52 protein-coding genes, 15 tRNA genes and 1 rRNA gene (1 of these 68 running past the window's edge) are annotated in these 57,671 nt (G+C 41.2%); 23 read left to right on the top strand and 45 right to left on the bottom strand.

The features are described 5' to 3' along the window. The 3 genes from yhaM to P6709_RS16815 all read right to left on the bottom strand — a co-directional run. Positions 1 to 135, bottom strand: partial view of a 3'-5' exoribonuclease YhaM gene (yhaM, locus tag P6709_RS16825; RefSeq protein WP_442905361.1) — the 5' end (the start) only. The gene continues 828 nt to the left of window position 1, outside the view; 135 of the gene's 963 nt are visible here — the first part of the coding sequence; its start codon is at positions 133 to 135; the stop codon falls past the left edge of the window. A 567-nt stretch (positions 136 to 702) separates the two neighbouring features. Next, entirely contained in the window at positions 703 to 1,977 is a 1,275-nt protein-coding gene (locus tag P6709_RS16820; protein WP_336619007.1) for an ABC transporter permease, read from the bottom strand. Then, the gene (locus P6709_RS16815) at positions 1,961 to 2,860 is read right to left on the bottom strand and encodes an ABC transporter ATP-binding protein (protein WP_278242092.1); all 900 of its coding nucleotides are present in this window, start codon (positions 2,858 to 2,860) and stop codon (positions 1,961 to 1,963) included. Before P6709_RS16815 ends, P6709_RS16820 begins: the two co-directional genes overlap by 17 nt. Positions 2,861 to 3,001: 141 nt before the next feature. On the opposite strand from P6709_RS16815, the gene P6709_RS16810 reads away from it, so the two are divergent. Next, on the top strand, positions 3,002 to 3,187 hold the full coding sequence (locus P6709_RS16810) for a YhzD family protein (RefSeq protein WP_278242091.1): 186 nt from the start codon (positions 3,002 to 3,004) through the stop codon (positions 3,185 to 3,187). Positions 3,188 to 3,398: 211 nt separating this feature from the next. Here the strand turns inward: P6709_RS16810 and P6709_RS16805 are convergent, their stop codons facing one another. The 4 genes from P6709_RS16805 to P6709_RS16790 form a co-directional block, all read right to left on the bottom strand. Beyond that, positions 3,399 to 4,193: an enoyl-CoA hydratase gene (locus P6709_RS16805; RefSeq protein ID WP_278242090.1), complete on the bottom strand. Its 795-nt coding sequence runs from the start codon at positions 4,191 to 4,193 to the stop codon at positions 3,399 to 3,401. Between the two features lie 103 nt (positions 4,194 to 4,296). Further along, the gene (locus tag P6709_RS16800) at positions 4,297 to 5,814 is read right to left on the bottom strand and encodes a coproporphyrinogen III oxidase (protein ID WP_278242089.1); all 1,518 of its coding nucleotides are present in this window, start codon (positions 5,812 to 5,814) and stop codon (positions 4,297 to 4,299) included. Between the two features lie 240 nt (positions 5,815 to 6,054). Then, entirely contained in the window at positions 6,055 to 6,423 is a 369-nt protein-coding gene (locus P6709_RS16795) for a YlbF family regulator (RefSeq protein WP_278242088.1), read from the bottom strand. Positions 6,424 to 6,502: 79 nt separating this feature from the next. Next, complete coding sequence (locus P6709_RS16790) at positions 6,503 to 7,726, bottom strand: DUF445 domain-containing protein (RefSeq protein ID WP_278242087.1); 1,224 nt, start codon at positions 7,724 to 7,726, stop codon at positions 6,503 to 6,505. Positions 7,727 to 7,827: 101 nt separating this feature from the next. On the opposite strand from P6709_RS16790, the gene P6709_RS16785 reads away from it, so the two are divergent. The 4 genes from P6709_RS16785 (at position 7,828) to P6709_RS16770 (ending at position 10,565) form a co-directional block, all read left to right on the top strand. Continuing rightward, entirely contained in the window at positions 7,828 to 8,043 is a 216-nt protein-coding gene (locus P6709_RS16785) for a YheE family protein (protein WP_278242086.1), read from the top strand. A 97-nt stretch (positions 8,044 to 8,140) separates the two neighbouring features. Then, complete coding sequence (locus P6709_RS16780) at positions 8,141 to 8,320, top strand: hypothetical protein (RefSeq protein ID WP_426871325.1); 180 nt, start codon at positions 8,141 to 8,143, stop codon at positions 8,318 to 8,320. 106 nt (positions 8,321 to 8,426) lie between these two features. After that, on the top strand, positions 8,427 to 9,338 hold the full coding sequence (locus P6709_RS16775) for a helix-turn-helix domain-containing protein (protein ID WP_278242084.1): 912 nt from the start codon (positions 8,427 to 8,429) through the stop codon (positions 9,336 to 9,338). Between the two features lie 129 nt (positions 9,339 to 9,467). Continuing rightward, a complete protein-coding gene (locus tag P6709_RS16770) occupies positions 9,468 to 10,565 on the top strand; it encodes an ABC transporter ATP-binding protein (RefSeq protein ID WP_278242083.1) in 1,098 nt (365 codons plus the stop codon). Between the two features lie 329 nt (positions 10,566 to 10,894). Here the strand turns inward: P6709_RS16770 and fumC are convergent, their stop codons facing one another. Next, a complete protein-coding gene (gene fumC, locus P6709_RS16765) occupies positions 10,895 to 12,286 on the bottom strand; it encodes a class II fumarate hydratase (RefSeq protein WP_278242082.1) in 1,392 nt (463 codons plus the stop codon). Between the two features lie 152 nt (positions 12,287 to 12,438). Between fumC and P6709_RS16760 the strand changes: the two genes are divergently transcribed. Further along, a complete protein-coding gene (locus P6709_RS16760; RefSeq protein WP_278242081.1) occupies positions 12,439 to 13,059 on the top strand; it encodes an NAD(P)-dependent oxidoreductase in 621 nt (206 codons plus the stop codon). A 135-nt stretch (positions 13,060 to 13,194) separates the two neighbouring features. Here P6709_RS16760 and P6709_RS16755 read toward each other — a convergent pair whose 3' ends face one another. Both P6709_RS16755 and P6709_RS16750 read right to left on the bottom strand, forming a co-directional pair. Beyond that, entirely contained in the window at positions 13,195 to 15,207 is a 2,013-nt protein-coding gene (locus tag P6709_RS16755) for an ABC transporter ATP-binding protein (protein WP_278242080.1), read from the bottom strand. Next, positions 15,204 to 16,961, bottom strand: a complete 1,758-nt coding sequence (locus P6709_RS16750) for an ABC transporter ATP-binding protein (protein WP_278242079.1) — start codon at positions 16,959 to 16,961, stop codon at positions 15,204 to 15,206. The genes P6709_RS16755 and P6709_RS16750 overlap by 4 nt, the downstream gene beginning before the upstream one ends. 1,112 nt (positions 16,962 to 18,073) lie before the next feature. On the opposite strand from P6709_RS16750, the gene P6709_RS16745 reads away from it, so the two are divergent. Then, positions 18,074 to 18,583 (top strand): universal stress protein, encoded by a 510-nt coding sequence (locus P6709_RS16745; protein WP_278242078.1) that lies wholly within the window; start codon positions 18,074 to 18,076, stop codon positions 18,581 to 18,583. Between the two features lie 219 nt (positions 18,584 to 18,802). Further along, positions 18,803 to 19,375, top strand: a complete 573-nt coding sequence (locus P6709_RS16740) for a TetR/AcrR family transcriptional regulator (protein WP_278242077.1) — start codon at positions 18,803 to 18,805, stop codon at positions 19,373 to 19,375. 12 nt (positions 19,376 to 19,387) lie between these two features. Here P6709_RS16740 and P6709_RS16735 read toward each other — a convergent pair whose 3' ends face one another. The 3 genes from P6709_RS16735 to P6709_RS16725 form a co-directional block, all read right to left on the bottom strand. Next, positions 19,388 to 19,870 carry a helix-turn-helix transcriptional regulator gene (locus P6709_RS16735; protein WP_278242076.1) on the bottom strand — a complete coding sequence of 161 codons (483 nt, stop codon included), beginning with the start codon at positions 19,868 to 19,870 and terminating at the stop codon, positions 19,388 to 19,390. A gap of 342 nt (positions 19,871 to 20,212) precedes the next feature. Beyond that, a complete protein-coding gene (gene tatA, locus P6709_RS16730) occupies positions 20,213 to 20,380 on the bottom strand; it encodes a twin-arginine translocase TatA/TatE family subunit (protein ID WP_278242075.1) in 168 nt (55 codons plus the stop codon). A gap of 88 nt (positions 20,381 to 20,468) precedes the next feature. Continuing rightward, positions 20,469 to 21,719, bottom strand: coding sequence for a dicarboxylate/amino acid:cation symporter (locus P6709_RS16725; protein WP_278242074.1), 1,251 nt, complete (start codon positions 21,717 to 21,719; stop codon positions 20,469 to 20,471). Between the two features lie 176 nt (positions 21,720 to 21,895). Between P6709_RS16725 and P6709_RS16720 the strand changes: the two genes are divergently transcribed. After that, positions 21,896 to 22,327: an arsenate-mycothiol transferase ArsC gene (locus P6709_RS16720; protein ID WP_278242073.1), complete on the top strand. Its 432-nt coding sequence runs from the start codon at positions 21,896 to 21,898 to the stop codon at positions 22,325 to 22,327. A gap of 37 nt (positions 22,328 to 22,364) precedes the next feature. Here the strand turns inward: P6709_RS16720 and kynB are convergent, their stop codons facing one another. Continuing rightward, a complete protein-coding gene (kynB, locus tag P6709_RS16715; RefSeq protein ID WP_278242072.1) occupies positions 22,365 to 22,991 on the bottom strand; it encodes an arylformamidase in 627 nt (208 codons plus the stop codon). A gap of 11 nt (positions 22,992 to 23,002) precedes the next feature. Then, a complete protein-coding gene (gene kynU / locus P6709_RS16710) occupies positions 23,003 to 24,277 on the bottom strand; it encodes a kynureninase (RefSeq protein WP_278242071.1) in 1,275 nt (424 codons plus the stop codon). A gap of 124 nt (positions 24,278 to 24,401) precedes the next feature. On the opposite strand from kynU, the gene P6709_RS16705 reads away from it, so the two are divergent. The 5 genes from P6709_RS16705 (at position 24,402) to P6709_RS16685 (ending at position 30,634) form a co-directional block, all read left to right on the top strand. Beyond that, entirely contained in the window at positions 24,402 to 24,695 is a 294-nt protein-coding gene (locus P6709_RS16705; RefSeq protein WP_278242070.1) for a hypothetical protein, read from the top strand. Positions 24,696 to 24,709: 14 nt separating this feature from the next. Further along, the gene (locus tag P6709_RS16700) at positions 24,710 to 25,612 is read left to right on the top strand and encodes an aldo/keto reductase (RefSeq protein ID WP_278242069.1); all 903 of its coding nucleotides are present in this window, start codon (positions 24,710 to 24,712) and stop codon (positions 25,610 to 25,612) included. Positions 25,613 to 25,983: 371 nt separating this feature from the next. Continuing rightward, a complete protein-coding gene (locus P6709_RS16695) occupies positions 25,984 to 27,348 on the top strand; it encodes a hemolysin family protein (RefSeq protein WP_278242068.1) in 1,365 nt (454 codons plus the stop codon). A 203-nt stretch (positions 27,349 to 27,551) separates the two neighbouring features. After that, on the top strand, positions 27,552 to 29,240 hold the full coding sequence (locus P6709_RS16690) for a glycoside hydrolase family 13 protein (protein ID WP_278242067.1): 1,689 nt from the start codon (positions 27,552 to 27,554) through the stop codon (positions 29,238 to 29,240). 524 nt (positions 29,241 to 29,764) lie between these two features. After that, positions 29,765 to 30,634 carry a cation diffusion facilitator family transporter gene (locus tag P6709_RS16685; protein ID WP_278242066.1) on the top strand — a complete coding sequence of 290 codons (870 nt, stop codon included), beginning with the start codon at positions 29,765 to 29,767 and terminating at the stop codon, positions 30,632 to 30,634. Positions 30,635 to 30,658: 24 nt separating this feature from the next. Here the strand turns inward: P6709_RS16685 and P6709_RS16680 are convergent, their stop codons facing one another. Further along, positions 30,659 to 31,147, bottom strand: coding sequence for an NUDIX hydrolase (locus P6709_RS16680; protein WP_278242065.1), 489 nt, complete (start codon positions 31,145 to 31,147; stop codon positions 30,659 to 30,661). 155 nt (positions 31,148 to 31,302) lie between these two features. Here P6709_RS16680 and P6709_RS16675 point away from each other — a divergent pair, with 155 nt between their 5' ends. Beyond that, positions 31,303 to 31,917, top strand: coding sequence for a DedA family protein (locus P6709_RS16675; RefSeq protein ID WP_278242064.1), 615 nt, complete (start codon positions 31,303 to 31,305; stop codon positions 31,915 to 31,917). Positions 31,918 to 32,229: 312 nt separating this feature from the next. Here P6709_RS16675 and P6709_RS16670 read toward each other — a convergent pair whose 3' ends face one another. Further along, complete coding sequence (locus P6709_RS16670) at positions 32,230 to 33,060, bottom strand: undecaprenyl-diphosphate phosphatase (protein ID WP_278242063.1); 831 nt, start codon at positions 33,058 to 33,060, stop codon at positions 32,230 to 32,232. A 179-nt stretch (positions 33,061 to 33,239) separates the two neighbouring features. Continuing rightward, a complete protein-coding gene (locus tag P6709_RS16665; protein ID WP_442905360.1) occupies positions 33,240 to 34,655 on the bottom strand; it encodes a SpoVR family protein in 1,416 nt (471 codons plus the stop codon). 255 nt (positions 34,656 to 34,910) lie between these two features. Between P6709_RS16665 and P6709_RS16660 the strand changes: the two genes are divergently transcribed. Further along, on the top strand, positions 34,911 to 35,147 hold the full coding sequence (locus P6709_RS16660) for a YhdB family protein (RefSeq protein WP_278242062.1): 237 nt from the start codon (positions 34,911 to 34,913) through the stop codon (positions 35,145 to 35,147). A gap of 201 nt (positions 35,148 to 35,348) precedes the next feature. Here P6709_RS16660 and P6709_RS16655 read toward each other — a convergent pair whose 3' ends face one another. Together P6709_RS16655 and P6709_RS16650 are read right to left on the bottom strand one after the other, a co-directional pair. Then, positions 35,349 to 37,079: a phospho-sugar mutase gene (locus P6709_RS16655; protein WP_278242061.1), complete on the bottom strand. Its 1,731-nt coding sequence runs from the start codon at positions 37,077 to 37,079 to the stop codon at positions 35,349 to 35,351. Positions 37,080 to 37,599: 520 nt separating this feature from the next. After that, the gene (locus tag P6709_RS16650) at positions 37,600 to 39,141 is read right to left on the bottom strand and encodes a bifunctional GNAT family N-acetyltransferase/carbon-nitrogen hydrolase family protein (RefSeq protein WP_278242060.1); all 1,542 of its coding nucleotides are present in this window, start codon (positions 39,139 to 39,141) and stop codon (positions 37,600 to 37,602) included. Between the two features lie 322 nt (positions 39,142 to 39,463). Here P6709_RS16650 and P6709_RS16645 point away from each other — a divergent pair, with 322 nt between their 5' ends. The 3 genes from P6709_RS16645 (at position 39,464) to P6709_RS16635 (ending at position 41,377) form a co-directional block, all read left to right on the top strand. Beyond that, complete coding sequence (locus P6709_RS16645; protein WP_278242059.1) at positions 39,464 to 39,892, top strand: disulfide oxidoreductase; 429 nt, start codon at positions 39,464 to 39,466, stop codon at positions 39,890 to 39,892. Beyond that, on the top strand, positions 39,892 to 40,365 hold the full coding sequence (locus P6709_RS16640) for a thioredoxin family protein (protein WP_278242058.1): 474 nt from the start codon (positions 39,892 to 39,894) through the stop codon (positions 40,363 to 40,365). Before P6709_RS16645 ends, P6709_RS16640 begins: the two co-directional genes overlap by 1 nt. A 106-nt stretch (positions 40,366 to 40,471) precedes the next feature. Next, positions 40,472 to 41,377 carry an RluA family pseudouridine synthase gene (locus tag P6709_RS16635; protein WP_278242057.1) on the top strand — a complete coding sequence of 302 codons (906 nt, stop codon included), beginning with the start codon at positions 40,472 to 40,474 and terminating at the stop codon, positions 41,375 to 41,377. A gap of 116 nt (positions 41,378 to 41,493) precedes the next feature. Here P6709_RS16635 and wrbA read toward each other — a convergent pair whose 3' ends face one another. Beyond that, entirely contained in the window at positions 41,494 to 42,105 is a 612-nt protein-coding gene (wrbA, locus tag P6709_RS16630; RefSeq protein WP_278242056.1) for an NAD(P)H:quinone oxidoreductase, read from the bottom strand. A 227-nt stretch (positions 42,106 to 42,332) separates the two neighbouring features. Here wrbA and P6709_RS16625 point away from each other — a divergent pair, with 227 nt between their 5' ends. Further along, a complete protein-coding gene (locus tag P6709_RS16625) occupies positions 42,333 to 42,860 on the top strand; it encodes a flavodoxin family protein (protein ID WP_336619009.1) in 528 nt (175 codons plus the stop codon). A gap of 193 nt (positions 42,861 to 43,053) precedes the next feature. After that, a complete protein-coding gene (locus tag P6709_RS16620; RefSeq protein ID WP_336619008.1) occupies positions 43,054 to 43,665 on the top strand; it encodes a nitroreductase family protein in 612 nt (203 codons plus the stop codon). 214 nt (positions 43,666 to 43,879) lie between these two features. Here the strand turns inward: P6709_RS16620 and P6709_RS16615 are convergent, their stop codons facing one another. Continuing rightward, complete coding sequence (locus P6709_RS16615; protein ID WP_278242053.1) at positions 43,880 to 45,559, bottom strand: M20/M25/M40 family metallo-hydrolase; 1,680 nt, start codon at positions 45,557 to 45,559, stop codon at positions 43,880 to 43,882. A gap of 202 nt (positions 45,560 to 45,761) precedes the next feature. Between P6709_RS16615 and P6709_RS16610 the strand changes: the two genes are divergently transcribed. Next, positions 45,762 to 47,066, top strand: a complete 1,305-nt coding sequence (locus P6709_RS16610) for an NCS2 family permease (protein WP_278242052.1) — start codon at positions 45,762 to 45,764, stop codon at positions 47,064 to 47,066. Between the two features lie 58 nt (positions 47,067 to 47,124). On the opposite strand, the gene yhbH is transcribed toward P6709_RS16610, so the two are convergent. From yhbH to queG, 7 genes are all read right to left on the bottom strand, one after another. Then, positions 47,125 to 48,273, bottom strand: coding sequence for a sporulation protein YhbH (gene yhbH / locus P6709_RS16605; protein WP_278242051.1), 1,149 nt, complete (start codon positions 48,271 to 48,273; stop codon positions 47,125 to 47,127). A 448-nt stretch (positions 48,274 to 48,721) separates the two neighbouring features. Next, the gene (locus P6709_RS16600; RefSeq protein ID WP_278242050.1) at positions 48,722 to 49,030 is read right to left on the bottom strand and encodes a hypothetical protein; all 309 of its coding nucleotides are present in this window, start codon (positions 49,028 to 49,030) and stop codon (positions 48,722 to 48,724) included. A gap of 320 nt (positions 49,031 to 49,350) precedes the next feature. Continuing rightward, the gene (locus P6709_RS16595) at positions 49,351 to 51,228 is read right to left on the bottom strand and encodes a PrkA family serine protein kinase (RefSeq protein WP_442905363.1); all 1,878 of its coding nucleotides are present in this window, start codon (positions 51,226 to 51,228) and stop codon (positions 49,351 to 49,353) included. Positions 51,229 to 51,745: 517 nt separating this feature from the next. Continuing rightward, the gene (gene nfsA, locus P6709_RS16590) at positions 51,746 to 52,495 is read right to left on the bottom strand and encodes an oxygen-insensitive NADPH nitroreductase (RefSeq protein ID WP_278242048.1); all 750 of its coding nucleotides are present in this window, start codon (positions 52,493 to 52,495) and stop codon (positions 51,746 to 51,748) included. A gap of 115 nt (positions 52,496 to 52,610) precedes the next feature. Beyond that, a complete protein-coding gene (trmL, locus tag P6709_RS16585; protein ID WP_278242047.1) occupies positions 52,611 to 53,084 on the bottom strand; it encodes a tRNA (uridine(34)/cytosine(34)/5-carboxymethylaminomethyluridine(34)-2'-O)-methyltransferase TrmL in 474 nt (157 codons plus the stop codon). Between the two features lie 50 nt (positions 53,085 to 53,134). Beyond that, a complete protein-coding gene (locus P6709_RS16580) occupies positions 53,135 to 53,602 on the bottom strand; it encodes an amidase domain-containing protein (RefSeq protein WP_278242046.1) in 468 nt (155 codons plus the stop codon). A 50-nt stretch (positions 53,603 to 53,652) separates the two neighbouring features. Then, on the bottom strand, positions 53,653 to 54,786 hold the full coding sequence (gene queG / locus P6709_RS16575) for a tRNA epoxyqueuosine(34) reductase QueG (protein ID WP_278242045.1): 1,134 nt from the start codon (positions 54,784 to 54,786) through the stop codon (positions 53,653 to 53,655). Positions 54,787 to 54,880: 94 nt separating this feature from the next. Between queG and P6709_RS16570 the strand changes: the two genes are divergently transcribed. Next, positions 54,881 to 55,555, top strand: a complete 675-nt coding sequence (locus P6709_RS16570; RefSeq protein ID WP_278242044.1) for a B3/B4 domain-containing protein — start codon at positions 54,881 to 54,883, stop codon at positions 55,553 to 55,555. A 233-nt stretch (positions 55,556 to 55,788) separates the two neighbouring features. On the opposite strand, the gene P6709_RS16565 is transcribed toward P6709_RS16570, so the two are convergent. From P6709_RS16565 to rrf, 16 genes are all read right to left on the bottom strand, one after another. Continuing rightward, positions 55,789 to 55,862: transfer RNA gene (locus P6709_RS16565), tRNA-Gly, on the bottom strand. A 380-nt stretch (positions 55,863 to 56,242) separates the two neighbouring features. Further along, positions 56,243 to 56,323: transfer RNA gene (locus P6709_RS16560), tRNA-Leu, on the bottom strand. Positions 56,324 to 56,330: 7 nt separating this feature from the next. Continuing rightward, positions 56,331 to 56,404, bottom strand: a tRNA-Cys gene (locus tag P6709_RS16555). 9 nt (positions 56,405 to 56,413) lie between these two features. Continuing rightward, a tRNA-Gly gene (locus P6709_RS16550) sits at positions 56,414 to 56,488 on the bottom strand. A 5-nt stretch (positions 56,489 to 56,493) separates the two neighbouring features. Next, positions 56,494 to 56,565, bottom strand: a tRNA-Gln gene (locus tag P6709_RS16545). Between the two features lie 18 nt (positions 56,566 to 56,583). Continuing rightward, positions 56,584 to 56,659, bottom strand: a tRNA-His gene (locus tag P6709_RS16540). 21 nt (positions 56,660 to 56,680) lie between these two features. Next, positions 56,681 to 56,754 (bottom strand) — tRNA-Trp (locus tag P6709_RS16535). A gap of 3 nt (positions 56,755 to 56,757) precedes the next feature. Then, positions 56,758 to 56,841, bottom strand: a tRNA-Tyr gene (locus P6709_RS16530). A gap of 26 nt (positions 56,842 to 56,867) precedes the next feature. After that, positions 56,868 to 56,943, bottom strand: a tRNA-Phe gene (locus P6709_RS16525). A gap of 53 nt (positions 56,944 to 56,996) precedes the next feature. Continuing rightward, positions 56,997 to 57,072 (bottom strand) — tRNA-Asp (locus tag P6709_RS16520). A 7-nt stretch (positions 57,073 to 57,079) separates the two neighbouring features. Next, positions 57,080 to 57,153, bottom strand: a tRNA-Met gene (locus P6709_RS16515). Positions 57,154 to 57,234: 81 nt separating this feature from the next. After that, a tRNA-Val gene (locus tag P6709_RS16510) sits at positions 57,235 to 57,307 on the bottom strand. An 8-nt stretch (positions 57,308 to 57,315) separates the two neighbouring features. Next, a tRNA-Glu gene (locus P6709_RS16505) sits at positions 57,316 to 57,390 on the bottom strand. Positions 57,391 to 57,410: 20 nt separating this feature from the next. After that, positions 57,411 to 57,502 (bottom strand) — tRNA-Ser (locus tag P6709_RS16500). A gap of 3 nt (positions 57,503 to 57,505) precedes the next feature. Beyond that, positions 57,506 to 57,580, bottom strand: a tRNA-Asn gene (locus P6709_RS16495). 6 nt (positions 57,581 to 57,586) lie between these two features. Next, positions 57,587 to 57,671 (bottom strand): 5S ribosomal RNA (gene rrf, locus P6709_RS16490); the annotation flags it as partial.

Here is a 57,671-nt window from a genome sequence, read left to right as displayed (position 1 = left end):
GCCGCTTCGGTCTTGAAATATCAGGGTTAAAAAGGGCTTTCCGGTAGTGGTTACACTTTTTGTAGATTGCTTGATTAGTAAATATTGATCCACCGGATCTCCAGCGTTTAAAAAGGTGATTCCTTTCATTGTCATGCACTCTCCTTCATTCTGGGCAGACCGGGCTGACAAGCGCCCGCATTCTTCGTTGCTCCTCCCTCCGCAGATGCTCATTGCCACTTAAGGCAACTCCGCTCTGCTTCGGTCTTCGCGCCTCGACTGACAAGCGCTTTCAAACCGGTCTGCTTCGTTTGCTTCTTTTGGTTTTCTGGTATTCGTATTTTTCTTTTGAATTGGGGCAGACCGGGCTGACAAGCGCCCCCATTCTTCGTTGCTCCTCCCTCCGCAGATGCTCATTGCCACTTAAGGCAACTCTGCTCTGCTTCGGTCTTCGCGCCTGGACTGACAAGCGCTTTCAGACCGGTCTGCTTCGTTTGCTTCTTTTGGTTTTCTGTTGAGTGTATTTGCTTTTTTGGTGCAAATAAAAGGAGCAGAACAATGATTGTTGTTCTGCTATTTTCATAGATGCATTTTCAGCATCTTACCTTTTATTTGTGGACTTTTAAGACTACTTTCATTGTAAAGGAATCTTCCCTTCGCATCAAAGTAAAAGAACATGATTATTCAGAGATTCCAGATACTTATATTAAACTGAGGCTGAATTTACTTTTCTTTCTTAGAGAGGATCAGCGCTTTTTTCAAATCTTTGAATGATGAACTATTGCCGTACATGAGAACGCCGCCCCGGTAAACCTTTGCTCCGAACCATCCGATAATAAAAATTGTCAGGAGGGTCAGACCGATTGCAAGCAACGGTTCCCACATCGGCAGATTAAGCATTCCAACACGCGTGAACATGACGAGCGGACTGAAAAATGGAATGTAGGATGTAATGGTAATAAGTGTGCCTTCAGGATTTGCCAAACCGAAAAATGCCAGCATGGCCCCCGCTACAATCAAAAGATTCACTGGCATGAGCATCTGCTGAAGATCTTCCGTTCGGCTCACGAGAGACCCGAGGAATGCAGCGAGTGCCGCAAATAAGAAATAGCCCAGCAGGAAAAAGATAATACCATACACAATGGTTCCAACACTATTACCAGAAAAGTCAAAAAGGGAATAAATCCCGCCCTCAAATGAATCACTGCTTAACTGAATAGAGGCAAATCCTACTGCCGCCCATAAAGCAAGCTGGGTGAGCCCAAGCAGCCCTACTCCTAATATTTTCGCAAAAATCTGCTGAATAGGCGGGACACTTGAAACGAGGATTTCCATGACGCGTGATGATTTTTCCGTCGCTACTTCGGTAGCAATCATCATGGAATAAATAAGAACAGACATGTAGATAACGAAAATAAGTATATACACAAGCCCTCTTGCTTCATCGAGTTCTTCTGCAGATTTAGCTCCATCCGTAAAAGACTCGTGATTAAACGCAACCGGCATATTCAATGTAGCTAGTTCATCTGCGCTTAAGTTGAGTTCAGAGGCAGCCAGATTGGACTGAATCGTCTGCATCGCAATTTGCAGATCAGAAGAATACTGGTCGGAAGTCAGAGAATCTGAAAAATACGTTGCTTCGAGTTTGCCGCTCTCCAGCAGCATGACGGTTAATAAAGCGTCGTATTCCCCTTCTTCCACCTGCTCCTCAAGGTCAGAAGGTGCTTCTTCGCTTGGTGTGATTGAAATTTGCTCATTCACAAAAACGATTTGCTGTTCAAGTGCAGAGGCGACAGCTCCGTTTTCATCGTGAACCACAACCTCCCATTTCTCTTCATCCCCTTCATCTGAATTAAACAAACCCGCAATACTCTGGAAATTGGTTCCCACTACGATGGCTAAAGCAAATAGGATCGTTGTAATCAGAAAGGACTTTGACTTTAATTTCTGCATATACGTTTTGGATAAAATAAGTCCAAATCTATTCAAAAGAAGCACCTGCCTTCTCTATAAATATATCGTTTAAAGATGGCTCTTCCAGCGAAAATCGTCTGATAAACCCCTTGCCCTGAATGTCCTCAAGGATCGCCTGCGATATTTCCTCGTTTTCAATTTGAAGAGTCACTCCCTCTACTCTCTCCTTTATCTTTACTACACCTTTAAACGACGATAAATAGCTAAGGTCCATCTCAGAATCAATCAGCAGATTTTTTTTGCCGAAGGATCGCTTGATTTCTTTGAGTTTTCCATGTAAAACAGGAGATCCTTTATGTATAATGCAAAGACTCTCGCAAAGCTCTTCTACATGCTCCATCCGGTGACTGGAGAAAATAATCGTCGCTCCCTGTCTTTGAATATCCCGTACCGCGTCTTTTAAAAGTTCCACGTTAACAGGATCGAGTCCGCTGAATGGTTCATCTAAAATGATCAGCTCAGGCTTATGCAGGATAGCAGCAATAAATTGAATCTTTTGCTGATTTCCTTTTGATAATTCCTCCACGCGCTTATTTTCATACTCGGGTACATTGAAGCGTTTTAGCCAATACTCAAGCTCAGTTTCCGCTTTTTTTCTATCCATACCTCTCAGCCTGGCCAGGTAGACGACTTGCTCCTTTACTTTCATCTTTGGATAAAGTCCTCTTTCCTCTGGCAGATAGCCAACCTGCGAGCTGTTGTGATATCCGATTTTTTCCCCATTCCATGTAATTGCCCCAGCAGAAGCATCAATCAGACCCAGCATCATCCTGAAGGTTGTCGTCTTCCCTGCTCCATTAGCTCCCAAAAAACCGAACATCGTTTTTTCAGGAATGGTAAGGGATAATTGATTAACTGCGGTGTGTGCACCAAATTTTTTTGTAACTTGATCAATAGTCAAGGTCATTTTACAGCCTCCTGTTCTCTCTTACTAGTTTATACGATTCATAAAGAAAAAAGGTTCACTTATTTCTTTTTGTCTTCAGCTTTACGAAGATCTTGTGCTTATGTAAAAATATAAGAGAACAAAAAGATGGGAGTGGGGAAAATGGATGTTTATAAACTGACAGCTTTTGACGAAAAGGGAAACCTGCTGTTTGAAGATTCGTTTCAAGCAGAAAAAGATGAAGAAGCAAAAGAAATTGGCAAGCAGAAGTTTGAAGAAGAAGGATTATTGGAGCGTACACATCGCTTAGTATCACCTAGAGGAAAGCTTTTGCTGTTTCACACCTGATGTGTCGGGCCTCTTAAATGAAAAGTGGATTACATCTCGAAAATTTAAAAGTGGACAATAGCGATTATTAGCAAGTGGTAAGCGGAGAAGGCGGCGGTTCCTGCAGGAATTGATGGCTGCTTAAAAATTTATAGCCCCTGCCTGCAGAAAGCGTCCTCCTGAAGCGCAGTAAACCGGTTAAAAAGCCTGAGACACATGTCCCAGGCTCACTTTATTCTCCTTTAAACTGAGGCGGTCTTTTTTCCGTAAATGCTTTTATTCCTTCTTTATGATCATCTGTTTGGCGCATTCTCCATTGAGATTCACGTTCAAGGTCCAATGTCGCCTTAAAGTCCTTCACTAGAGCAGAGCGCAAAATAAACTTAGTTTCTTTCATGGCTTTTAAAGGACTGGAAATTAATTGGGCAACAAGTTTCTCTACTTCCTGCAGACCTTTATTTTCTGCTGTGACTTTATCAATTAAGCCAAGTGAGTAGGCTTCCTGGCCGTTCATCACTTCGCCTTTCCAGATTACCTGCATGGCTTTTTGAGCACCAAGGCGTTCTTTTAACAAATAATGGCCTCCCCCGTCCGGAACTAAGCCAATACCGATAAAATTCATAGCGATTTTACTTCCCTCTTCTGCAATAACATAATCACATGCTAAAGCAAGGCTGAGACCCAGACCGGCAGCAGCACCATGAATGGCACAAATCGTAATTTTGTCCATTGCATATAAAGTAACAGCAAGCTCTGAAATCATGTCCATGAACCGTTGAAACTCTTCTTCTCCTTCCATAGACAACATAGCTTTAATGTCGCCGCCCGAAGAGAAGCCGCGTCCTTCCCCTTTAAGAACGATAACATGAATGCCTGCGTCACGGTTTAGTTCCTTAAGTGTCTGAAGAAGTTCTGTCATCATTTCTTCCTGAAGCGCATTGAGGCTCTGTGGACGATTAAGAGAAATCCAGGCGACTGAACCCTCAATTGCAACGTTGATTGAGTGATAATCTGTTTTTACAGTCATGCTTCCATCCCCTTTTTAAAATGAATGTTCATTCATAATTTCTAGGTGACCTGAGTATTATCCTGCATATTTGTAAAACATATTATTTCTGCCATCTTAAAAGTTACATGTAATTGGATTCAGGCTTTTTTTGCGGAAAGATTGTTTCAAGATGTTCGATTTTTTTCCTCGTGTAATCGATAAAGCCCTCATTGTAGGATTTAGGATCTTTAGGATTGGCGAAATGCGTAATTTTCCCTGTTTTAGGATCAATAAATTTGCTCGCTGCACCACAGCCGAGACCGATAATGGTTTGTACTTCTTCCATGATCAGAATATTATAGAGACTTTCTTCTCCGGGTTTTGCGTAGCCCACATTCTCCAGGTTCCCCAAAATATTTTTTTGACGGTATAGATAATACGGTACATAGCCATGATCTTTATTCCATTTTTGCGCCAGATCCATCATTTTTTCTACTTCATCCCGTTCCGCTACTTTATATTTCTCACGGTTTAATGTCATCTGTGACGCCCGTTTAAAGGATAAAGTATGAACGGTAACGGATTCCGGCATTAATTTTTCGGTTTCATTTAACGAGTGCTGCAGTTCTCCTAATCCCTCATTAGGCAGGCCGATGATTAAATCCATATTGATATTGTTCATGCCGTGTTTTCTTGAAAGATGAAATTTATCAATCGTTTCCTGCACAGTGTGATGACGGCCGATTGCTTTAAGTGTTTCGTCTGTATAGGACTGTGGATTGATCGAAATGCGGTCAATATTCCATTTTTTCAACACTTCGAGCTTGTCAGGAAAGATCGTGTCAGGGCGGCCAGCTTCTACTGTTACTTCACGAACTTGTTCTACATCTGGAAACGACCGGTACATTTCCTCATAAAGAGCATCCATTTCTTCAGCAGTTATAGCAGTAGGTGTTCCGCCTCCGAAATAAATCGTTGTGATTCTAATACCGCGTTCCTTAAGCCATTTCCCCGTTTCCTGAATTTCGTAATGCAGACCAGCCAGAAATGAAGAAACTTTTCCAAGCTTTCCTTGAATCGCAAATGCGGGAAATGTACAATATGCGCATTTAGTCGGGCAAAACGGAATACCGATATAGATGCTGACCTCATCTTGAATCTCATATAAATCCGGAATCATGGTGAGCTGGCGGTCAACAATTTCTTCCATTAGATTAATCTTCTCGTCTGTAATTAAATACTGTTCTTTTAAGTGAGTGCGTGTCTCGTGAGCAGGAGAACCATTCATTCTTTGCTTGTGCATAAGCTTGGTAGGTCTGATTCCTGTTAATACGCCCCATTTTTGAATCATTCCTGTATACTGCTGAAGAATAGAAAGAAAAACATGGGACACCACATTCTTATTTTGTCTAAAGCTTTCTTTTTCGGTGCTTTTAGTTATATAGTTCGCTGTTCGGCTAGCTGAAAGCTTAGGCTCCTCAGTGGAAGCATTCGCGCAAATTGTTCCCTGCCTGATTTCGACCTTAATCGTAATATTGAATGCATCAGTGTCTTTTTCTTCGCTAATGACAAGCGTTGAATCCTCAAAAAACAAATCTGCGATAAGCTGTAAATTCCGTTCATAACGCTTATCCTGTATACCTCTAACAATAATATTCATTTCTCTCACCTTTCTGATGACATTCACTTGCTTAAGTGTACAAACCTTTTATCTTCAGGTCAACAAAGGCAGAAACAAACTATAGTTTAGATGAAATTATTTTGTCAGCTTCTCCTGATTTATACGATTAGAAGAAGCTGACAAAATCGATAAACGTCAATCAATTATCAAGTGAACACTCTTAGATGTTCAGATAAGCAGAAAAAAGCCCGTCTTCATCAGACGGGCTTGTAAAAGGATTTATTGAGTTGGTCCTTCTTTTTCCATAGAGCCGTATAATTCTTCAAGCGGCTTCATGATTACCTTATTCAGTTCCTGAATAAGCATGCTCATACGCTGTTCAGATTCCATAAGTTTTGAGATCACTTCATGCTGCTGAACAAGTTGAGCTGTTTTTTGAGCTTGTTCAATTTCTGCTTCAGTAATTTCTTCGCCATTCATTTGCTTCTGCTGAAGACCTAATTGAATGTCTCTGAAATTTTCAAAGATGCCTCTGGCTGATTCATCATTGTTTACTGCATCGTACATAGACTGCAGCTCAGTAAATTCTTCACTTTGACGAATCGCACGTTCTAGTTCGTTTGCATGATCGTACAGATTAACTGACAATCGGAAAACCTCCTTTTTTATCACACTTACCCTCTTCCCCGCAGGCAGAAGGGTCAAACATGATTTTAGTAATTGTTGCTCAGCCGATTAAAAGGACCAATACCCCTTGAAATAGTCCTATAATTCCTCCAAGCAGCGCGCCAAGATACGTAATCATTTTAAATTCGCGCCGGGATATCCCAAGCACTAATTCTTCAAGGCGTGAAACTTCAAACGAGTCCACTTGCTCCCGCACGATTTCCTGAAGATTCATTTTGGACAGCAGCTGCTCAAGCTTTTGTGAAAGGATGTCTCTGGCCATTTCCACTCCACGCGGGATAAGACGGTTTACAGCGCCTTCGTGCAATGGTGCAGCAGCATCTGCCAGCGGACGCTTAAGCCACTCAGATAAGTTGATTCTTTCTTTCATCAACCCTTGCATACGGACGAGCAAATCCTGATCTGTAACAATGGAAAACGCCCGGTCCCACTGCCAGTCCTTCACGCTTTCCCACTCTTTTCGCAAAACCTGTTCGAGTATAGCATGAGTTCCTTTATGATTCAAAAACTTTATTATTTCAGGCTGAACTTTATCGACTAATGAAGAATTTCCCATAACCATCTGAATCATGCTTCCTAAAGTCCCTCTCGTCTTAAAGAAATCCTCAATCATAATATTAATCCGTTCCTTGCCTTCCTCTGAAGCAAAATAGTCTGTGCCTTTAGCTAAAATATAATCAGACACCGTTTCCACTTTTCCATCTAAACGCACAAGCCATCTTTCAGGCAGTGTCTCACGAAGTGTGCGGGTTTTGTATTTTTCTTTTACTTCTTCATACTGTGATTCTAACCAGCTATTCATGGACCGCTCTATGTACGGAGCAGGAGATTCAATTTCAAACTTTGCAAGCCAGGCTTCTACAGATTCTTCTGATTGGAAAACACGGTCGCTTTCTTTTTGAAGCCATCCTGTGAGCGCTTTTTCCTGTTTTTCATTTAAAAAGCGATCTTTTAAGCTTTGGGCAGTTAATAAATGATTCACAACCATTAACCCAAGCTGCCTTGCAAGTTCTTCTCTTCTTTTCGGAATTAATCCTGGTGTAAAAGGAATGCGCCACTTGCCTATATACATGGCTTTGTAGGGCCTGAAGAGCATCTTAATTGCAAGGGAATTTGTAAATCCTCCAATGGCAGCCCCTACGGCCATCATAATCATTAATAAAACGAATGTATCCATAGAACCTTCACCCTTCATTGACATCATCTTTTCAAATTTCAGTATAGCAGAAAGGATGGCTAATGCATGCACAAAACCTTTTTTCATTCCGCTTTTTTCCTTAGTTGAGAGATTTGATATTGTACGCGGCTTGCTTCTGTTCCATGCTATAATAAGCATAAAAAGAAGCGAAAATGGGAGGTTTTGAAATGATCCAGCACTTTCGTTACAAGCCTATGTTTAAAAACACACAGCTTCCGGGTTGGACATTTACTTTTTTATACCAGGGTCAGCCCATTAATGGTGTATATCACAAAACAGGAGACATTGAATGGACGAACCCGGTTGTCTTTCATAATACAGAGGAAGAGGAAAAAATTAAGAAGCAGCTTCATGAATTGATGCTGTATCACGTTTACGACTAAACAAACGGCATGTCATTAGAAAAAACAAATGCGTTGTGAATAGCCTCAAGTATAGCTTATCCAAAGCCTACATATAGTAAGGTCAGGGGGTGTGATGATGAAAAATTTATCATTTTTGCCTGACTCCTCGTATGAGGGCAGGGATAAAGTCTGTATGGATATTGACCGTTTCATAAATGAAGGAATGAGCGGAGGGACCGTTCACCGCTACCATCATCTTCCTAACATTGAAGAGGCGCGAGATCTGGAACAGGAAACACCGCCAAACGGGTCATAGCTCGATGCAAAGCGGCTGCTTCGGCAGCCGCTTTGCTGTTTCTGCCCCCTTTTCAACCTTTTCAATCTTCTATACAATAAAGGCATTACCAATAAGGATGATGCAGATGTCTAGGATTCAAAAGCTTTTAAAAACATTTCCTTCCTCCCGTCAGATTGACGACGTGACAGAAGATAAATACGGCTATTACAAATGGTATCAGGACCGGTTAACCAATGAAATGATTGCATTTCCGATGCAGACCCTTTCCCAAAATGAAACTGAACTGATTCAACTTATACTTGAACCTGTTGAACCGCCTCATAGTCATCATTCAAATGTATGGAACCAGTATTTATTTGGAAACCTTTCTGCATGTCCACTTTCTGCAGGCTCCATTTTTCGAATCGTACTGTTTTCTTTTGATGGAACACCCGATTTCAATGAAGAAGAGCATCCATTGGAGTTTGTTTTCTCAGATGATGCAGCCATTGTAAAAAGGGATGAGTCCAATGGATATGTCGTTGAACTGCAATCGTCCAATACCCTTTCTCTTGAAGAAATCGAGTCAGCAGCCCAAGCTCTTGAAACGGACCTCGGGATCACAGTCCGATTCTTTGCAGGCTCCTTCCATCTTGTTCAGGACGATCCTAAGGAAGCAATATTAATGGAATTTGACTGGCATACACAAGCGAAACCGTTCATTAAACGACAAAAAGTTGCCTCTGTTCAATCCATATTGCCGGTAATCGTCCTTAACCGTTTCACAGAATTTGAATGGCAGTCTCAATTTGATCTCATTTACACACTCTTTGATGCAGACCCCGAGCTTGCTTCTGTGATACGGACGCTGGCGGAAAATCTGTCCAACGTAAGCAGTACGGCTAAACGCTTATATTTACACCGAAACAGTCTTCAATACCGGCTCGACAAGTTTTCTGAAGGGACGGGACTGGATTTGAAATCCTTTCACGGCATTTTCACCGCGTATCTTGCTTCAGTAAAATGGGAATCAATGAGAACCATTAAAAAAATATAGAAACAGCATGTATTCCGTCAACATGACGAAATGCATGCTGTTTTTTTGTGCATGTTTACTATTGGAAAGGCTTACATGATCTTATACAATGAGTATAGAATTTACCACTACATATTGGAGGAATTACTCATGGCAGAACTGAAGCTCGACAATATTTACAAAGTATACGATAAAGATGTAACCGCGGTATCAGATTTTAACCTTCATATTAAAGATAAAGAATTTATCGTTTTTGTTGGACCATCAGGCTGTGGAAAGTCAACGACTCTCCGCATGATCGCAGGACTTGAAGAAATCTCCAAAGGTGACTTTTTCATTGGCGAAGAACGCGTAAATGATAAAGCACCTAAAGACCGTGACATTGCGATGGTTTTCCAGAACTACGCTTTATATCCGCATATGAGCGTATATGACAATATGGCGTTTGGTCTTAAACTTCGTAAGTTTGATAAAGCTGAAATCGAAAAGCGCGTAAAAAATGCAGCAAAGATCCTTGGTCTTGAAGCACTTTTAGATCGTAAACCAAAAGCACTTTCCGGTGGTCAGCGTCAGCGTGTGGCACTTGGACGCGCAATTGTCCGGGATGCAAAAGTATTCCTTATGGATGAGCCGCTATCGAATCTGGATGCAAAGCTTCGTGTGCAAATGCGTGCTGAAATCGCCAAGCTTCACCAGCGTCTTCAAACGACAACAATCTACGTTACACATGACCAGACAGAAGCTATGACGATGGCAACACGAATTGTTGTAATGAAGGATGGCGTAATCCAGCAGGTTGGATCACCTAAAGAAGTATATGACAACCCGGAAAATGTCTTCGTTGGCGGATTTATCGGTTCTCCTGCCATGAACTTTTTCAGCGGTAAACTTACGGAAAAAGGCTTTGAAGTAAAAGGCCAGGTACTTTCCGTTCCTGAAGGAAAAATGAAAAAGCTTCGTTCGCAAAATTATGTTGGCAAAGACATCATTCTGGGTGTGCGCCCTGAAGATATTCACGATGAGCCAGTATTCATTGAAACGGCTGCAGGTGCTAACTTTATGGCTGACATCGAGGTTTCTGAGCTGACTGGTGCAGAGCTGATGCTTTATTCTAAAGTTGCTGACCAGGATTTTGTAGCACGTGTGGATGCAAGATCAGAAATCAAAGCAGGTCAAAAAATTGAGCTTGCTTTTGATATGAATAAATGTCATTTCTTCGATGCGGAGTCAGAAAGCCGCATTCGATAATCTGGTGGTTACCCCCTTTAACCATAAAAACAAGACTAACTCTCATGAGTTAGTCTTGTTTCATTTTAAAAAGAGCTTGGGACAAAAGTGTCTCAAGCTCTTTGACAGGTTCGCTCCGCTTTTAGGCGGAGGCTTTCCGCAGGGACGGAGCTGAGCCCTCATCAGGCTTTGCCTAGCGGGGTATCAAGCAACCGTCATCTCCTGCAGGAGCCGCCCCCTTCCACTTCGCTCTCCTACTACTTACTACTAATAAATATATCTTCATTTTTTAAACTTTTTTGAATTTTGTCCCAGCCTCTTTTTTCATTAAAAAATATGCTGAGAGTCGTTCAGACACGATCAAGATTCACCATTTCAATCGGCTGAATCCATTCCTCATATTGCTCTTCTGTTACATATCCCGTTTCAACAGCTGCTTCTTTTAACGTTAATTCTCTTTCAAATGCAAGCTTCGCAATTTTAGCGGCTTTTTCATACCCAATATGAGGATTAAGAGCCGTCACAAGCATTAAGGAACGATTTACGTGTCCTTCAATCACATCATAATTCGGTTCAATTCCTGCCGCACATTTATCATTAAATGTTTTCATCCCATCCCCAAGCAGACGTACAGATTGGAGAAAATTATAAATGATAACAGGTTTATAAACATTTAATTCAAAGTTCCCCTGACTCGCCGCAAAGCCTATTGTGGCATCATTGCCCATCACCTGTGAGGTGACCATCGTTAAGGCTTCACTTTGTGTAGGATTCACTTTTCCCGGCATAATGGAGCTGCCCGGCTCATTAGCTGGAATTGTAATTTCGCCGATCCCGCTTCTCGGACCGCTTGAAAGCCACCTGATATCATTGGCAATCTTCATCAGATCAGCCGCCAACGCCTTTAGTGCACCATGCACATGTACCATGTCATCATGGCTGGTCAGTGCATGAAATTTATTGTCGGACGAATAAAATGGAAAACCGGTTTGAAGAACCAGCTGCTTGGCTACACGCTCTCCAAATTCAGGATGTGCATTGATTCCGGTCCCTACCGCGGTGCCTCCAATTGCCAGACTTAATATATGCTTGCTGGCTTCCTGAATCATATAGCGAGATTTTTGCAGCATCGCCCGCCAGCCGCTGATTTCCTGCCCCAATGTCAGAGGCGTAGCATCCTGCAGATGGGTGCGGCCGATTTTAATGATTTCTTTAAACGATTCTTCTTTATCTAAAAATGTTTCCGTTAATTCCTTTAAATTCGGCATTAAATTTTTGCAAAGCGCCTTGTATGCTGCAACATGCATAGCTGTTGGAAATGTATCATTTGAGCTTTGAGACATATTAACATCGTCGTTTGGATGTACGGTCTCTTCAACAGATTGTTCCTTCAAAAAAACATTTGCACGGTAGGCTACCACTTCATTTACATTCATGTTTGACTGGGTTCCACTGCCGGTCTGCCACACAACCAGAGGGAAATGTTCATCGAGGTCTCCATCAATGATTTCATTGCAGGCACGGCAGATGGCATCTCTTTTATCAAGAGAAAGCTTGCCTAGATCATAATTAACCATGGCTGCAGCTTTTTTAAGCTCTGCAAATGCATATGTAATTTCCAGTGGCATTTGTTCGGTTCCAATTGGAAAATTCTCTTTGCTTCGCTGTGTTTGCGCTCCCCAATACTTGCTTGCAGGAACTTGAATTTCACCTAAAGTATCTTTTTCTGTACGATAACTCATGATTGCTTCTCCTCCTTACAAACGTTTTCATTTATTATTGTACCACTACTTTCTTCCAACCTCACGTTTGGAAGATTGGATCCTGATTCTTTTCTATCTCTCAAAAATAAGCTACACTTACTTTATAAAAACTCACAACAGGAGGAATTCGAATGATGAAAATTGCGTTATTTGGTGCAACCGGCCGTGTTGGACGAGTGATTATGCAAAATGCTCTTCAGGACGGCCACGAGATACAGGCACTCATTCGGGATCCTGATGGGATAGACGCACACCCAAAAGTGACCATTATAAAAGGAGATGCATCAAATAAAAAAAGTGTCTTCAACACAATAAACGGCTGTGATGCTGTCATAAGTGCATTAGGCACCGACAAAAATGATGCATTAACAAGATCAATGATTCATATTCTTCCTGCTATGCGGGCGAACTCAATTTCTAAGATCATTACCATCGGAACTGCCGGCATCCTGGATTCCAAGAAAGAACCCGGCAAGTTCCGGTTTCATTCCAAAGAGTCAAACCGCCGCTTGAGTACTGCTGCCGAAGATCATTGCCGCGCCTTTTTGATGCTTGACCAATCAAGCATGAATTGGACAATCGTTTGCCCGACCTACCTCCCTGATGGAGAAAGAATCGGAGAATACAGAACAGAAATGAATACGCTGCCCGATAGTCCTTCAAGCATCTCCATGTACGATACAGGCGATTTTGCTTATTCACTACTCCACAAAGATAAATATTCAAAAACACGTGTTGGATTGACGTATTGACGATACATTTGTTCTATCTTGTTGCTTAACTTTCTTTTATTTTGAGCCCAAAAAAAGGCTGTAAAAAGTCAGGTCTTCTTGACTTTTTACAGCTCTTCTTTTTTTAGCTTTTAATTTAAATAGGTACTATAAAGATTATCCTGCCTGCTTATTTCCTTGCTGCAGTTTATACATTTGATAATATTTTCCTCTAAGAGCCATTAATTCATCGTGAGAGCCTTTCTCAGCAATCTCCCCTCTATCCAAGACAAGAATTTGATCTGCATTTTTAATCGTTGACAATCTATGAGCAATAATAAAAGTGGTGCGGCCGGACTTTAACGTTTCCATCGCGTCTTGAATAATAGACTCCGTTTCGGTATCTACACTCGATGTTGCTTCATCCAAAATCAAAATGGAAGGGTTATAGGCAAGTGCTCTGGCAAAAGAAATTAATTGCCTCTGACCTGATGACAAGGTGCTTCCTTTTTCGATTACCGGCTCATCAATTCCCTGCTCAAGATGCTTTAGTACACGATCAGCGCCTACTGCTTTTAATGCTTGTTCAATTTTGTCCCGTGAAATTCGAGGATCGTTGAGAGAGACATTTGACGCAATTGTACCCGTAAAGAGATAGGGGTCCTGAAGCACAATTCCCATATGATCGCGAATGGTCTGTCGAGGCAGTTCCTTGATGCTTTTTCCATCAATTCGAATCTCCCCTTTTTGACAGTCATAGAAGCGGAATAACAAATTCATGATTGAACTTTTACCCGAACCTGTATGGCCTACCAAACCAATAGTTTCTCCTGGCTTCGCTTCAAATGAGAGGTTTTTTAATACATAGTCTTCTTCCTTGTAGGCAAAAGAGACGTTTTCAAATTCTACATGTCCTTTATATCTTTTAATTCTGCTGTCTTTTACCTCTTCCCCATTTTCATCAAGCAGTTCAAATACTCTTTCACCTGCTACCAGCGCAATTTCCAAATTGGCAAGCTGATTTACGATTCCGGTTACAGGCTGGAACAATCGGGTTATATAATCAACGAACGCATACAATACACCGACTGAAACGACCGACTCTGCTCCTATTGCACCGCTTCCAAAATACCAGATAAAGGCAACAAAAGTCAGATTCCGAAGAATTGCAACGAGATTATGAGACATGAGTGAGTTCAAACTTAACAGCTTGTTTTGATAATTAAAATGAGTTTTATTCATTTCTTCAAATTCTTCTTTTGTCCGTTTTTCTCTTCTGAATGCCTGGATGATCGTCATACCCTGAATTGATTCATTAATGGAGGCATTGATTTCACTTACCTTCGAACGTACTACATGATTGTACGTGGAAGCATACTTCCGATACAAAGACATCCAAATCCACAAAATTGGCAGCAAAATCAAACAGATTGCTGCAAGCTGAGGATCAAGGATAAACAGGGCTACAAAAATACCTGCAATATAAATCCCGCTATAGAAAAACTGTGAAAGCACCTGGACATACAACTCCCGGATTGCTTCTGTGTCATTAGTAATTCTTGCAACTACTTTTCCTGCCGGCAGATTATCAAAATATTGAATAGGCAGTCTTTGAATATGCCCGAAAATATCTGTACGCATTTTCTGAATAATTCTGTTTGCTGAGCGCTGAAGCTGATAATCCTGTCCAAAATGAAATATAGCCGCCACGACTGTCAGAGCAAAATATAGCAGCACCAACTGAATGATACGTGGAATTTCCGGCTGGTAAAATGCCATGATTTGAGACCCTGACAATTCTTCTGCAGGATAAGAAATTTGAGTTTCTCCATTTGTGAAAATCAAATTTCCCTCTTCAAAAGAGCGTTCGCCTTCAGCTGTAACCGGTTCATCCACAAAGAAAAACCGAAGGCCGATCTGATAAATATGCGCCTCTTCCCCTTTTGACTCACCTTCAGTAAAATAATCCCCGCGCTTATAAAATGAATTTTTATATGCTACTGCATCTCTAGTGTCCTCAGATCCGTACCAGGGCTGCTCGATTCCAAGAATATGATCATCAATCATTTTCTTGGCAATAAAAGGGCCTACGAGCTCTGCAGATACAGACACAGTCAGCATCAGCAGGGCGATTATAATGGTTTTTTTAAATAAGAGTGCATACTTGTAAAGCCTTTTTCCTACACTCATGAGCGCACCTCCTCAAGAAGGGATTCTTCTACTTGCTGACGCTCATACTGTTCTAAATACCAGCCTTTAGCTGAAAGCAAATCTTGATGTCTCCCTTCTTCAATCACACGTCCGTTTTCTAATACAATAATCCAATCGGCATGTTCTACAGCTGACAGACGATGCGTCGTGATAATCGTTGTTTTTCCCTGTCTTTCATTTCGGATATTAGTTAAAATACTGGATTCTGTTTTTGCATCAACCGCTGACAATGAGTCGTCTAAAATAAGAACCGATGGGTTTTTAATTAGTGCGCGGGCGATTGAAATCCTCTGTTTCTGGCCGCCTGAAAGAGCCACTCCTTTTTCTCCTACTAACGTTTCCAGGCCACCAGGCAGCATTTCCAGATCCTTTTCAAAATGAGCCATTTTAATTGCATGAAAAATAGCTTTTTCATCCGCATCTTCTGCTCCAAATAAAATATTTTCGCGAATGCTTCTTGAAAATAGGACATGATCCTGTGGAACATAGCCCAGCCAGGATCTAACGTGATCCTTTGTCTGCTGATCAATCGGGACTTCCCCTATTTTTACTGATCCCTCACCCAGGGGGTATTCTCTTAAAAGCTGCTTTACAAAAGTCGTTTTTCCGCTTCCTGTTTTCCCAACGACACCCAGGGTCTGCCCCTGATTAATTGTCACATTTAGATCCGTCAGGTTTTTTACAGCTGACGATGGATATTGAAAGCCGGTATTTGAAAAGGTTATGGAGCTTACTGCCGCTGCATTAACAGGGTGCTCAGTGTCCGGTACGTCTTCAGTATAGCTCAGTGTTTCATTTACACGGTCCATCGAAGCATTTCCCCGCTGCATAATATTAATGAGCTCGCCTATCGCAAACATTGGCCAGATCAGCATACCCAGATACACGTTAAATGCAACCAGCTCACCTAACGTAATGGTTTGATTAAATACAAGAAATGCGCCATATCCCAATCCGATCATGTAGCTTATGCCTGTCAGGATTTTTGTCAGGGGATTGAATAGTGTGTCAATAAAAGCGACCTTCATATTCTTGTTGTATACGTCTTCTGTCTCCTGATGAAATTGAGCTTCATCAGCTCTTTCCTGAACGTATGCACGAATCACTCTTACACCTGCCACTGACTCAAGCACTCTGTCATTCAGATCACCAAAAGCATTCTGTGCACTGGTGTACCGTTCGTGAATTCTCTTCCCTAAAAGCTGCATGACAATTGCCAGCACCGGCAGCGGAAGAACGGCCGCTAAGGTTAATTCCCATGACACCACCACACCCATTGTAATAAGAATAGTCAACATATAAGCTGTGGAATCAATTAGTGTCAATACACCAAATCCTGCTGTCACAGACAGTGCTTTTAAATCATTAGTCGACCTTGCCATAAGATCTCCAGTCCGGTTCCGTTCATAAAAGGTTGGTGTCATTTTCAACAAATGTCCCATAAACATAGAACGGAGTCTTCGTTCGATTTCATTTGCACCGCCAAACAATAAATACTGCCATACATAATTAAATAAATAGGAGATGACTGCAATACCAAGCAGGATCAGCAAGTAACGGGTCAACACTGCCTGTGTCAATTCCCCTCTAAAAATATCATCGATTGCGAGCCCTACAAGCAAAGGGGGAATGACTTCAAATACATTGGCAATCAAAAGCAGGACAATCGCTACAGTGTACCTCTTCCAATGCTCTTTAAAAAACCAGCTTAACTTATAAAAAATACTAAACATTAACTTCCGCCTCCTTTTCCTTCAAACCGAACCGGCGGCTACCCACTTTCCAGCTCCACCGTTTTCATGTACATGTTTGCTCCTTTATTCATCTTTTTTCCTCCTCATATTTTTTGGAATAGGTAAAACACATTCTTTTATGAAAACAGATTTCTCTGTTGACAACTATATACAATTTTTGAAAAAAAAAAAGCACACCGCCCATTAAAGCACGGTATGCTTTCATTAAAATAGGCACAGACTACGATACGCAGACTGCACCACTATCATGACAGAATTAATCGTTCATAAAAACATCATCTGTTACAAAAGAGTTTGTCGCTGCGTGTTATTCAATTGGAAGAATTGGTTAAATGCATCGATACGAATTTTCATGACACGCAACTCCCTTCTTAAGTAATTTTGCCCATTAAGGACACCCTTAGATTAGCCCAATGCACATTAAGATGTCAATTGTTTTTTCATTTTTTTGAAAAATGAAAAGATGTATAAGATTGATTTAACAACTAATTTCTACTGGTACGTTTTAAAAATATCCCTTGAGGGTACTATACAATTAACCAAACCGGATGTATTTTCAACCGATTTTGGAACCTGACAAAGGGGTGAACTGCATGCTAAGAACAATCTTAATGATTATTGGTGCCATCGTTGTAATCTTTTTCCTGATTAATTTAATCGGATAAAAAAATTCAGAATAATATAGGGAATTAACATAAGCATAGATAACATTTTACTTATAATATGCACTATATTTTATCCTATTCTGTCTTATACATTTATCTGCGCTGTTTGTTCTTCCCTATAATGCTGGGACAAAACTCAATAAAGTTTAAAAAATGAGGAAATATTTATTACTAGTAGTAGGTGAGCGGAGCGGAAGGTGGTGACTCCTGCAGGATATAACGGCAAGCTTAGACTCCGCGGGGCAAAGCCTGAGGAGGGCTCAGCGCCGTCCCTGCGGAAAGCGTCCGCCTGAAGCGAAGTGAACCGGTTGTAGAGCTTGAGACACTTTTGTCTCAGGCTCTTTTTATATTTTTTCATTTATTCAGACTATTCAATATTTAATAGGGTAAAGGCATAGTAATCTGTCTTTTAAGGAGCTGAATGCTATGTATACTCATATTCTTTTAGCGTTTGACCAGTCTGACAGCAGTCAAAAAGCGCTGGATTCTGCTGTAGAGCTGCTTCATTTAAATAATAAAGCAGATCTCACTATTACTCATGTTTCTACTGAAAAACATTCACTCGACACGACGATCTACGATAAACCGAGAGATGCATCAGCGATTATGTCTCCTGGAGTGGATAGGCAAAATCCGCCATACATGCCTCCCCTGCCTCAACAGGACAACGGAAAGTCTGTTCATCAGTTGACAGACGAGCTTGATGATGCGTTGAAATCTGCAAAGGATCACTTGGATAACAAAAACATTGAAGCGCAGTTTTATCCGTTAACAGGGTCACCAGCTGAAGCCATTGTGGATTACGCTGAAAACAATGAAGTAGATTTAATTATTGTAGGACGCACAGAAAAAAGCACCTTTCAGAAATGGTTTTTAGGCAGTGTCAGTGAAAAAATTATGCAGTCCTCCCCATGCAGTGTACTCGTTATTAAATAAACGTTACTACTAGTTCTTGCTATGATTAAAAAACGCCCGTTTTTTTCTTGATGATCATCAAGAAAACCGGGCATTTTACTCATCTTTTCAACCTATCACAACAGCCGCTCCTGAGGAAGAATCTCATCTGCATATACATATTCACCTGAAAAGTACACGGTTTTCTTCAAATTCCGTTATAATGTATATAAGTATGGCTGAATAAAGGATGATGGGTGTATGGCTAGACAAAGAAAGATGGTAATAGAAGATCTTTTAAAGGCAACGGAAGAGCTGCTGCTTGAAAAAGGTTATGAAGGATTTCACTTCAAGGCATTGGCAGATAAATTAGATGTAGCCAGAAGTACAATATATGAATACTACAGCAATAAAGATGAGCTGATAACTGATTATATGCGCCTTCTTATGATCGAGGTAATGGAACGGATTGAGGCAATCTCTCCTCAGACTTCCTCATTTAACATGCTGAAAGAACTGCTAACGCTTTTTATGGAGTATTCTCAAGTGTATGACATGATCAAAATGCGTTCTTCACTAAATCAAAGTACTTCTCACACTGTCGCCAGTCATTTAGATGAACTCGACAGATATTCACGTGAATTGTTTCAATTACTGACTATTCATATTGAAAAATCCAAGGATGAAGGGTCAATTCGAAAAGATGTGCCATCTTCTTTAGTAGCAGGCATTTTCTTTAACACCGTTTTAATTCCCAACTATGAAAAAATTCCTGCCGATCAATGGTCAGAAGCTATTTTCAGCATTCTTGAAAACGGAATTGCCGTAAAATAATAAAAAAGAATCTCACCCATGCTTACATGGGGTGAGATTCTTTTTTTGTTTTACCAGTTCCATAAACCTCTCCTTTGCCTCCTGTTCATTAAAGGAACTAAACAGCCTGTACTGATCCTCGTCTACAATTCTAAAATGCTTGCTGACAATATTTTTTTGTAAGATCAAGTTTTCATTTTTCCTGACTATTTTCCACAATATTCTTCCACCCAGCGTTTTTTCCTTGCGGGCACTCAACTCTTTCCTTGCAAGCTGCTCTGCCAGTTCAAGTGCATCTCCACCGATTGCATTTATTAAACTGTCTTGTTCCCTGAACAGTGCACAAATAATGATGACAGTAGACCAATCCGGCAGCAGACGCCCCTTTTCAATCTGTACGAGGGTTCTTTTTGAAACACCGATAACCTGAGCCATTCGATCATGAGTAAAATCAGCTTCAATTCGAATCAGCTTCAGCTTCGAGGCGATTAATTCGATCAATTCTTCTTTTGTCATACCTGCCACCTCTCTCTCCACTAAAAACAATAAAAGCAGTCATAATTGATTCTATTAGCAAAGCAATACATTCATGTGAGAGATATGCACGTTTTAACCTGAATTTTTTTGGAATTTAAAAATTCCTTTATTTTTTAATTTAAATAAGGGCTGAGACACAAGAGATAACAGGTTGAAAATGAGGCAGTACATATTTATTCCGATGAGGTCAGTGCAGCAAGAGGTGGCGAGCTCCTGAAAGAGTTAACAGGTGCTTGAAGCGCAGTGAACAAATAAAAGAACCTGAGACTCCTTGTCCCAGGCTCATGTACGTTAGCGGCTGACCTTTTAGCCCCGCTCTACTTATAAATCTTTATCTTTTTTCTTATCGGAACCTGTTGAATGAAGTGCTTTTTTAAATTCATGCATGGTAACTCCTGCGGCTTTTCCGAGTTCCGGGAGCTTAGAGGGTCCAAACACGATTAATGCAACAAATAGAATAATGATGATTTCACCTATTCCAAGATTCATACCCGCTGCTCCTTTTTCAATTTATACACTAAGTATACCTGTATGAAGGAGAATTCTTTCAAAGCAATCGTGTTGTTTTGATGAACACTTATTCTCCTCTTTGCTCCTTAATCTTCTTTTTCTTTTCAGATTCAGAAACGTACAGAGCAACAGCAGCATCCCCTGAAATATTAATTGCGGTTCTGCACATGTCGAGCAGGCGGTCTATTCCGAGTATCAGCCCTATGCCTGCTACAGGAAGATTCACTGAATTCAATACCATTGCAAGCAATATCAGACCCACACCCGGTACTCCGGCAGTTCCAATACTCGCAAGGACTGCCGTCATCACAACCGTTAAGAGCTGAACAAATGTCAGATCAACCGCATAAATCTGAGCAATAAATATCGTTGCGACCCCCTGCATGATCGCCGTTCCATCCATATTGATAGTGGCACCAAGCGGCTGAACAAACGAGCTGGAAGATTTGGATACTTTCAAATCTCTTTGCGCTACTTCCATTGAAATAGGCAGTGTTGCATTACTGCTTGATGTACTGAATCCTACTGTCATTGCAGGGAAAAAGTTTTTGTAAAACCAGATTGGACTCTTCTTTGCCAGGAAAAAAATGATACTGCCATAGGTCACAATAGCATGAATAACTAATGCCAGCAGCACAACAAGCACATACATCAAGATGCTTTGAAGCGAATCAAACCCTGCTTCCCCTAGTGCTGAAGCAATTAACCCAAACGTTCCATAAGGAGCAAATTTCATGACGATGCCAACCAGAAACATCATAATTTCATTGCCTTGTTCAAATAAGCTTAAAACACCTTTTGTTTTTTCCTTTAAAACAGTTAAAGCAAATCCAATAAAGATCGAGAAAGCAATTATTTGAAGCATATTGCCTTCTGCAAGTGCAGATACAGGATTTTCAGGAATAATATTTAAAAGAGTTTCTGCCACTGAAGGAGTATCTTCTTCCTCAAATGAAGCGGCGTCACGATCTTCTGCCGTAAGAGGAGAGTTTTCTCCAGGCTGAATAATTGCACCAAGGGTCAACCCAATGGTGATCGCAATAGCCGTCGTAACAATAAATGTTAATACTGCTTTAAATCCTATTCTGCCAAGCTTCTTTGTATCTCCCAGACCTGCAATGCCTAGTACCAGAGAAAAGAATACAATCGGCACTACCAGCATATTAATCAAACTTAAGAAGATTTGACCCAGGGGTGAAAACAAATATGTATCCAGAGTAGAAAACAAATCCGGCGCAAAAGCATTTAAAGCCAGACCCGTTATGATGCCCAGAATGAGAGCAATCAGAATCTTTGCAGTCAAATTAAGTTTCTTCATACATTTTCCTCCGATCAAACTAAAAAATTCATTTAGAAAACCTTTACCCTGCTCCGCCATTTAATAGACATCTATAAGAATATTAATGAATGAAGCTGTAAAATCATTATACATGCATATTTTCAGTATAAAATGGGTATAGTGAACTATAACATCTTCAGAAAGGAACTGCGATTATGACAAATCAAACAATATACTTTATTTCGTCAAACCACGAACGCAGTTTAATCGCTGAAGGCTGGGCTTCAAGATTAAATACACAAAATATCACTTTTCGAAGCGCAGGTTGGTTCAGCGCTAAAACTAGTCCATTTTCGATAGAGGCAATGAAAGAAATATGTATTGATTTAAGTTCCATCCAGCCCTATCATTTAAAAAAAGAAGAACTGGATGAGGCCGATATAATTGTTTTAATTCAGGATTTTGATAAAGATGAGAAAATATCTTTGTCTCCAACCACAGCTAAAAAAATTCTGACTTGGAATATAATGAACCCTGATAAGCACTCGGCTGATCCTAATGAAAAATGGGTTCTCTTTCAGGAGATTTGTGATGATATTGCTCTTCGAATAAAAGACCTGGGGAAAACTCTTTCTTCAACCGTGTAGCTTATTCTGGCAGATGCTTGCCGATTAAGCTATTTTTTTATACTTCGCGCAAAACCGCTCTGACAGGACTCCCATCCGCTCCCGCAATTTTTAAAGGCAGGGCGATCAGTTCATAGACCCCCTCCGATACATCTTTTAATTCGATTCCTTCAAGTATCCAAATATCATGTCGATGCAGTTCAAGATGATTTTTCAACTCTTTGCTGTCAATCGAATCAACAGACGGCAGATCCACTCCCACTAGATTGATATTCTTTTCTGCCATTATGCCCGGAACGTTCTTATCCATTACAGGTATCGTTTGAGGGAATTGTTTACGGTCTTTCCAGAAGTTTGTTTTAATCAGCACACTCCTGATATCAGGGTCAGTAATATATGGCAGAATATCATCAGCAGCGATATTTTCTTTCCCCTGGCAGTCTACCACGACAGCTTTTGAAATATAACGGTCCAATGAAAGCTCATCTACTTTTTTACCCTTTTGATCGTAGTGAAACGGCGCATCAATATGGGTCCCCATATGCGTGCTGCTCTCTATTTTTCCGACATTCACAGAACCACTTTCTTCAATATCCCACGCTACTTCATACTGAAATAAGGTGTCCCCCGGCCATACTGCAGTTTCCCGGGATAATTCCATAGAAATATCAATGATTTTTTTCATTTAAACGCCTCCTATGCAATGATGTTGCGGGTATTGCCATGTTGTTCATACTCTTTACTTTCCATAATATCTTTGAGCAGTAAAACCGCTTCATATAGTTCTCTGTAAGTCGTATACAAAGGAGCGGGTGCAAGTCTGATTAAATTGGGCGATCTGAAGTCAGGAATCACATTTCTGTTTTTTAAAGCCTTGCAAATACTTGCTGCAGCGGGATGTTCCAGTGCAATATGTCCGCCCCTTTCCGAATGATTCTGCGGTGTAACTACTTTAAATTGGTAATCACCCAGCAGATAATCAATTACCTCAAGAAGAAAATCGGTCTGCTGCAAAGATTTCTCACGGATGCGGTGAATCCCAGCTTCTTCAAATATGCTTAAACTTCCGGCTAATGGTGCACTTGATAAAACATGAGGCGTACCAATCTGATAAGCTCCCGCGTCACCAGCTGGAGAAAATGTGTGCTCCATGTCAAATTGTTTTTCTTTTGCAGAGCCGAACCATCCCTTTAAACCAGGCATTTTCCCATGATGTTTTTGGTGAACATATAATCCACCGGTTCCGCCTGGCCCGCTATTCACATATTTATAATTACACCATACAGCAAAATCGACATTCCACTCATGAAGCTTGTGAGGAACTGCCCCAATTGAATGTGCCAAATCAAAGCCAACGATTGCTGAATACCTGTGAGCATATTCGACGATTTCTTTTATTGGCAGCAATTGCCCGCTTCGATAGAGTACAGATGGCAGAAGGACTAAAGCGGTTTTTTCAGTAATGGACGATTTAATACTGTCTAACAGAATCGTCTGCCCGTCCTGAGAGGGTACTTTTTTTAAATAGACCGCAGGATCAAACCCTTTTAGTTCCAACTGACTTTGAATCGCATACAGGTCTGAAGGAAAGTTAAGTTCATCCGCAAGGATTTCATTTTTTTCTTCGTTCGGATGATAAAAACTTGCGATCATCTGATGAAGGTTTGCAGTGATAGAGCCCGTAACAACGACTTCATTCTTTTCAGCTCCTATTAAAGGCGCAGACGTCTCCCCCAGTTTTTCAGATAACGTAAACCATGGATGATCTCCTTCTGTCCATCCATCAATCCCGTATTCCTTCCAACTGGCGAGCGCTTTTAAGGTTTCATTTTCTGCTCTTTTAGATAAAAGCCCAAGAGAATTTCCATCCAGATAAATCTGCCCTTCTTTTATGTAAAATTCATCCTTGAATGCTTTTAATTCATCGTCCCTGTCCAACCCTTTTGCTTTTTCTAAAAGCTCTATCACCATCGCTGCCCCATCCTCCTTATGAATCTTCTTAAATCTCAATTCCTCACTATTGTTTTATATATGGTATCATCTAATCGTAAATGTTTACAGATTGAGATGCAGATTATAAAGAGGTGTACAGGGCATGCAGACGTTCAGAAGCAGTTTTATTCGCAGAATATTCGGGTTGTTTCTTCTTCCTTTACTGATCATTGAGCCATTCTTCTCGAAAATTATCCTGTACGCACTGCCTCTTTTTATACTGCTGGCATTTATATCTCAGATAGAAAGCAAGAAAGTTTTGACAAGGTACAACGCCTACATTTTGATTACTTCCCTGTACTTAATTGGAATATGGTGTGATGAAACTCTGGTCCGATCCATTTTACTCACCGGCCTGATTTTTTCACTTTATATCCTGTCACTTGATACTACATAATAGGAGGAATACATATGGATAGAGTTACATTAGCAGAGGATTTTCAATTATCAAGAATTATTCACGGAATGATGCGTCTAAATGAATGGAACTTATCTAAAGAAGAAAGGCTTTCATTTATTAAAGAAGTTATGGAAAAAGAAATCACCACGTTTGATCACGCAGATATTTATGGAGGGTATCAATGTGAAGAGCTTTTTGGAGAAGCACTGGGGTTAGATCCTTCTCTTCGAAAGAAGATGGAGATCATTACAAAATGCGGAATTGTTCTCCCGTCTTCCAACCGTCCGGAGCACCAAAGTCATCATTATAATACGAGTAAAAAGCATATTATACATTCAGTAGAACAATCTTTAACCAATCTTAAAACAGATTACATTGATTTACTTTTGATTCATCGTCCAGATCCATTTATGAACCCGGAGGAAACGGCAGAGGCGTTTGACCAGCTTCACAATGATGGAAAAGTTCTTCACTTTGGAGTATCAAACTTTAAACGAAGCCAAATGAAAATGCTTGAGACCTACACTGCTCAGCCTCTTGTGACGAACCAGATTGAGCTGAATCCATATAACCTGGAAAATTTCGAAGACGGGACCCTCGATCTCTCACTTGAAATGCAAGCTCCTCCCATGGCATGGTCTCCTCTAGCAGGCGGTCAGCTTTTTGAACAAGAAGAGCCAAAAGCCGAACGGCTAAGAAAAGCACTAAAGCAAATTGGCAGTGAAATTGGAACGGATAAGATGGACGAAGTTATTTATTCATGGCTTCTTTCCCATCCAGCTTCTATAATGCCAATCGTCGGGTCAGGCAAATTAGAACGAATTGACTCTGCGGCGGCTGCATTAAAAATGAAATTAACTCCGCACCAATGGTACGTGATCTATGAGGCTTCGCTTGGCCATGAAGTACCTTAATGTATTGAATAAAAACAGCCAGTGACTGGAAATAATGATGGTCAAAGATTTTTTATTTGTGGTAGAATAGAAGCATTATTATTTTGATTGGAGGAATGTTCGATGGGGTTATGATGCTCGATACTAACAGAGACAATCGTTGTGTTTATCACGAGGTAATCAAAAATGGCAGTAGATGTCAGACAGCACGGTCATCATTTCCATTTACATTCCTTCAATAAACGACTTACAGGATGCTTGGTTTGATGCCGTCTGTTGAATACTGCCCATGTTGATTCCGGCAATACATTTCAACAAAACAGGAGGTGTGAGAGACATCCCCACGCCCAAGACCAGCGAACGCTGATCTTTAATGGGATTGTCTCAAATCATTGGAAATAGTTCATTTACTGATGGTCGCTGTTCTTATTGCACTAACAGCATTTTTTGTTGCTTCTGAGTTCGCTATTGTAAAAATCAGAAGTTCACGCTTGGATCAGCTTGCTGCTGAAGGAAATTCAAAAGCGCTTGCTGCTAAAAGAATCACCTTAAATCCAGATGAATACTTGTCTGCATGCCAGCTTGGCATTACAGTATCAGCACTTGGTTTAGGCTGGCTCGGTGAATCAGCAGTTGAAACCCTGGTTGGCCCTCTTTTAGCCGGCCTTGGAATTTCTGCTTCTCTTACTCACCTGATTTCATTTGCGATCGCTTTTTCCATCATTACATTTTTACACGTAGTGATTGGTGAGTCAGCGCCTAAAATCTTAGCTGTACAAAAAGCTGAAGCTGTCATTCTGCTTCTTGCAAAGCCGCTTATCCTGTTTTACAGCTTAATGTATCCGTTTATCTGGCTTTTAAATGGTTCAGCACGGATTTTTGCTGCAATGCTGGGTCTTAAACCTTCATCTGAACATGACCTTGCCCATTCGGAAGAAGATCTGAGGATTCTATTATCTGAAAGCTTAAAAAGCGGTGAGATTAATCAATCAGAATACAGCTATGTAAACAAGATATTTGAATTTGATGAGCGTGTTGCAAAAGAAATAATGGTACCCCGTACCGAAATTATTAGTGTGAACAGCGGCCTTACCCTGAGAGAAGTGTTCAGCGTCATGAAAGAGGAACAATACACCCGTTACCCCGTTGTTGAGGACGGAGATAAAGACAATGTAATCGGGATGATCAATATGAAAGAACTGATGACAGCCTTTATTGAGGATCAGGCTAACGGGGATCGCCTTGTCTCAGAATACACCCATTCCATTATTCAAGTCATTGACAGCATCCCTATCAATGAACTGCTGCTGAAGTTTCAAAAAGAACGGATGCACATGGGGATTCTTCTGGATGAATATGGAGGGACATCCGGACTCGTTACAATGGAGGACATCATTGAAGAAATCGTTGGAGAAATCCAGGATGAATTTGATGTAGATGAAATACCAGACGTTCAAAAGATCAATGAAAACCATTATATTCTAGACTCAAAAGTGCTGGTGCAAAACGTCAATGATCTTCTTGGCATCAACATTGACGAAGAAGATGTGGATACAATCGGCGGCTTTTTCATGACAAGAAATTTTGATGTTGAAATTGGTGATGAGATCTATGAACAGGGTTTTGTCTTTAAAGTAAATGATGTTGACGGGTACCATATCCTCTATCTTGAGGTTTGGAAAATGTCAGAAGAAGAGCAAACCACTGAAGACAGAACCTCCGTAATGGAAACTTCTGTTCAAACGACAGAAGCGTGATGGATAGAAGCTGAATCGAGAAAGCATCGGTTCAGCTTTTTTTCATTCCCATGAGAATTACCAGCAAATAGACATTGCACTCACGGTCATTAAAGGGTAAAATAAGTACGTGAAAAATAGGAACAGATCCGCAAACGGATGTAAGATCCGTTTTTTTATTTAATGAAGTGCAAACGATTGCATTACTATGGAGGTGCACCAATATGAAAAAAATATGGTGGAAAGAAGCCGTTGGCTATCAGATTTATCCAAGAAGCTTTCAGGATTCAAACGGTGATGGTATAGGTGATCTACAGGGAATTATCCAACGCCTTGATTATGTGAAAGATCTTGGAATAGACGTGATCTGGATTTGTCCAATGTATAAATCGCCTAATGACGATAATGGGTATGATATTTCTGATTATAAAGATATTATGGATGACTTTGGCACAATGGCTGACTTTGACCAGCTGCTCGAAGAAGTTCACAAACGCGGCATGAAATTGATTATTGATTTTGTGCCTAATCATACAAGTGACGAACATCAATGGTTTATTGAGTCCCGTTCAAGCGTTGACGATCCAAAAAGGGACTGGTACATCTGGCGGGAAGGGAAACGCAATAACCACGGAAAAACTGTTGCAGAACCAAACAACTGGGAAAGTATTTTCGGCGGCTCAGCATGGCAGTATGATGAAAAAACAGACCAATATTACCTTCATGTATTTTCTACAAAGCAGCCTGATATAAACTGGGAAAATCCAGAGGCAAGACAAGCGGTATATGATGCTGTTAACTGGTGGCTTGATAAAGGAATTGACGGCTTCAGAATTGATGCGGTGAGTCATATCAAAAAGCGTCCCGGCTTCCCGGATATGCCCAATCCTCTAAAGAAAAAGTATGTGTCTTCCTTTGATATGCACATGAATCAGGAAGGCATCCAGCCATTTCTTGAAGAATTTAAAAATGAAACATATGGCGACGGGTCCCGTGACGTTATGACAGTCGGGGAAGCCAACGGTGTTTCCATTGAAGAAGCCGATCTCTGGGTTGGTGAGGAAAACGGCAAGATGGACATGATTTTTCAATTTGAGCATCTTGGCTTGTGGGATGCAGAAACCAATTTAGAGCTGGATATTGTGGAACTGAAAAAAGTTCTTTCGCGCTGGCAGAAAGGATTGGAAAACAATGGATGGAATGCCTTGTTTATTGAAAATCATGATAAACCGCGTGTCGTCTCTACGTGGGGAGATGACCATGATTACTGGTATGAGAGTGCAACTTCCATGGCTGCAATGTACTTTTTAATGCAAGGTACACCATTTATCTATCAGGGACAGGAAATCGGCATGACAAATGTACATTTTGAATCGATTGACGATTATGACGATGTTTCAGCAAAAAATCTGTATCGGATCCGTTCTGAAGAAGGACTCCCCCACGGAGATATTATGAGAATTCTCTGGGCGTCATCACGCGACAACAGCCGGACACCTATGCAGTGGTCCCAGGAAGCGAATGCCGGATTCACCACTTCTTCACCCTGGATGAAAATCAATCCAAACTACAAAGAAATTAATGTAGAAGATCAATTGCAGGATGAAAATTCTGTTCTCTCTTTTTACAAACGAATGATTAAATTAAAGAAAGATCATGATATCTTTACTTACGGAGCGTATGAATTAATACTTCCTGACCACCACCAAATTTTCGCCTATACCCGCACTCTTAAAAAAGAACAAGTCGTAGTTTTAACGAACCTGTCAAAAAAAGATGCGATTATGGATCACAGTGATCTTAGCTTATCGAGCGAAAATATTATCCTTAACAATCTGCCGATTGAGGAGCATCACGAAATCTCAACCGTTGTTTTAAAACCTTATGAGGCGAGAGTTTATAAATTAAAATAAAGTGATATAAGTGAACTCTGCAAATGAAAATAGAGAGCTTGGGACAAAAGTGTCTCAAGCTCTTTGACCGGTTCGCTGCGCTTCAGGCGGACGCTTTCCGCAGGGACGGCGCTGAGCCTTTTCGGGGCAAGGCCCTGTAAAGTCTCAGCTTGCCGTCAAATCCTGCAGGAGTCGCCACCTTCCGCTCCGCTCTCCTCTTACTATTGATAAATACTTCTTCATTCTTTACATTCTTTTGATTTTTGTCCCAGCCTCTTTTTCGACTGGTTCCCTATCTTTTCAGTTTATGGACTCTGGCTGGCTGAATCAGATGCCTGAGGGTGTACCATTCTCTCCTAGAATCTTTTACTTTTTAATTCCCCGATTATTCTGATTTCCTTTGCCTTCCCCCAACTTATTTCCCCGCTCACAATAAGCATGGGAACCCCCTACAACGTTGCTCTAGACCCAAATTGGTCACGTCTGATAATCTATTCTAAGGGAAATAATATAAGCATGCGAGAAAAGTACGTGGAGGCATTAATATGGATTTATACGAAAATTTAAAACGCGGTGAGCGCGGCGCAATGATCAGCATTGCGGCTTACCTCGTTCTTGCAGTCATAAAATTAGTTATCGGAATTCAAACGGGCTCAGAAGCGTTAAAAGCAGATGGACTGAATAACACGACTGATGTCATTGCTTCCGTTGCTGTATTGGTTGGCCTCCGTGTCTCAAGGAAACCGCCTGACCAGGACCATCATTACGGACATATGCGTGCTGAGTCCATCGCTTCATTTGCTGCAGCATTTATTATGACAGCCGTTGCATTTCAAGTGCTTACTCAGGCTGGCTCGATCATTCTCCAGGGAGGCCAGGATAATCCTCCAAGTCTGCTTGCCGCATGGGTGGCAATCGGCAGTGCCATATTTATGTACGGTGTTTACCGTTATAACCTCAAATTATCGAAAAGCATCAAAAGCTCCTCTCTTTTTGCTGCAGCCCAGGATAACCGGTCAGATGCACTTGTCAGTCTGGGGGCAGCCATTGGGATTATCGGCAGCTTTGCAGGGCTGACCTGGCTTGACCCATTAGCCGCTTTCCTGGTGGGCATCATCATCCTGAAAACTGCACTGGGCATTTTTAAGGATGCTATTCACACACTTACAGACGGATTTGATACGAATGAAGTGAAAGAAATTAAATCCAGTGTCAGAGAGATCCCAGGGGTGCGGAAAATTGAAGATTTTAAAGCACGCTCACACGGCAATGTTACGTTTATTGATTTGACCATTAAAGTGGACCCTGATTTAAATGTCATTGAAAGTCACGATATTTCAGAAGAAATCGAACATGCACTTCAAAACAACCGTCCGCACACTCAGGTTCACGTCCATATTGAACCGGACGTCTAATGCACAAAAAAGGAAGAAGAATGCTCATTCTTTTTCCTTTTTTTCATGTTCAGCCTGCATGGCTTTTAAATCTTCAGCAGAAGATCGAAGCATTGCTTTTACACGGGGGCTTATCCCTTCAGGTAATTCATTGGGCGGAAAAAACTCCACCTCTTCTCCTTCAATCCCATCTGCTTTCAGCTCTCCGCTAAGAATCTCTCTTGAATAGTACACAACAGTTACAGCATAAAACTCATCCTCATTTGGTAATTTTACATAATACTCTTTACCCGATAAGACTCCTATTAATTGAACACCGCCGATTGCAATGCCGGTTTCTTCTTTTACTTCTCTTCTTGCTGCATCCTCAGTTGATTCACCAAGTTCAATAAAACCTCCCGGGAGCCCCCACATCCCTTCGGTTCTTTTCTGTAATAAAATATTTCCTGAATCATTAAAAACAAGAACAGCCACCCCCACTAAATTTACCGGGTCATGTCCAATTTTTTTTCTTAAATGATGAATATAAGACATAGAATCCTGCCTCCTTTAAGTATTTGTCTTTGTTCTAACCATTTACCTCCTATAATAAATATAAACGGTGAATACATAAAATTAAAATGATACAATATTTAGGATTACACAAAATGACAATGATCGTTATCAAGTAAGATTTGGAGAGTGAATGTATGCAGGAATGGGTTATGTCGTTTATGGAGCAATACGGGTATTTCGGAATCTTTCTCATGATTGCACTTGAAAATCTTTTTCCTCCTATTCCTTCAGAAGTGATCCTCCCTTTTGGCGGATTTATGACTACCACTACTGACCTAACCGTTACGGGGGTTATCATTGCATCTACTGCAGGATCTGTCGCGGGAGCTGTCATTCTTTACGGGGTTGGACTTCTTGTCGATGTGGAACGGCTGGAAAAAATCATTGAGCGATATGGAAACATTTTAAGAGTAAAAAAAGAGGATTTGCATAGAGCAGATGCATGGTTTGACCGATATGGCGTATGGACTGTTTTCTTTTGCAGAATGGTGCCTCTTATCAGGAGTCTGATTTCAATTCCAGCGGGTATGTCCAATATGCCGTTTGTATTATTTTTAATCTTCACAACACTTGGCACCATCATTTGGAATACCATTTTAGTCGTGGTGGGAGCTCAATTGGGAGACTCGTGGGAAGAAATTTTGGGTTTCATGGACGTCTACTCAACGATTGCATACGCAGTTCTCGGAGCAGCAGCTGTTCTCTTCATCTTCTGGTACAGCAAAAAAAGGAAGAAGCACAAAAACTAACGATTAGTGATTTGTAACGGATAACGAAGAAGACAGACTGGGACAGAACTAAAAGAAGGTTAAAAATGATGCAGTATCTATCAATAGATGAGGTGAGCGGAGCGGAAGGTGGCGACTCCAGCAGGATATGACGGCTGCTTGAGACTTCGCTGGGCGGGGCACAAGAAGGCTCAGAGCCGTCCCTGCGGAAAGCGTCCCCCTGAAGTGCAGTGAACCGGTCAAGGAGCCTGAGACACTTATGTCCCAGACTCCTTTTGCACGTATCAAAGATTAGATGGGAACGATTCATACAAATATCGACCCGATTACAAGTTAAAAATAAACAATATAAATCAAAATACCGCTTAACACCAGGCGGTAAATCGCAAAGGGGATTAGTTTGATCCGGCTGATCATCGCAAGGAAAAAGCGTATAGATAATAAAGCAAATAAAAAGGCGCTTACGAAGCCTGCTATGAAAAATGGCAGTGCATCTATAGAAAGATAAGACCAGTTCTTAACTAAAGACAAGCCGCTTGCTCCGAGCATAATTGGTACAGCCATGATAAATGTAAAATCTGCTGAAGCGCGGTGACTGATGCCGAGAATAACGCCGCCGGAAATGGTGGAACCTGACCTTGAAAAGCCGGGCCACAGCGCAATACATTGAAACAGACCCATCAATAATGCCTGTCGGTACGTTATTTGATCAACTGTATGAGTTACTCGTTTTCCCTTATTATGAAGAATGTCTGCTGCGATCATTAAAAATGATCCGCCAATTAATCCGATCAATACCGTTTCAATTGAAAATAGATGCTCATCTATAAAATCTTCAAATAGAAAGCCCAGTATCACTGCAGGAAGCAAACCTGCTGCTACCATCTGCCATTTCAGCACAGGCGCACCAGCTTTAAATGTCTGTTTATTGACGTTTACAAGGTTAATCAGTCTTTCTTTAAAAACCACTACAACAGCTAAGATGGAGCCTAGCTGAACCACAATTTTAAATGTATTTGCCACATCCGGATTAAATAGTTCTTTTGATTTTAACCATAAATCATCAACAATAATCATGTGGCCTGTAGAAGAAACAGGTGCAAATTCAGTCAATCCTTCTACAATGCCTAATATAACTGCGACGACAATCGCCCACCAGTCCATTTGATCACCCTGCCATATTCAATTTTTGCTTCACCTCAGCTATGTACTCCTTTCTAGATGCTTTGGCTAGTATCATCTATAAAGACGGTATTGACTTAAGAAAAGTTACTCCCTGAAAACAAGAGAGAACCCAAAAGAAAAATTTTTCTTTCAGGTCCTAATCGTTTTTCAAGCACGAATTAAGATAAATGTTTGCGCTGCATCGTTCTTCCGTTATGCACAAAGCAAATGCTTTTGCCGTCTACCAATGTTTCAAGGTGCACCGTTTTTCCCCACAAGCGATGAATATGCGGCATCACTCTCTCAAGATAATCAATATCAAGCTCTGTTCCCTCGTACATATGCATTAAGTACAGTTCTCCATTTTTAAGATAATCTCCATCTTCTACTACAATGTATGGAAATCCTCCATTTACCCTTGAAGAAATCAGCTCGTCCCGAACACCTTCCCATTCTTTTCCAACGATTCTGTAATCTCTGCCGGCCTTCTGAAACAGGAACATATCCTCCTGCTCCACAAACTCCTTTGTTAAATAATTGCGGATAAAAGATTGATCGGATTCGATTTCTCTGACTTCAAAAATCTTTTCTCTCCCGCTATTCGGTTTGACGCCATTACGAATGGCTTCTTCATCCGGGTTATTCCACCGGTCCTCTATGTGTTCAAATAATTTTAACCCTAAATAATAAGGATTAATCTGTGTTTTTGATGGCTGCACTACATTTGCATTCAGCTTTGCAAATTCAATGGATTCCCCGCTTGTTAAATCCAGCTCCCTCATGATTTTCTGATGCCAGTAGGATGCCCAGCCTTCGTTCATGATTTTAGTTTCAAGCTGCGGCCAGAAGTAAAGCATTTCTTCACGGATCATCGTCATAATATCGCGCTGCCATTCTTCCAGTTCACGGCTGTATTGCTGAATAAAAAGCATCAGATCTTTTTCAGGTGAAGGCGGGAACCTTTTTCTCCTGACTCTGGATCGGTTAATTGGTTTAGGCGATGACTCCATATTCCAAAGATCGTCATATGGGGACTTTTTTGAATCTCTTTCTTCAATTTCCCACTCATCAACCTTCCAGTCAAATGAAGCCTTAGAAAAAGAAGGATCCACATGTTCTTCAATGGCCAGCACAGCGTCAAGAAATTCTTCGACCTCATGTTTGCCAACTTCCATTTCATATGCTCTGATTCTCTCGGCTGTGGCAGTCATACTATTAACCATATCCCGTTTCGTTTGACTGAACCGCACATTGTTTTTAAAAAAGTCGCAGTGCGCTAAAACATGGGCTACAATCAGTTTGTTTTGGATTAACGAATTGGTATCCAATAAAAATGCATAGCAAGGATTAGAATTTATCACTAATTCGTAAATTTTACTCAGTCCCAGATCATATTGCAGCTTCATCTTATGATATTGCTTTCCAAAGCTCCAATGGGAAAAACGGATAGGCATTCCGTAAGCACCAAACGTATACAAAATAGATGCAGGGCAAATTTCATATCTCATTGGAAAAAAATCAAGTCCAAATCCTTTTGCGACTTCGGTTATTTCATCGATTGCTCTTATGAGGTCTTTGTCACTCACAGTCATCACGTCCCTTCCCTCCTTAAAATATATGTTGGAAGTAAAAGTTCATGATTGTTGGTTTATTGATTCTCTATACTGGGAGTCATTGGGTACTAGAAGAAATTTCATCCATTGAAAAGCTTAAATAGTCCGTTGAACTATAGTAAAACAAGTAAACACCGTCCAGACACTCCATATTTTCACTTGTTTTTTTCAGAACAAATTCCTGCTTTTCAGCACATACTAATGGTAACTTCTCTGAAAGGAGGATGGACAGTAGACATGAACAATGACTATGACCGCACCTTGCTTTATTTGTACCGCCATTCATGGGATGACATGCTGATTTTAATGGTTCGCACGAAGGATGATCTGCTATCCAGAAAAATTAAACTTTTGTTAAAAGGGATCCACTACCCTCAACCTCAGGAAACCACTGCTTATCATTACACAGAGTTATTCCGCTACGCTGAATTTTGTGCTTCAAAATTCAGGTCGCCTGTTGTCAGCGTTCTATAAAAAAAGCCGCCACCCATTGAAGAAGTTCGTTTTAGTCTAAACACTAAAATTTCTTGTAAATGAGTGGAGGGCTGTATTTAATTTTAGCTTCTATTCCTCAATTTATGTAACTGATGGTTAATGCTTATTTGCTTATATCAAACTAAAGACAGCCCCTGTTAACAAAGGCTGCCTAAGAACTTCTTTTACAATGGAGATGATTTATACCATTGAGTGAACTTTATCCATAAAGGATTCTTTTATTTGGGAAAGCTTTTTTTCACTGTCTTTAAGACTTGATCCGATTACGCTGAAATAAAATTTTACTTTCGGCTCCGTACCGCTTGGACGGATGCAAACCCATGAGCCATCCTCTAAAAAGTATTTCAATACATTCGAAGCTGGCAGTGAAATGTCCTCTTCTTTTCCTTTAGCCGTTATCAGTCGTTTTTGAGTTCCGTAATCTTCTTGAGAATGAACAGCAAGTCCAGCAATTTCCCTGATCGGATGCTCACGGAAACCGGTCAATATGGACTGAATTTTATCAGCTCCTTCTTTTCCTTTAAGTGTCAGCGACTCAAGACCTTCTTTGTAATAGCCGTGCGTTTCAAATAAGGACAATAAAACCTCATACAGTGTATGTCCCTGCTGTTTATGAAAGGCTGCTGCTTCTACTGCTAAAAGAGCTGCCTGCACTGCATCTTTATCACGGGCAAAATCTTTGACCAGATAGCCATAGCTTTCTTCATATCCGAATAAAAAAGTATGCTCGCCGGTTTTTTCATACATCTTGATTTTTTCTCCAATGAACTTAAAACCAGTCAGAACATCTTCTGTCGTCGCACCATAATGCTCTGCTATTTTTCGACCGATTTCAGAGGTAACAATTGTCTTAAACACTCTTCCATTTTGAGGAAGATTTCCTTTTTCACTTTTCCGGCCAAGCAGGTAATTAAGCAAAAGCGCCCCTGTTTGATTTCCGGTCAATAATACATATTCATCATCCGGTCCTTTAACAGCTAAACCTAAGCGGTCTCCATCAGGATCTGCCGTGATTAATAGGTCTGCCCCTATTTCTTTTCCATCTCTGATCGCATATTCAAAGGCCCCGGGTTCTTCCGGATTTGGAGAAGCGACAGTTGGAAACTCTGAATCCGGCTCTTCCTGCTCTTTTACGATATGAATATGTTTATATCCGAGCGCTTTAAGACCGCGCTGAACCATTTCATTTGATGCTCCATGCAAAGGAGAAAACACAACTTTTAAATCGGATTCCTTTGCTAATTGAGGCTTTTCAGAAACGGTTATAAGATGTTCTACATATGAGTCATCCACAGAAGATGAAATCATTTCGATTAAGCCCGATTCCTTCAATTCATCGATGGATTTCACTTGAATATCAAGCTCATTATCAATCGCATTTATTTCTTCAATAACAGCATCTGCATCTGCTAAATTAAGCTGGGCGCCATCTTCACCGTAAACTTTAAATCCATTGTATTCAGGAGGATTGTGGCTCGCTGTGATCATGCCTCCCATGTATGTATGTAAAGATCTCACAGCAAAGGACAGCTGCGGAGTCGAGCGCAGCGACTCAAACACATAGGTCTGAATACCATGTGAAGCAAGAGTCCGTGCAATTTCAAGAGAAAACTCAGGAGATTTCCTTCTGCAGTCATAAGCCAAAACTACCCCTCTTTTAACCGCATCAGGACCTTTCTTCTCTATATAGCGGGCCAATCCTTCCGCTGCCTTTCGGACGGTATAAAGATTCATCCGGTTTGTGCCTGCACCAATCTCTCCGCGCATGCCGCCAGTGCCGAATTCAAGGTTTTTATAAAATGCGTCTTCTTTTCCTTTTTCATTATCCTTCATTTGCTCCAGTTCAGAAAAAACCTCTTCGTCCAGCTGATCAAATGAAAACCATTTTTCATACGATTGTTGATAGCTCATAGTATACCTCCTCCAGTTTTAACTAAGGACACGCCTCGGTTTAATTGTATCATGAACCAGGTTTAGAATTGACGCAGAACCACATGCCGCGAGAAAAAATATGAAAAGCACACAGACAGTAATAACGAATGCTGCCGCCATTTATATGGAAGCTGTTTTGAAGACTGTACAAACCAATACCCAATTTTTACATGAAGTATACCTTGGCCGTCTAAACTTTCTTTATATGTTTAAATCATAAATAAGAAAATAAAGAGCTTGGGACATAAGTGTCTCAAGCTCTACGACCGGTTCACTTCGCTTCAGGCGGACGCTTTCCGCAGGTACGGCGCTGAGCCTTTTCAGGGCCTTGCCCTGTAAAGTCTCAGCTTGCCGTCATATCCTGCAGGAGTCGCCACCTTCCGCTCCGCTCACCTACTACTAGTAATAAATATGTCCTCTTTTTTTAAACTTTTATGAGTTATGTCCCAGCCTCCGTAATGAGTGATGCTTTATCTTAAATCTTATAGCAGGCCAATGACTATTTTTTGTATTCTATATTGTAGATATCATGTCTTCTGTCCTTCAGCTGGCGAACCGTTCCGCTTTGCCGCTGACGGCGGAGAATTTCCAGGTCCACATCTCCAATCATCACCATTTCGAGATTTGGATCTGTTTCACCTACAATTCCGTCACGTGCAAATTCAAAATCAGATGGCGCAAAAATCCCGGACTGGGCGTATTGTATATCCATATTTTCTGTTTCAGGAAGATTGCCGACTGTCCCTGAAATAACGGTATAGATTTGATTTTCAACCGCTCTAGCCTGTGAGCAATAGCGCACACGCAGATAGCCTTGACGGTCTTCCGTACAGAACGGGGTAAAGATAATTTTTGCCCCTTTATCTGTGGCGATGCGGGCGAGCTCCGGAAATTCGATGTCATAACAGATCTGAATTGCGATTTTCCCGCAATCTGTATCAAACACCCGTACCTGATCGCCGGCACTTATTCCCCACCATTTTCGTTCATTCGGTGTAATATGCAGCTTGTACTGCTTTTCAATCGTCCCGTCTCTGCGGAATAAATACGCGATATTGTAGATTTCGTCGTCATCCTCTTTTACAAAGTGAGAGCCTCCGATTATATTTACATTGTAGCGAACTGCAAGATCGGTAAAGAGTTCAATATAATCTTCTGTATAATCTGTCAGTTTTCTAACCGCCATACTCGGAGATTTCTCATTTAAAAAGGACATCAGCTGAGTAGTAAAAATTTCCGGAAATACTACAAAATCAGAATGAGCATCTGAAGCTACATCCGTAAAATACTCCACCTGGTTTGCAAAGTCTGTAAAGGAATCAATTTGACGCATCATGTACTGAACCACACAAATCCGGACTGGGTGGCTCGTTTTAAAGTGACGCTTGGAATTTGGACGGTAATCCACATTGTTCCATTCCATCAAAGTAGCATATTTGTTTGATTGCTTATCATCCGGCAGATAATTCGGATTGATCCTCATCAAGGTAAATCCGTTTAAAAGCTGAAAGGATAGGACTGGATCATACACCTTATGCATCTGTACAGAATCTACATATTCCCTTGGAGACATTTCATCAGCATATTTATGAAAATTCGGGATGCGGCCTCCAATGATGATACTTTTCAGTTTGTACTCACGAGCCAGTTCGCGTCTTGCTTCGTACAATCTGTGTCCTACTTTCATGCGCCGGTATTCAGGATGCACCATAACTTCTATTCCATACAGGTTATATCCATCAGGATTATGATTGGTGATATAACCTTCGTCTGTAACATCGTCCCATGTGTGGCGGTCATCGTACTCGTCGAAGTTTATGATCAGGCTTGAGCAAGAACCAATAATTTCTCCGTCCAGTTCGGCAACAAGCTGCCCATCAGGAAATGTATCGAGATGGCTCTCAAGCTGTTCTATTTTCCATGGCTCCATACCCGGAAAACAAAGGCGCTGCATTTCAATTATTTTTTCTATATCAGGATGAATCATTGTTCGAATAATCATCTTTTTTTCAAACTGCGTTAAATCTAATTTCTCAGACATACTTCCCACTCCTTCACAACGTTTCATATCCCCTTTTTGCCTGGAACATAAACGCTTTATTACCCTTTCATATTATAGCTTGTGCAATTGCACTTTGGAATCGTTTTGCATTTAATCTTTATTTGTAAGAAAAGCTGGTTGAAACACGTTCATACTTTGAGTATGATGAAAATTGGTTACTTTAATTAACTGCCAAAGAATAGACAAATTTATAAAATAGTTGCCTCATTTTAGTAAGATCAGCTTGTCATATTCATCATTACCTTTTACAATCTTCATGAATCACCATTTAAATACGATTGAGAAGAAAAGAGGCATCAAAATGGAGAAAAAAACGGAGAATTTCCTTTTTACAGCTTGGGCTGCTTCTTTGGTAGCTGCAATGGGGTCTCTTTATTTTTCTGAAATAAGAGGGTATGAGCCATGTGAATTGTGCTGGTACCAAAGGATTTTTATGTACCCGATTGTCATTCTGCTTGCTGCGGCAATATACAGGAAGGATCCTAAAGCAGCCTTTTATTCTGCCTGTTTATCAGGAATCGGCGGACTTGTTTCGATCTATCATTATGGCATTCAAAAGCTTGATTTTCTGTCAGACAATGCTCCTGCCTGCGGAATGGTTCCATGTACGGGAGAATACATTAACTGGCTCGGGTTTATTACGATTCCATTTCTTGCATTAACCGCTTTTGCCATCATTTTTATTTTTAGCTTACTTATTTTAAAGCAGTTGAAAGGGGAAAAAGCCTGATGAAAAAAGTACTCATCTTCGGAGCAATCATTATTGTGATCTTTGCTTCTATTTTTATTATTACCAATATACAAAATGCCTCGAAAACCGAGGATAACCCGTATGGAAAAGAGGACTTAAGACAGTCAACAATTGATCTGCTGGATAACCCTAATTATGCAAATCAGATTTTACCGGATGAATTAGACGAAAGAATTTCAAGCGGTGAACCAACAACTGTTTATTTCTTCAGTCCTGAATGCCAGTATTGTCTGGAAACAACACCTATGCTAGCTCCTCTTGCTGAGGAAATGGACGTGGATATGGTACAAATGAATTTAATAGAATTTCGAGATCAATTTAACAAATATTCTATCCAGTCCACACCTACACTCGTTCATTTTGAAGACGGACAAGCCGTTGACGGAATTGTCGGTGCCGCAAGTGAAAGCGAGTATGAAGAGTTCTTTGAACGGAATGTTGTGAACGAGTAAAAAAGCTATTTATTTGGACCTGATCAGCACTGCCTCTTCTCTTCGGACGAAGAGGCTTTTTTAATAACAGGAAAGGAACTTATCTAAAACAAAGGAGCCAAATCACATGCATACTTCCTCATTCTCGATATCCGTGCCTGCTCAAACTGCAGGAAAAACAGTTGAAGAAGCACTTCGCAGCGAATGGAAATTCGGAAAAAAACAAATACACGCATGGCGCATGAATAAAGCAATTGATTTAAATGGAACATTAACAGAATGGAGAACGGTACTATCTCCAGGAGATCTGTTGACCATCCGGTTGGAGGAAGAGGAGAAACCCAGCTATCTGCCGGATCCAATCGATCTTTCTATTCTATATGAAGACGAGCATCTTTTAATTGCGAATAAGCCGCCTCACATAGATACGCACCCAAATCAGCCGGACGCTTCAGGCACCCTTGCAAACGGTGTGGTTCACTATCTCCGGCAAAAAGGGAAAACCGGGTATGCTCAGCCCATTCACCGGCTTGACCGGGATACAACGGGGACCATTATTTTTGCAAAGCATGCTGCTGTCAAGCCCTTGCTGGACCATGCATTGGAGCAGCGATCCATTAAACGCACATACTGGGCACATGTGCACGGAGATGTGTCGCATTCCAATGGTACGATTGATCAGCCAATTGGAAATGACCGTCATCACAATTCCAGAAAAAGAATATCACCAACCGGGCAAAAAGCGATTACGCATTTTAGAAAAATTCAATTCAATCAAAATCAGCAAACCTCCTGGCTCGAACTGCAGCTCGACACTGGCAGAACCCATCAGATACGCGTTCACTTATCTTCCATCGGACATCCGCTGGCAGGAGATACGCTATACGGGGGCAAAAAAACAATACATTTCCCTTTTCAAGCACTCCATGCGGTAAAAATCAGCTTCACCCACCCCTTTACTGCTCAAAATATAGTGATTGAGACCCCCGATCCGGTCAAACCGGGTCGATTTTATAAGCAGACAAGAAAATGAGCTTGGGACAAATTTGTCCCAAGCTCATTGATCAGTTCGCTGCTCTCCAGACGGACGCTTAACGCATCAACAGGAGTGTGAGCGAGCCCATCCGCTTTATTTCATAAGCTATCGTTTTATTTTGAACCGTTTACTACCATTTGCGCCACTTCAATAGTACGGCGGGCCTGATGTTTTACTGCTTCCTCTACGTCCTCAAGCATATTGCCATCCTGGTCCACAGTTACGCTTGTACCATACGGGTTGCCGCCTGAACTGAAGGTAACAGGATCTGAATAGCCTGGAGCCGCAATAATAGCACCCCAGTGCATCATCGACGTATAAAGTGAGAGGATCGTAGCTTCCTGTCCTCCATGAGAGTTCTGAGCAGAACTCATCGCACTCACGACCTTGTTCACAAGCTGACCGTTGAACCAAAGTCCCCCGGTAGTATCTAAAAACGCCCGTATTTGAGACGGTGCACTGCCGAATCTTGTCGGGGTGCTGAAAATAAATGCGTCAGCCCATTCAAGGTCATTTAATGTAACTTTTGGTACATCTTTTGTTTCTTCATAATGCTCTTTCCATGCCGGATTTGCTGCTATGGCCTGCTGGGGAGCAGTTTCTTCCGCTTTTAACACTTTTACCTCTGCACCTGCTTCACGCGCTGCTTCCTCGGCCCATTTCGCTAATTTGTAATTCGTTCCTGTGGAGCTGTAATAAATAATTGCCAATTTTACATTCGACATGCTTGACATCTCTCCCTCAAATTAAATTATTCAGAAAATATCGTTCTTTTTATAATCCCCCTTTGGATAGGTTTTAAACGGATAAGTATGCTTAATCTCACTCCATGAGAAGTTCAATTCCTGCATACTTCTCTACTTGGAACATAAAATAAATGAATTTGAATTTTGCTGCAGGTATAATGACCTTATTCGAAATTCATCATGAAAGGCTGGAGATTCCTATGAGTTTGCTAATAATAAGCGGCAGTTCAAGAGACAATGGAAATACAGAAATTTTAGCAGAAGGGGCAGCAAAAAATTACTCCGGTGAAGTGGAGTGGATTCATCTTCGCCGCCATACTGTCCATCAGATTACCGACCAGCGGCATTCTGAAAACGGATTTGCCCCTGTAGAAGATGATCATGCCGATTTAATTAAAAAAATGGTTCAGGCAGAAACCATTCTTTTCGCTACCCCTGTTTACTGGTATGGAATGAGCGGATATATGAAAACTTTTGTGGATCGGTGGTCACAGGCTCTCAGAGATCCTGACCTTGAATTTAAACAACAGATGAAAAATAAGCCAGTCTATGTATTGATATGCGGAGGAGATCGTGTAAACGTTAAAGGGATTCCACTCATCCTTCAATTTCAGCTTATCTGCGAATTTATGGAGATGGAACTTAAAAACTATTTTATAGGCGAAGCAAAAAAACCTGGAGACATGCTGAAGGAACACAATCAGCTTGCTCAAATGAAACAATTTTTCAAATAGATCGCAAACCATAAGATGTCCTGAAATTTCAGTGAAAAACTGAGATTTCAGGACATCTATTTTTGCTTAAACACTTTCTTTTGCGCCGAATCAATTTCTTGACTCATAATTTTATCTGTACTATAGTAGACACGATTTACTACTAACTAAAAGTAACTTGCTTACGGGAGGAATTCATATGTCGACTTCAACTATGGAACAAAATGTGCTTAGTGTGATGCAGGAACGCCGGTCCACTAAAGAATATGATACAAATGCAGAGATTTCCAGAGAAGAGTTAATGGAACTTCTTGAAATCACAGGTCAGGCTCCATCTGCGTGGAACCTTCAGCACTGGAATTTTCTTGCTTTTCATAATAAAGAATCTCAGGAACGCCTTTTGCCTATTGCTTATAATCAACAGCAAATCGCCGATGCTTCTGCCGTAATCGCTGTATTGGGAGATCTTCAGGCAAATGAAAATGTGGATCCTGTATTTAATCCAGCTGTTCAAGAAGGAATGCTGTCTGAAGAAATCAAGCAAGCGTTAAATGGACAAATACAAGCCGCTTATGAAAGTGAACAATTTGGCCGTGACGCCGCTTTTACAAACGCATCACTGGCAGCTATGCAATTTATGCTTGCAGCAAAAGCAAAGGGCTGGGACACATGTCCAATTGGCGGCTTTAGTGCTTCTTCATTAATGGAGGAATTCGAAATCTCTGACCGCTATGTACCTGTAATGCTTATAACTGTAGGAAAAGGCATAAAAGAAGCACGTCCATCCGGCAGACTTAATATCAACGATTTAGTATCATTCGTTTAAACCGTATGTTTCACCATGCGGAAATAGGAGCATGGGAGATAATTTTTACAGTTTAGAAAATGGAAGATGCATCAACCGTTAAGTATTAGGTGAGCGCAGCGGAAGGTGGCGACTCCAGCAGGATATGGCGCGTGATTGAGACTTCGCAGGGCAAGGCCCAGGAAGGCTCAAGCCCCATCCCTGCATGATTACCGCCTGAAGCGAAGTGATCCGGTCAGTGAGCTTGAGACACTTTTGTCTCAGGCTCTTTTTTTGCCACCAAATCCAAAGCAAAATCTTTAATGAGACTGGGCAGAACGTGGAACGTATACGGCTTATAAACCCGCTCAGTCCATTTATGTCCATCTCTTCCGTATACACCTATATTAATGGACGGGATGTTAACACTTCTGATCAAATCAATTGGCAAAGGATAAATATCTGACATCCTCGGCATATTTCTCTTTAAAACATTTACCTCTTCTTCACTTTCATGCAGAGAAAGATAGCTGCCGTCTGCCAAGTACGGGAAAAAACGTTTAGTTGCGAATGTTTCATTGCTTTGAGCCGCTACGACCTCAAGCCGGCGGACCAGCTTTTCACGAATCTCTGCACCGTACACATACTGCTCATTTAAATAGTTGTGAGGCAAAAATGGTGGTGCAAAAAACAATATGACACGCGGTTTTTTATCCGGATCCAGTTGCTGGAGTGCCTCAACAAGGGCAAAAGATGCTTCTCTTCGGTCCTTGCCTTTCCATTCGCTTGCTACACGGTCCAAAACCTCATCGACAGGCAGGCCCTTTTCTTTGAGCTCATTTTGCAGATCCTCATACGTGCATACACCGACTTCCCATTTCCACTTACTTGGGGGAAATCCATGATGAATTCGAAATTCATCATATCTTCTTTCACTTTGAATTCTAAGTTCTTCTACTGTTTCTCTTGTTACAGACAGCAATTTATCCATTACGTCTTTTGCGGTTTGTTCAAAAACAAAATAATTAAAATACATCCTTGCACTTACAGCAGTCTGAACATTGTAACTGTGCTTATCTTCTTTAAAATAAAGGCAGGCTGGCGGCAGAACATATTCTCCCTCCAGTTCTTCAACTAAATCAAGGTTCTGATTAATTTTCCTATTAATCTCTGACCCAACAAGTGTGGGATCAATTGACGTAAGCACATCCCCTACATGCGCTTCACGACCATAGATATAAAAAGAGGGCAAAACTTTACCCGCTGCTCCTGTATAAATATATTTTGTATCATCGTTGTCGTGCATAGGGGCAATAAAATCATTGTTAATCGCCGCTACATACTTCAGCCCTTCTTCTTTCATCCGCTGAAGCTCTTGCAGCGCTGCAAGCATACCGGCATGCTCACTTTCTTCGTCGGGATTGAATAGAAACAGCATCGTCCCGTCAAGAGGCTCTTTTTGTTCAGACAGTTCAAGCAGATTAGTTAAATGAATGGCAGCACCGCTTTGCATATCAAGCGACCCTCTTCCAAACAGCCAGTCTCCTGAAAGAGCCTGTTCTTTTACCCGCTGGTCTCCATCATATGTGGAAAAATATTTCTGCAAAGCATCAGGATCATGGGCAAGCGATTGGAGCGTTCCAAAATCATCTGTTTCCACAGTATCGATATGACTGTGAAACAGGACCGTCTTTTTTTGTCTTCCCTCTAGTTTAGCCCAAACATTTATACGATTGTAAGGATCCCCGTCAATGGGCTGTATCCAAACATCTTCCGGATGCTGCTGAAAATAAGGAAACGACTGAATGATGGAATAGATTTCTTGTACTTTTTCAGCCTCTCCTGAAGAGCCAGTATAGCTTTTAATTCCGACTAAACGGCGTGTCAGCATTTCTGCCCGGCCGGCTGTCGATTTATTTTTCAATTCATTATACATACGTCACCCTGCTTCCGAAGCGTCTTATTTGTTTAAGCTTCATCTCCATCTTATCGAATTGTTTGAAAATTGCAATGTGATGACCTCAAATTTTTCATCAGATCGATTTTTCTTACTACAAGGGTTGATTTTTACTCTATAAACGAATATTATATTCTTTGTGTTTTTTTAATGTTCGTATTTTAATAAGGAGTTGAATGAAGTGTTTCGCTTTCATTTAAAAGAAAATAATACGACCGTCAAAACCGAGGTGCTTGCCGGTTTTACGACGTTCATGACGATGGTTTATATCGTGGTAGTTAATCCAATTATATTATCCACTACTGGTGTTCCGTTCGATCAGGTTTTTCTCGCCACAATCATTGCTACGGTGATCGGAACATTATGGATGGCTTTATTTGCAAATTATCCAATTGCGATCGCACCCGGTATGGGGCTGAATGCGTACTTTGCTTTTTCCGTTGTTGGCACCAACACAAATATTACGTATGAAGTAGCATTTGCAGCCGTATTTGTTTCCGGAATCATTTTTACCATTATTTCTCTTACTTCATTTAGAAAGAAATTAATTGAAGCGATTCCTGATAATTTAAAGCATGGAATCACTGCCGGAATTGGTTTGTTTATCGCTTTTATCGGGATGCGCCTGACCGGTATTATAGTGGCTCACCCTGATAATCTGGTTGCTCTTGGCGACCTGCATTCTCCCCCGGTCATTTTAGCTTTCTCTGGACTGGCAATTACACTGATTCTCATGGTTCTTAAGGTAAATGGAGCGTTGTTTATCGGTATGCTGATTACCGGTGCAATAGCCTTTTTTACAAATCAGCTGACGTTTGACGGGGTAATGGCACTTCCTGGTCTTCCAGAGGGATTAATCGTTTCAAACCCCATAGAAGCCTTTGGGGACGTCATTCAATATGGATTATTTGCAGTTGTTTTTTCTTTCCTGCTTGTAACGATTTTTGATACAACGGGTACTATGATTGGTGTTGCCCAGCAAGCCGGGTTAATGAAAGGCAAAACACTTCCAAGAGCACGGCAGGCACTTCTTGCCGATTCTGTAGCAGCTACAGCTGGTGCTATGGTTGGGACGAGCCCTACATCTGCTTATATTGAATCTTCTTCTGGAGTGGCAGCGGGAGGCCGTACAGGCTTAACAACGGTTACCGTTGCAATGCTTTTTATAGCCGCAGCCTTCTTTGGTCCGCTTGTCAGCGCGGTATCAGGCGTTGCAGCCATCACTGCACCTTCACTCATTATTGTGGGAAGTCTGATGATGGGAACGATCGCTAAAATTAATTGGGATGAAATTGACGAGGCGTTTCCTGCATTTTTAATCATCTTAAGCATGCCGTTAACATCCAGCATAGCTACAGGTATTGCGTTAGGTTTTATTTCCTATCCAATTTTGAAAATTTTCCGCGGCAAGTGGAAGGACGTTCACCCGCTTGTTTATCTATTCGCTGTTTTATTTTCGTATCAGCTTGTTTTTCTTCCACACTAAACAGAAAGAAAGCCGAAGAGCAGAAATGCTGCTGCGGCTTTCTTTTTATGTCTGATTATTAAACTTCCTCTTTTAAAAAATGCTTTAAAGCAAAAAATACATCCGACTTTCTTCTGAGAATAAAATACCTAAGTTCATCCTCAGGAATCTTTTTATAAATGGACATGAGCGAAGACTGACGCTGGTATTGATTAACTTCTCCATAGCCAAATAGATTGCATACCTTCGAAAGCTCTTCAATCAAAGGCAGACAGCGCTGATTGTCTGAGGTTAAATTATCTCCATCTGAAAAATGAAACGCGTAAATATTATAACGCTGAACCGGATATTCGTTATGAATCAGTTCAAGTGCTTTTCGATACGCGGATGAACAAATGGTGCCTCCGCTCTCCCCTTTGGAGAAAAAGGTTTCTTCTTCTACTTCTTTTGCTTCTGTATGATGTGCGATAAAGCGGAGATCAACATGATCGTACTTATGCCGCAAAAATCTGGTCAGCCAGAAAAAGAAGCTTCTTGCTACATATTTTTCAAATGCCCCCATGGATCCACTTGTATCCATCAAAGCTAGTACAACCGCTTTTGATTCTCTTTCAATCGATTCATTCCAGGTCCTGAATCGTAAATCTTCCGGCAGAATTGGATTAAAAGAAGGAGTGCCTGACATGGCATTTCGTTTAAATGCACTCATCATTGTTTTCTTCTTATCAATATTTCCAGTCAGCCCTTTGTTGCGAATGTCATTAAATTCGATATCTTTTGTAATTTCTTCTGATTCTTCTTTTTGCTTCAAGTTTGGAAGCGACAGTTCTTTAAATAAGGCTTCTTCAACCTCGAGCAGTGATACCTCCGCTTCAACATAGTCAACGCCTGCTTCTTCCCCAGCTCCCTGACCTGCACCCTGCCCCGGTTCCGGACTGCCCTTTGCTATTAAGTCTCCAACCTGGCTGTCACCATTGCCTTGACCTACATGCTTTTTCTTATCGTAGTTGTAACGGATTTTGTATTCATCCAGTGAACGGATTGGAATTTTCACTACTTGCTTTCCATTTGACATGACTATGCTTTCTTCAGTAATTAGCTCTGGCAGCTGGTCTTTGATCGCTTCGTTTACTTTCTCCTGGTGCCTTTTTTGATCATCCTGTCCTTGTCGGTGAAGGGACCAATCTTCTTGTGATAGGATTGTGGACGACCGCTCATCCATTTTCATGGTCTGCTCTCCCTTCTTCCATTCGTATTTCATTGTATGCGCCAATGAAAAAATATTTACTAATTAAACCGCATGCATTTTGTTCTATTCGCTCATTTTACTGCCTTTACAGCGTTTAAATGCTTATTTAATTGAATTTTCCGAAAATAATTTCTTCGTTTTTATAATCTTATTTCTGCCAGACCAAAATAAAGAGAACCTGAGACAAAGTGTCTCAGGCTCTCTGACCGGTTCGCTTGGCTTCAGTGCTCACTTTTCGCAGGGCCGGCCCTTGAGCCTTTTTCAGGGAGTTGCCCTGTATAGTTTCAGCTTGCCCTCATATCCTGCTGGAACCGCTGCCTGCTGCTGCGCTCACCTATTACTATTTATAACTATTGCCTAACATTTTAAACTTTTTTTTTAGCTTCGTCCTAACCTCTTCTTTTTAAAAAAGTATAATGCAACGTGATTATGTCAATTCCTTCTCTCTGGCAGATGTTTTAGCCGCATCGATCAACAATATAATGGAAGCAGCTACGTGCATGATAAACCCGGCTAGAGGAATAAATCCAATAACACTTGCAACAATTCCAACTATGCTGCCGGTCCTTTTTTCAAACTCCTTAACAGAGAAAATAAGCGTAACGATATGAAGACCGAGCATAATCCATAGCGGTGCCCATGATAAAGTAATTATTACGGTGCCCCCTATGATCGGTATGGCAAAAAAAGCCTCTAGTCCTCCTGTAATCCATTTAAGCGTGGTGGATGTTTTCATCTTTCACCCGTCCCTTCTATATAATCCTTCTTTTTCTTTTACACTCATCTTGCCGTGGTAAACATCGGCCTTAAGCTGCTCTAAATTCCCCTCTGCCTTTTATACGTTTGAGCCCGCTATAAGTTTCATTTTAATACGGCTGGCAGTGTAATTTAAACCTCTGCCCTATTTCAAGCTTTCACCTAAAATGATGCGTTTATGTGAGACAGCTTTGTGAATCTCTGATGAAAATTCAAAAACGTATTTATAAAAACAAAAAAAGAACCAGGAATTACTGGCTCTCAAAAAAACATGTCATTTTATACGTCTGGCTGTCCTTACTATCTGTTTAGTAAACTGCCCACATATTTGAGTAACTCGTTGGCACTTGAGGTATTATAGCCATGCTCATCAATTAAACGTGCAATAACCTCGTTCATTTTCTTCAGCTGCTGCTCATCCGGCGTTTTCGATGACGTCGTAATTTTAACTACATCTTTTAAATCTGCAAATAATTTTTTCTGAATCGCCTCTCTTAAACGATCATGGGAATGATAATCAAATCGCTTTCCTTTTCTGGCATAAGTGGAAATTCGAATTAAAATTTCTTCTCTGAATGCTTTTTTTGCATTTTCTGAAATGCCAATTTGCTCTTCGATGGAACGCATCAGCTTCTCGTCCGGCGTCATTTCTTCGCCAGTCAATGGATCACGCAGCTTGGATTTGTGGCAGTAAGCCTCCACATTATCAAGATAATTATCCATAAGCGTTTTTGCAGACTCCTCATACGAGTAAACAAAGGCTTTTTGAACTTCTTTTTTCGCCATATCATCAAACTCTCGGCGTGCAAGTGATATATAACCCAGGTAGGCCTCTTTTACATCCTTCGTAATGGAAGCATGCTGATCAAGTCCTTCTTTCAGCGATCGTAAAACATCAAGTGCATTAATAGAAGAAACTTCTTTCCGAATAATAGTAGAAGAAATACGGTTTATCACATAACGAGGATCAATTCCATTCATGCCCTCGTCGTCATATTCCGTTTTTAATTCCTGCAGATCTGCTCCATTAAATCCTTCAACCGTTTCACCATCATAAAGACGCATTTTCTTAATTAAGTCAATGTCTTTTCGTTTAGGTTCTTTCAGGCGGGTAAGAATAGTAAACATCGCAGCAATTTTAAGTGTATGAGGCGCGATATGCACACCCGCGACATCACTTTCTGAAATCAATTTTTCATATATTTTTTCTTCCTGCGTCACTTGGAGATTATAAGGAATCGGCATGACAATAATACGCGAATGAAGAGCTTCATTCTTCCTGTTGGAAATAAATGACCTGTACTCAGTTTCATTTGTATGAGCCACAATCATTTCATCAGCCGAGATTAACGCAAACCTTCCAGCTTTAAAGTTTCCTTCCTGAGTCAGGGAAAGCAAATGCCATAAAAATTTCTCATCACATTTTAACATTTCCTGAAACTCCATCATCCCTCTATTTGCTTTATTGAGCTCGCCGTCAAAACGGTACGCCCGAGGATCACTTTCTGACCCATATTCTGCGATCGTTGAAAAATCGAGGCTTCCTGTCAAATCGGCAATATCCTGGGATTTTGGATCAGAGGGGCTGAATGTTCCAATACCGACCCGCTTATCCTCTGAGAAAAAGATTCGTTCAACCGGTACATTTTCAATTTGTCCATCAAATTCTTTTTCTAGGCGCATCAAATTCAATGGCGACAAATTACCTTCAATCCGGATGCCGTATTCCTTTTGAAAGTCCTCTCTCAAGGCATGCGGGATAAGATGAAGCGGATCTTCATGCATCGGACAGCCTTTTATCGCATATACAGCCCCTCTGTCTGTTCTTGAGTAGGCTTCCATTCCTCTTTTCATCATCGTAACAAGCGTAGATTTACCTCCGCTGACCGGACCCATGAGCAGCAAAATCCGTTTTTTTACATCCAGTCTTCTTGCAGCAGGATGAAAATATTCCTCTACTAATTTTTCCAAAGGTTCTTCTAAACCAAAAAGCTGATTTTTAAAGAAGAGATACTGTTTTTTTCCATTTTTCTCTTCCACACCGGCATCTTTTATCATGTTGTACACACGTGAATGGGCTGATTGAGCCACCCATGGCCGCTCTTTTAACAACTCTACGTATTCAGAAAACGTACCTTCCCATTTTAAACTTTCTTCTTCACTTCTATATTCAGCCATTCGTCTTAAAATATCCAACAACGTCGCCCCCCTTATTGGCCCTATGTAGAAAGGTATGCAGAAACTGCAGATTGCATGAAAACGAAAAATAAATTCATTTTTAATCGTTCTTCACCATTTTAAGAAAAAAAGAAGAAATTATGACTTATGTTTTTTCATCGGACCTTTTTGGGAAATATACTGCATAGTCAACTTACTGTTTTCACTGCCTGCTGATGGGTCCAGCAGATAAGATCGTGTGCTTTATGTCGTGGGTCCTGCCTCTTTTAACGACGAATTCAATAATTCTTCACATTAAAGCGCTGCATTTGTTCACTATTCTTCATTTTTAGGGTATACTTTTAAACAGCAGATCTATTTTCCCGTAAAAAAAGGAGGGCCTATCATATGAATACAGCACTTATTTTAGGTATCTGTGTGGCATTTCTTGCAGCGATTTTCGCAGCAGGCTATGATTCTAAACCAGGTACTCATAAAGATTAATACAAGTAAAAAAGCTGCCCCAGGGCAGCTTTTTTTAATGGCGATTTAATTTTTTTCCTTCAATAAAATCCTTCATATACATCCTGCTTTTTCGTTCAAGCATTTTGGCCATTTGATCAGACCATTGATCACTTCGCACGCCCTCTGTCCGTTCATGATAATAAGCAGAAATTCCTCTATCGTATTCCCTCACTTTATCTTTTAACAGATCAGGATCTGACTCGTAGCTGTTTTCGTGGTAGACCATTTCAAACGGCATTCGGGGTTTTATAGCGGTCTCCTGATCCGGCACGCCGACGGTCAAGCCAAACAAGGGAACGACATACTCCGGAGCATCTATTACCTGGTTGACTTCAGCCAGATTATTTCGAATTCCTCCTATGTAGCAGATGCCAAGCCCCATTGATTCCGCTGCAATTGCGGCGTTTTGAGCGGCAAGGGAAGCATCAATCACTGCCACCATAAATTTCTCAGTACTCTCAATCGAAGGCTGAACATCAGCATCTTTCCATTGCCCAATATGAGCATGGCGGTAAAGATCGGCGCAAAATAAAAATAAATGGCCGCTCTCTGCTACATATTCCTGGCCTCCTGCAAGCGCAGCTAACTCTTTTTTCTTTTCCTTATCTGTTATCCCTATTATCGTATAGGCTTGAATAAAGCTTGAAGTAGACGCCATTTGAGCTGCCTCTACAATAGTTTTTATTTGGTTCTTTGTTAAAGGCACATCTTTGAATTTACGAACGGATCGGTGGTTTTTAAGCAACTCAATCGTTTTTTTCATATACGTACGCTCCTTCCCTTTAATCTTCTTTTAAAGTGTATCGAAATCTATACCAAAAACAAAGTTTTGATGTAAAAAACGCGATTCTCTGTTGCAAGAATCGCGCTCTGCTTTATTACTTTAATCCTGGAAAATTCTGCTGTCTTAGTGCCTCATACACCAATATAGCAGCTGTATTTGATAAATTAAGAGACCGGACATGATCGTTCATTGGCACCCGAAGAGCCCTGTCTTTATTTTTTTCGATCACATCAGAAGGAAGTCCTGAAGTTTCTCTGCCAAAAATAAAGTAATAATCTTTTTGAGTATCCTCATAGCTGAATGATGAATGAGGTTTTTCTCCGTACTTTGTTAAAAAGAAATATTCACCGTCTGCGCTGCTTTCAAAAAATTCTTCTAACGAGTCGTAATAGTGAATCTGTACATGGTTCCAATAATCCAGACCAGCTCGTTTCAGCATTTTATCATCCGTAGAAAAACCGAGTGGACGTATCAAATGAAGTGCTGTGTCAGTTGCAGCACATGTACGTGCAATATTTCCTGTGTTAGCGGGTATTTCAGGCTGATACAAAACAATATGATTTCCCAAACTTTTCACCTCAAACAATCTATTCAAAACTAAATCATTTCTTCATTTTATCATGTAATTGCATAAAAGTAATATTTAATTGCAGAAGTATAGGCAGACGAGTCTGTATATTCCCAATTTCTCATGCGGCTGTCACTTGTATGAGCATTTACAAGGGGGACGCCTGAGCGCATGGCAGTGACAATTGTTGTATGATTTATTCTCCCGTCCCCTTCAAAGTCATAGCAAATAACATCCCCCTGTTTTAGCGCACTGGCTCTTGAAACCTGCTGCGCCCTCCCGCTCGATTCAAGATACCACTTTAGGGAGTGAGCAACGGACCAGCTGAAACTCCATGAATTGGTGCGCACCCACCAGCCTTTTGAGCGGTTTGGATATCCGGTCATCGACCAGCCGCCTGCATGCAGGCATTGAGATATAAAGTTTGTACAATCCACTTCAAATGAAGGATAAGCAGGATTTCTGCCGTCCCACCATTTTTCTGCGTACAGCACTGCATTTCCACGGTTATATGCCAACTCATATCCCCCCTTTTTGCCATCCTACGACAGCTTCAGGGATTACATGATTAATTGTTTACAAACGCTAATCCTTTTTTAATTTCCTCTAATACTTCTTCGTCTTTCTCTTTTTCTTCATGAGCCAGCAATGCCTCATGTGCTTCCTGTCCGCCAATCTTCCCGACCGCCCAGGCTGCCGTTCCTCTGATGACTGGTCTAACATCTTCCTGCATTACACGAATCAGTGAAGGAAGAGCATTACTTTCTTTAAAGTGAGCAAGCGCAATGATCGCATTTCGCTGAATAGGCTTCTTCCCTCTCCATGAACCTGAAACATGTCCGTAGGTGTCTTTAAAATCCCGGTTGCTTATTGTCAGGAGCGGCTCCAAAAGGGGCTTTGCTATTTCCGGATCAGGTTCAAGTTCCTCATGAAAATGAAAATCCTTTCCCTTGTTTTTTGGGCATACCGTTTGACACGTATCACAGCCATAGATTCGATTCCCAATTTTGGATCGGTACTGCTCAGGCAAAAATCCTTTCGTTTGCGTTAAAAAGGCAATACACTTCTGAGCGTCAAGCTGGCCTCCCTGAACTAATGCGCCAGTTGGACACACATCTACACATTTATTGCAGGATCCGCACTGGTCATTCATTGGAACATCTGGTTCAAATGGCAGATTCGTAATCATTTCTCCCAAATAAACATACGAACCAAACTCAGGCGTAATGACTGAACAGTTCTTTGCACTCCACCCTATTCCCGCTCTCTCCGCTACAGCTCGGTCCACAAGCTCCCCAGTGTCTACCATTGAACGAAAACGTGCTTCAGGTACTCTTTCCTTAATAAACGCTTCAAGCTTGTTTAGACGATCTCTCAGGACTTCATGGTAATCTGCTCCCCAGGAAGCCCTGGCGAAAATTCCTCTTCTTTCTCCTTTTACGCTTCTTGGAGAATCTTTCATTTTAGATGGATACGCAAGTGCAATCGCAATAATGGAACGGGGCTCTGAAAAAATTAACGAAGGATCCACACGTTTATTTATGTCTTTTTCTTCAAATCCGGATTGATAGCCAAGCTGCTCCTGTCTAATTAGATGATTTTTCATTTCAGTAAAAACATCTGCAGTCGTAAAACCGATTTTATCAATTCCTAATGAATCTGCATGATCCTTGATTTCTTGTTTCAGCAAACGATAATTCATCCCGTCCCCTCCTTTCAATAAGGGTCTCTTTATTTTAACATGCTCAGCTTTCTGCTATCATAAACGATATCATTGACAACAAGGAGCTGCTATCATGAAAGTTTCTATTCATCCATCACTGCATCAGCAAAAGGAGCCCCTGTCCTTTGGCATCATTCATTACCAGGACATCCAGGTCGGTGAATCGCCTCAAATGTTAAAAGGCCGGCTGCAGCTTTTTCAGGAATCTATTTTCTTTGAACTTCAAGAGACAAACGTTGCAGACCTTGAAGGCGTCAGAGAGTGGAGAGACATCTTTAAAGCATTGGGCAAAGACCCCAACCGCTACCGGCATAGTGCTGAATCTCTATACCGCAGAATCAAGAAAAAGAATTATTTATCACCCGTTCATTCTGCTGTTGACCTTAATAATTTCTTTTCCCTTGAATACCAGTCTCCAATCGGTTTATACGATACATCTCAAATAAAAGGAGACGTCTCCATCAGATTGGGGAAACCCGGTGAAGAATATCAAGGATTGAACGGACGATCCAATTCACTTGAAAATCTCCTGGTTTCTGTTGACCAAAACGGAGCTTTTGGGAGCCCATTTGTAGATTCTGAAAGGACAGCTATTAATCAAAGCACCACTGAAGCTCTGCAAATCATCTACTTGAGGCCAAGCCTGACCCCGGAGGCTCATATACAATTAACGGATTCACTTAAGAGTATGTTCATCCAGGTGCATGGCGGCTCTGGAAAAAGCTATATAGTTTCAACCACTCAATAAAGATCTTCAAATTTAAGGATTAATACTCGGCAGCAATCTTATTTTAAGGGGCCTGGGACAAAAGAGTCTCAGGCTCTTTGAACGTTTCACTTCACTTAAAGCAGGCGCTTTTCGCTCAGCTTGCCTCAGACGGATCGGTAATGGCTGCCTCTAAATTCGGTAATATATTCATAGAAATAGAAAAAACGCAATGCTTCGTTGATACAACGAAACACTGCGTTGGCTATGTATTGTGGAGCGGGTGATGAGAATCGAACTCACGACATCAGCTTGGAAGGCTGAGGTTTTACCACTAAACTACACCCGCATCAGCAACATATATAAATTTAACATCAAATTTACAATACGTCAACATCTTTCGACAAAATTATCTTCATTTTTTGTTTTATAACTGTTTTGTTTATAGAGATGACCAAACAGTTGATTTTTATTGAATAACTGCTGGTTACTTTCCTGTTTCTTCAACTATATTCTATAATGCATTCGTTATTCCAAAGTCTTTGCAAAAAAAAACCGTAATTTAATTTTTGGAGATTTCTCAGGCAATACATCTCTTACCGCCTTTTAATTCGAATACATTTAATGAGCCGGAAGATTAGCTCGATATGATTTCTTCTGGTTATAAATAAACAAAAATAAAACGATACTCAAGCTGATTGCTGAGGACCGTTTTATCTGATTAATAAATACCTGAGGCCGGACTTGAACCGGCACGCCTCGCGGCATCGCATTTTGAGTGCGACGTGTCTGCCATTCCACCACTCAGGCATATTATTGGAGGCGGCAACCGGACTCGAACCGGTGGTAAAGGTTTTGCAGACCTCTGCCTTACCACTTGGCTATGCCGCCAAAAAAAAATGGAGCGGAAGACGAGATTCGAACTCGCGACCCCCACCTTGGCAAGGTGGTGTTCTACCACTGAACTACTCCCGCTTAAGCTGGGCTAGCTGGATTCGAACCAACGCATGACGGAATCAAAATCCGTTGCCTTACCGCTTGGCTATAGCCCAATAACTATTGAATTAAAATGGGGCGACCGATGGGAATCGAACCCACGAATGCCTGAACCACAATCAGGTGCGTTAACCACTTCGCCACGACCGCCATACTATTGTATTTTAAAATTGGCAGGGGCAGTAGGAATCGAACCCACACCGGAGGTTTTGGAGACCTCTGTTCTACCTTTAAACTATGCCCCTAAATGGTGGAGGGGGGCAGATTCGAACTGCCGAACCCGAAGGAGCGGATTTACAGTCCGCCGCGTTTAGCCACTTCGCTACCCCTCCATAATACATCTGCTAAAAAAATTACATGGTGGCTTTGGACGGAATCGAACCGCCGACACATGGATTTTCAGTCCATTGCTCTACCGACTGAGCTACAAAGCCATATTACAAATCTTACTATGTATTCTATAAGATATCAATAATATTTATAGAAATGGCGGTCCCGACCGGGATCGAACCGGCGATCTCCTGCGTGACAGGCAGGCATGTTAACCGCTACACCACGGGACCTTGGTAATTGCGGGGGCAGGATTTGAACCTGCGACCTTCGGGTTATGAGCCCGACGAGCTACCGAACTGCTCCACCCCGCGTTAATAAGTATATGCTCGTTTTTCGAAAAAGTGAGAGAATGTAAATAGAAACTATTGACTATTCTCTCTGATAATAACGAGTGGAGAATGACGGGCTCGAACCGCCGACCCTCTGCTTGTAAGGCAGATGCTCTCCCAGCTGAGCTAATTCTCCAAATTCTCTGGTGACCCGTACGGGATTCGAACCCGTGTTACCGCCGTGAAAGGGCGGTGTCTTAACCGCTTGACCAACGGGCCTTTTATACGAATAAAATGAATGGCGGAGAGCAAGGGATTCGAACCCTTGAGACAGCGGTAGCCGCCTACACGATTTCCAATCGTGCTCCTTCGACCTCTCGGACAGCTCTCCATATGGCTCCACAGGTAGGACTCGAACCTACGACCGATCGGTTAACAGCCGATAGCTCTACCACTGAGCTACTGTGGAAAATCAGCCTAGCAACGTCCTACTCTCACAGGGGGAGACCCCCAACTACCATCGGCGCTGAAGAGCTTAACTTCCGTGTTCGGCATGGGAA

Origin of the sequence: Jeotgalibacillus sp. ET6 (assembly GCF_029667115.1) — a bacterium.
Taxonomy (GTDB): Bacteria; Bacillota; Bacilli; order Bacillales; family Jeotgalibacillaceae; genus Jeotgalibacillus.
The sequence above is the reverse complement of the archived record's forward strand: the minus strand, read 5'-3'. Positions and strand labels throughout refer to the sequence as shown.

What these genes read in the sequence shown, in the direction of transcription:
- P6709_RS16680 (WP_278242065.1), bottom strand. Translation starts at nt 31,147, where the DNA reads ATGTCTTATATTCATCATTTAAGAAAAAAAATTGGACATGACCCGGTA.
- P6709_RS16785 (WP_278242086.1), top strand. Translation starts at nt 7,828, where the DNA reads ATGATCCAGCACTTTCGTTACAAGCCTATGTTTAAAAACACACAGCTT.
- kynB (WP_278242072.1), bottom strand. Translation starts at nt 22,991, where the DNA reads ATGAAAAAAATCATTGATATTTCTATGGAATTATCCCGGGAAACTGCA.
- P6709_RS16735 (WP_278242076.1), bottom strand. Translation starts at nt 19,870, where the DNA reads ATGACAAAAGAAGAATTGATCGAATTAATCGCCTCGAAGCTGAAGCTG.
- P6709_RS16570 (WP_278242044.1), top strand. Translation starts at nt 54,881, where the DNA reads ATGAAAGTTTCTATTCATCCATCACTGCATCAGCAAAAGGAGCCCCTG.
- P6709_RS16600 (WP_278242050.1), bottom strand. Translation starts at nt 49,030, where the DNA reads ATGAAAACATCCACCACGCTTAAATGGATTACAGGAGGACTAGAGGCT.
- P6709_RS16595 (WP_442905363.1), bottom strand. Translation starts at nt 51,228, where the DNA reads ATGGCTGAATATAGAAGTGAAGAAGAAAGTTTAAAATGGGAAGGTACG.
- P6709_RS16650 (WP_278242060.1), bottom strand. Translation starts at nt 39,141, where the DNA reads ATGTCTGAGAAATTAGATTTAACGCAGTTTGAAAAAAAGATGATTATT.
- P6709_RS16810 (WP_278242091.1), top strand. Translation starts at nt 3,002, where the DNA reads ATGGATGTTTATAAACTGACAGCTTTTGACGAAAAGGGAAACCTGCTG.
- P6709_RS16660 (WP_278242062.1), top strand. Translation starts at nt 34,911, where the DNA reads ATGAACAATGACTATGACCGCACCTTGCTTTATTTGTACCGCCATTCA.
- P6709_RS16655 (WP_278242061.1), bottom strand. Translation starts at nt 37,079, where the DNA reads ATGAGCTATCAACAATCGTATGAAAAATGGTTTTCATTTGATCAGCTG.
- P6709_RS16760 (WP_278242081.1), top strand. Translation starts at nt 12,439, where the DNA reads ATGATGAAAATTGCGTTATTTGGTGCAACCGGCCGTGTTGGACGAGTG.
- P6709_RS16780 (WP_426871325.1), top strand. Translation starts at nt 8,141, where the DNA reads ATGAAAAATTTATCATTTTTGCCTGACTCCTCGTATGAGGGCAGGGAT.
- P6709_RS16615 (WP_278242053.1), bottom strand. Translation starts at nt 45,559, where the DNA reads ATGTATAATGAATTGAAAAATAAATCGACAGCCGGCCGGGCAGAAATG.
- P6709_RS16755 (WP_278242080.1), bottom strand. Translation starts at nt 15,207, where the DNA reads ATGAGTGTAGGAAAAAGGCTTTACAAGTATGCACTCTTATTTAAAAAA.
- P6709_RS16725 (WP_278242074.1), bottom strand. Translation starts at nt 21,719, where the DNA reads ATGAAGAAACTTAATTTGACTGCAAAGATTCTGATTGCTCTCATTCTG.
- P6709_RS16645 (WP_278242059.1), top strand. Translation starts at nt 39,464, where the DNA reads ATGGAGAAAAAAACGGAGAATTTCCTTTTTACAGCTTGGGCTGCTTCT.
- P6709_RS16790 (WP_278242087.1), bottom strand. Translation starts at nt 7,726, where the DNA reads ATGAAAAAAGGTTTTGTGCATGCATTAGCCATCCTTTCTGCTATACTG.
- P6709_RS16770 (WP_278242083.1), top strand. Translation starts at nt 9,468, where the DNA reads ATGGCAGAACTGAAGCTCGACAATATTTACAAAGTATACGATAAAGAT.
- P6709_RS16805 (WP_278242090.1), bottom strand. Translation starts at nt 4,193, where the DNA reads ATGACTGTAAAAACAGATTATCACTCAATCAACGTTGCAATTGAGGGT.
- P6709_RS16745 (WP_278242078.1), top strand. Translation starts at nt 18,074, where the DNA reads ATGTATACTCATATTCTTTTAGCGTTTGACCAGTCTGACAGCAGTCAA.
- tatA (WP_278242075.1), bottom strand. Translation starts at nt 20,380, where the DNA reads ATGAATCTTGGAATAGGTGAAATCATCATTATTCTATTTGTTGCATTA.
- P6709_RS16685 (WP_278242066.1), top strand. Translation starts at nt 29,765, where the DNA reads ATGGATTTATACGAAAATTTAAAACGCGGTGAGCGCGGCGCAATGATC.
- P6709_RS16720 (WP_278242073.1), top strand. Translation starts at nt 21,896, where the DNA reads ATGACAAATCAAACAATATACTTTATTTCGTCAAACCACGAACGCAGT.
- P6709_RS16740 (WP_278242077.1), top strand. Translation starts at nt 18,803, where the DNA reads ATGGCTAGACAAAGAAAGATGGTAATAGAAGATCTTTTAAAGGCAACG.
- P6709_RS16815 (WP_278242092.1), bottom strand. Translation starts at nt 2,860, where the DNA reads ATGACCTTGACTATTGATCAAGTTACAAAAAAATTTGGTGCACACACC.
- queG (WP_278242045.1), bottom strand. Translation starts at nt 54,786, where the DNA reads ATGAATTATCGTTTGCTGAAACAAGAAATCAAGGATCATGCAGATTCA.
- P6709_RS16775 (WP_278242084.1), top strand. Translation starts at nt 8,427, where the DNA reads ATGTCTAGGATTCAAAAGCTTTTAAAAACATTTCCTTCCTCCCGTCAG.
- kynU (WP_278242071.1), bottom strand. Translation starts at nt 24,277, where the DNA reads ATGGTGATAGAGCTTTTAGAAAAAGCAAAAGGGTTGGACAGGGACGAT.
- P6709_RS16670 (WP_278242063.1), bottom strand. Translation starts at nt 33,060, where the DNA reads ATGGACTGGTGGGCGATTGTCGTCGCAGTTATATTAGGCATTGTAGAA.
- P6709_RS16635 (WP_278242057.1), top strand. Translation starts at nt 40,472, where the DNA reads ATGCATACTTCCTCATTCTCGATATCCGTGCCTGCTCAAACTGCAGGA.
- wrbA (WP_278242056.1), bottom strand. Translation starts at nt 42,105, where the DNA reads ATGTCGAATGTAAAATTGGCAATTATTTATTACAGCTCCACAGGAACG.
- P6709_RS16700 (WP_278242069.1), top strand. Translation starts at nt 24,710, where the DNA reads ATGGATAGAGTTACATTAGCAGAGGATTTTCAATTATCAAGAATTATT.
- P6709_RS16800 (WP_278242089.1), bottom strand. Translation starts at nt 5,814, where the DNA reads ATGAATATTATTGTTAGAGGTATACAGGATAAGCGTTATGAACGGAAT.
- P6709_RS16675 (WP_278242064.1), top strand. Translation starts at nt 31,303, where the DNA reads ATGCAGGAATGGGTTATGTCGTTTATGGAGCAATACGGGTATTTCGGA.
- P6709_RS16640 (WP_278242058.1), top strand. Translation starts at nt 39,892, where the DNA reads ATGAAAAAAGTACTCATCTTCGGAGCAATCATTATTGTGATCTTTGCT.
- P6709_RS16620 (WP_336619008.1), top strand. Translation starts at nt 43,054, where the DNA reads ATGGAACAAAATGTGCTTAGTGTGATGCAGGAACGCCGGTCCACTAAA.
- P6709_RS16750 (WP_278242079.1), bottom strand. Translation starts at nt 16,961, where the DNA reads ATGTTTAGTATTTTTTATAAGTTAAGCTGGTTTTTTAAAGAGCATTGG.
- nfsA (WP_278242048.1), bottom strand. Translation starts at nt 52,495, where the DNA reads ATGAAAAAAACGATTGAGTTGCTTAAAAACCACCGATCCGTTCGTAAA.
- P6709_RS16705 (WP_278242070.1), top strand. Translation starts at nt 24,402, where the DNA reads ATGCAGACGTTCAGAAGCAGTTTTATTCGCAGAATATTCGGGTTGTTT.
- P6709_RS16690 (WP_278242067.1), top strand. Translation starts at nt 27,552, where the DNA reads ATGAAAAAAATATGGTGGAAAGAAGCCGTTGGCTATCAGATTTATCCA.
- fumC (WP_278242082.1), bottom strand. Translation starts at nt 12,286, where the DNA reads ATGAGTTATCGTACAGAAAAAGATACTTTAGGTGAAATTCAAGTTCCT.
- yhbH (WP_278242051.1), bottom strand. Translation starts at nt 48,273, where the DNA reads ATGAAAATGGATGAGCGGTCGTCCACAATCCTATCACAAGAAGATTGG.